This is a genomic window from Mesorhizobium sp. ESP-6-2, from assembly GCF_020164675.1.
Lineage (GTDB): Bacteria > Pseudomonadota > Alphaproteobacteria > Rhizobiales > Rhizobiaceae > Mesorhizobium.
The window spans coordinates 57,672-115,342 of record NZ_JAIUGT010000008.1 but is presented as its reverse complement, the minus strand read 5'-3'; the positions used below and the strand labels follow the sequence as shown (position 1 = coordinate 115,342).

General features: G+C 60.6%; 50 protein-coding genes and 1 pseudogene (2 of these 51 cut by a window edge). 23 read left to right on the top strand and 28 right to left on the bottom strand.

Annotation, left to right across the window (positions count from 1 at the left end):
* A protein-coding gene (locus LB532_RS20985; RefSeq protein ID WP_140642926.1) for a sulfotransferase domain-containing protein crosses the window boundary here: on the bottom strand, window positions 1-336 show its 5' end (the start). Its footprint begins 543 nt before the window's first position; 336 of the gene's 879 nt are visible here — the first part of the coding sequence; it begins with the start codon at window positions 334-336; the stop codon falls past the left edge of the window.
* A gap of 436 nt (window positions 337-772) precedes the next feature.
* On the opposite strand from LB532_RS20985, the gene LB532_RS20980 reads away from it, so the two are divergent.
* Together LB532_RS20980 and LB532_RS30215 are read left to right on the top strand one after the other, a co-directional pair.
* Complete coding sequence (locus LB532_RS20980; RefSeq protein ID WP_140642928.1) at window positions 773-2,929, top strand: nucleoside-diphosphate sugar epimerase/dehydratase; 2,157 nt, start codon at window positions 773-775, stop codon at window positions 2,927-2,929.
* Window positions 2,930-2,949: 20 nt separating this feature from the next.
* A complete protein-coding gene (locus LB532_RS30215) occupies window positions 2,950-4,404 on the top strand; it encodes a pectate lyase (protein WP_140642930.1) in 1,455 nt (484 codons plus the stop codon).
* Window positions 4,405-4,505: 101 nt separating this feature from the next.
* Here the strand turns inward: LB532_RS30215 and LB532_RS20970 are convergent, their stop codons facing one another.
* A complete protein-coding gene (locus LB532_RS20970; protein ID WP_140642932.1) occupies window positions 4,506-5,846 on the bottom strand; it encodes an O-antigen ligase family protein in 1,341 nt (446 codons plus the stop codon).
* Window positions 5,847-6,127: 281 nt separating this feature from the next.
* On the opposite strand from LB532_RS20970, the gene LB532_RS20965 reads away from it, so the two are divergent.
* Window positions 6,128-8,422 (top strand): GumC family protein, encoded by a 2,295-nt coding sequence (locus LB532_RS20965; RefSeq protein ID WP_181169497.1) that lies wholly within the window; start codon window positions 6,128-6,130, stop codon window positions 8,420-8,422.
* A 36-nt stretch (window positions 8,423-8,458) separates the two neighbouring features.
* Here the strand turns inward: LB532_RS20965 and LB532_RS20960 are convergent, their stop codons facing one another.
* Window positions 8,459-9,601: a glycosyltransferase family 4 protein gene (locus tag LB532_RS20960; protein WP_224557131.1), complete on the bottom strand. Its 1,143-nt coding sequence runs from the start codon at window positions 9,599-9,601 to the stop codon at window positions 8,459-8,461.
* A gap of 54 nt (window positions 9,602-9,655) precedes the next feature.
* Entirely contained in the window at window positions 9,656-10,876 is a 1,221-nt protein-coding gene (locus LB532_RS20955) for a glycosyltransferase (protein WP_140642936.1), read from the bottom strand.
* A 143-nt stretch (window positions 10,877-11,019) separates the two neighbouring features.
* On the opposite strand from LB532_RS20955, the gene LB532_RS20950 reads away from it, so the two are divergent.
* The 9 genes from LB532_RS20950 to LB532_RS20910 all read left to right on the top strand — a co-directional run bounded on the left by LB532_RS20950 (window position 11,020) and on the right by LB532_RS20910 (window position 20,428).
* Window positions 11,020-12,381 (top strand): polysaccharide biosynthesis/export family protein, encoded by a 1,362-nt coding sequence (locus tag LB532_RS20950; protein ID WP_140642938.1) that lies wholly within the window; start codon window positions 11,020-11,022, stop codon window positions 12,379-12,381.
* The gene (locus LB532_RS20945; RefSeq protein WP_140642939.1) at window positions 12,378-13,040 is read left to right on the top strand and encodes a sugar transferase; all 663 of its coding nucleotides are present in this window, start codon (window positions 12,378-12,380) and stop codon (window positions 13,038-13,040) included. Before LB532_RS20950 ends, LB532_RS20945 begins: the two co-directional genes overlap by 4 nt.
* Entirely contained in the window at window positions 13,037-13,714 is a 678-nt protein-coding gene (locus tag LB532_RS20940) for a PIG-L deacetylase family protein (protein ID WP_140498445.1), read from the top strand. The genes LB532_RS20945 and LB532_RS20940 overlap by 4 nt, the downstream gene beginning before the upstream one ends.
* 22 nt (window positions 13,715-13,736) lie before the next feature.
* Entirely contained in the window at window positions 13,737-14,912 is a 1,176-nt protein-coding gene (locus tag LB532_RS20935; protein ID WP_140642941.1) for a DegT/DnrJ/EryC1/StrS family aminotransferase, read from the top strand.
* Window positions 14,909-15,919, top strand: coding sequence for a thiamine pyrophosphate-dependent dehydrogenase E1 component subunit alpha (locus tag LB532_RS20930; protein WP_140642942.1), 1,011 nt, complete (start codon window positions 14,909-14,911; stop codon window positions 15,917-15,919). The genes LB532_RS20935 and LB532_RS20930 overlap by 4 nt, the downstream gene beginning before the upstream one ends.
* 3 nt (window positions 15,920-15,922) lie before the next feature.
* The gene (locus LB532_RS20925) at window positions 15,923-16,855 is read left to right on the top strand and encodes an alpha-ketoacid dehydrogenase subunit beta (RefSeq protein ID WP_140642944.1); all 933 of its coding nucleotides are present in this window, start codon (window positions 15,923-15,925) and stop codon (window positions 16,853-16,855) included.
* 6 nt (window positions 16,856-16,861) lie between these two features.
* Window positions 16,862-17,956 (top strand): NeuD/PglB/VioB family sugar acetyltransferase, encoded by a 1,095-nt coding sequence (locus LB532_RS20920; protein ID WP_140642946.1) that lies wholly within the window; start codon window positions 16,862-16,864, stop codon window positions 17,954-17,956.
* Between the two features lie 323 nt (window positions 17,957-18,279).
* Window positions 18,280-19,464, top strand: a complete 1,185-nt coding sequence (locus LB532_RS20915; protein ID WP_181169499.1) for an acyltransferase family protein — start codon at window positions 18,280-18,282, stop codon at window positions 19,462-19,464.
* Between the two features lie 178 nt (window positions 19,465-19,642).
* Window positions 19,643-20,428 (top strand): cysteine hydrolase family protein, encoded by a 786-nt coding sequence (locus tag LB532_RS20910; protein WP_140642950.1) that lies wholly within the window; start codon window positions 19,643-19,645, stop codon window positions 20,426-20,428.
* Between the two features lie 98 nt (window positions 20,429-20,526).
* Here LB532_RS20910 and LB532_RS20905 read toward each other — a convergent pair whose 3' ends face one another.
* The 5 genes from LB532_RS20905 to LB532_RS20885 all read right to left on the bottom strand — a co-directional run bounded on the left by LB532_RS20905 (window position 20,527) and on the right by LB532_RS20885 (window position 25,549).
* The gene (locus LB532_RS20905) at window positions 20,527-21,288 is read right to left on the bottom strand and encodes a Crp/Fnr family transcriptional regulator (protein WP_140642951.1); all 762 of its coding nucleotides are present in this window, start codon (window positions 21,286-21,288) and stop codon (window positions 20,527-20,529) included.
* A gap of 132 nt (window positions 21,289-21,420) precedes the next feature.
* Window positions 21,421-22,200: a response regulator transcription factor gene (locus tag LB532_RS20900; protein WP_140552790.1), complete on the bottom strand. Its 780-nt coding sequence runs from the start codon at window positions 22,198-22,200 to the stop codon at window positions 21,421-21,423.
* A gap of 439 nt (window positions 22,201-22,639) precedes the next feature.
* On the bottom strand, window positions 22,640-24,226 hold the full coding sequence (locus LB532_RS20895) for an FAD-dependent oxidoreductase (RefSeq protein ID WP_140642953.1): 1,587 nt from the start codon (window positions 24,224-24,226) through the stop codon (window positions 22,640-22,642).
* A 210-nt stretch (window positions 24,227-24,436) separates the two neighbouring features.
* Window positions 24,437-24,853: a MucR family transcriptional regulator gene (locus LB532_RS20890; RefSeq protein ID WP_224557173.1), complete on the bottom strand. Its 417-nt coding sequence runs from the start codon at window positions 24,851-24,853 to the stop codon at window positions 24,437-24,439.
* Window positions 24,854-25,354: 501 nt separating this feature from the next.
* A complete protein-coding gene (locus LB532_RS20885; RefSeq protein WP_140552792.1) occupies window positions 25,355-25,549 on the bottom strand; it encodes a hypothetical protein in 195 nt (64 codons plus the stop codon).
* A gap of 466 nt (window positions 25,550-26,015) precedes the next feature.
* Here LB532_RS20885 and LB532_RS20880 point away from each other — a divergent pair, with 466 nt between their 5' ends.
* The 4 genes from LB532_RS20880 (at window position 26,016) to LB532_RS20865 (ending at window position 30,261) form a co-directional block, all read left to right on the top strand.
* Window positions 26,016-28,103, top strand: a complete 2,088-nt coding sequence (locus LB532_RS20880; protein WP_181169501.1) for a DUF4838 domain-containing protein — start codon at window positions 26,016-26,018, stop codon at window positions 28,101-28,103.
* 764 nt (window positions 28,104-28,867) lie between these two features.
* Window positions 28,868-29,197, top strand: coding sequence for a DUF768 domain-containing protein (locus LB532_RS20875; protein ID WP_140642955.1), 330 nt, complete (start codon window positions 28,868-28,870; stop codon window positions 29,195-29,197).
* A gap of 79 nt (window positions 29,198-29,276) precedes the next feature.
* Window positions 29,277-29,777, top strand: coding sequence for a metallophosphoesterase family protein (locus LB532_RS20870; RefSeq protein WP_140642957.1), 501 nt, complete (start codon window positions 29,277-29,279; stop codon window positions 29,775-29,777).
* 178 nt (window positions 29,778-29,955) lie between these two features.
* Window positions 29,956-30,261, top strand: coding sequence for a hypothetical protein (locus LB532_RS20865; RefSeq protein ID WP_140552796.1), 306 nt, complete (start codon window positions 29,956-29,958; stop codon window positions 30,259-30,261).
* A 111-nt stretch (window positions 30,262-30,372) separates the two neighbouring features.
* On the opposite strand, the gene LB532_RS20860 is transcribed toward LB532_RS20865, so the two are convergent.
* The 8 genes from LB532_RS20860 to LB532_RS20825 all read right to left on the bottom strand — a co-directional run bounded on the left by LB532_RS20860 (window position 30,373) and on the right by LB532_RS20825 (window position 38,962).
* Window positions 30,373-31,557, bottom strand: coding sequence for an NAD(P)/FAD-dependent oxidoreductase (locus LB532_RS20860; RefSeq protein ID WP_224557128.1), 1,185 nt, complete (start codon window positions 31,555-31,557; stop codon window positions 30,373-30,375).
* Entirely contained in the window at window positions 31,554-32,276 is a 723-nt protein-coding gene (locus tag LB532_RS20855) for a class I SAM-dependent methyltransferase (RefSeq protein ID WP_140642960.1), read from the bottom strand. Before LB532_RS20855 ends, LB532_RS20860 begins: the two co-directional genes overlap by 4 nt.
* Window positions 32,277-33,362, bottom strand: coding sequence for a type III polyketide synthase (locus LB532_RS20850; RefSeq protein WP_140642962.1), 1,086 nt, complete (start codon window positions 33,360-33,362; stop codon window positions 32,277-32,279).
* A 454-nt stretch (window positions 33,363-33,816) separates the two neighbouring features.
* Window positions 33,817-35,004 carry an extracellular solute-binding protein gene (locus tag LB532_RS20845; protein WP_140642964.1) on the bottom strand — a complete coding sequence of 396 codons (1,188 nt, stop codon included), beginning with the start codon at window positions 35,002-35,004 and terminating at the stop codon, window positions 33,817-33,819.
* A gap of 34 nt (window positions 35,005-35,038) precedes the next feature.
* Window positions 35,039-35,800, bottom strand: coding sequence for a glucosamine-6-phosphate deaminase (locus LB532_RS20840; RefSeq protein ID WP_140642966.1), 762 nt, complete (start codon window positions 35,798-35,800; stop codon window positions 35,039-35,041).
* A 2-nt stretch (window positions 35,801-35,802) separates the two neighbouring features.
* Complete coding sequence (locus LB532_RS20835) at window positions 35,803-36,855, bottom strand: LacI family DNA-binding transcriptional regulator (protein ID WP_140642968.1); 1,053 nt, start codon at window positions 36,853-36,855, stop codon at window positions 35,803-35,805.
* A 212-nt stretch (window positions 36,856-37,067) separates the two neighbouring features.
* Window positions 37,068-38,252 carry a mannonate dehydratase gene (gene uxuA, locus LB532_RS20830; RefSeq protein ID WP_140642969.1) on the bottom strand — a complete coding sequence of 395 codons (1,185 nt, stop codon included), beginning with the start codon at window positions 38,250-38,252 and terminating at the stop codon, window positions 37,068-37,070.
* Window positions 38,253-38,287: 35 nt separating this feature from the next.
* Window positions 38,288-38,962 carry a GntR family transcriptional regulator gene (locus LB532_RS20825; RefSeq protein WP_224557170.1) on the bottom strand — a complete coding sequence of 225 codons (675 nt, stop codon included), beginning with the start codon at window positions 38,960-38,962 and terminating at the stop codon, window positions 38,288-38,290.
* A gap of 227 nt (window positions 38,963-39,189) precedes the next feature.
* Here LB532_RS20825 and uxaC point away from each other — a divergent pair, with 227 nt between their 5' ends.
* The 6 genes from uxaC (at window position 39,190) to LB532_RS20795 (ending at window position 45,001) form a co-directional block, all read left to right on the top strand.
* Entirely contained in the window at window positions 39,190-40,590 is a 1,401-nt protein-coding gene (gene uxaC / locus LB532_RS20820; protein ID WP_140642971.1) for a glucuronate isomerase, read from the top strand.
* A gap of 2 nt (window positions 40,591-40,592) precedes the next feature.
* Window positions 40,593-40,853 carry a hypothetical protein gene (locus LB532_RS20815; protein ID WP_140642972.1) on the top strand — a complete coding sequence of 87 codons (261 nt, stop codon included), beginning with the start codon at window positions 40,593-40,595 and terminating at the stop codon, window positions 40,851-40,853.
* A 75-nt stretch (window positions 40,854-40,928) separates the two neighbouring features.
* The gene (locus LB532_RS20810; RefSeq protein ID WP_224557168.1) at window positions 40,929-42,104 is read left to right on the top strand and encodes an extracellular solute-binding protein; all 1,176 of its coding nucleotides are present in this window, start codon (window positions 40,929-40,931) and stop codon (window positions 42,102-42,104) included.
* 77 nt (window positions 42,105-42,181) lie between these two features.
* Complete coding sequence (locus tag LB532_RS20805) at window positions 42,182-43,249, top strand: ABC transporter ATP-binding protein (protein ID WP_140642974.1); 1,068 nt, start codon at window positions 42,182-42,184, stop codon at window positions 43,247-43,249.
* An 8-nt stretch (window positions 43,250-43,257) separates the two neighbouring features.
* Complete coding sequence (locus tag LB532_RS20800; protein ID WP_140642976.1) at window positions 43,258-44,154, top strand: ABC transporter permease; 897 nt, start codon at window positions 43,258-43,260, stop codon at window positions 44,152-44,154.
* Window position 44,155: 1 nt separating this feature from the next.
* Entirely contained in the window at window positions 44,156-45,001 is an 846-nt protein-coding gene (locus LB532_RS20795; RefSeq protein WP_140513473.1) for an ABC transporter permease, read from the top strand.
* An 85-nt stretch (window positions 45,002-45,086) separates the two neighbouring features.
* Here the strand turns inward: LB532_RS20795 and LB532_RS20790 are convergent, their stop codons facing one another.
* The 5 genes from LB532_RS20790 to LB532_RS20770 form a co-directional block, all read right to left on the bottom strand.
* The gene (locus LB532_RS20790) at window positions 45,087-46,103 is read right to left on the bottom strand and encodes a Gfo/Idh/MocA family protein (RefSeq protein WP_140642977.1); all 1,017 of its coding nucleotides are present in this window, start codon (window positions 46,101-46,103) and stop codon (window positions 45,087-45,089) included.
* On the bottom strand, window positions 46,100-47,122 hold the full coding sequence (locus tag LB532_RS20785; protein ID WP_140642979.1) for a Gfo/Idh/MocA family protein: 1,023 nt from the start codon (window positions 47,120-47,122) through the stop codon (window positions 46,100-46,102). Before LB532_RS20785 ends, LB532_RS20790 begins: the two co-directional genes overlap by 4 nt.
* 7 nt (window positions 47,123-47,129) lie before the next feature.
* Window positions 47,130-48,314, bottom strand: coding sequence for an ABC transporter substrate-binding protein (locus LB532_RS20780; RefSeq protein ID WP_140642980.1), 1,185 nt, complete (start codon window positions 48,312-48,314; stop codon window positions 47,130-47,132).
* A 221-nt stretch (window positions 48,315-48,535) separates the two neighbouring features.
* Entirely contained in the window at window positions 48,536-49,729 is a 1,194-nt protein-coding gene (locus tag LB532_RS20775; RefSeq protein WP_140642982.1) for an ABC transporter substrate-binding protein, read from the bottom strand.
* Window positions 49,726-50,775 carry an N-acetylglucosamine-6-phosphate deacetylase gene (locus LB532_RS20770; RefSeq protein ID WP_140642983.1) on the bottom strand — a complete coding sequence of 350 codons (1,050 nt, stop codon included), beginning with the start codon at window positions 50,773-50,775 and terminating at the stop codon, window positions 49,726-49,728. Before LB532_RS20770 ends, LB532_RS20775 begins: the two co-directional genes overlap by 4 nt.
* A gap of 110 nt (window positions 50,776-50,885) precedes the next feature.
* Here LB532_RS20770 and LB532_RS20765 point away from each other — a divergent pair, with 110 nt between their 5' ends.
* Window positions 50,886-52,127: an ROK family transcriptional regulator gene (locus tag LB532_RS20765; protein ID WP_181169503.1), complete on the top strand. Its 1,242-nt coding sequence runs from the start codon at window positions 50,886-50,888 to the stop codon at window positions 52,125-52,127.
* Between the two features lie 183 nt (window positions 52,128-52,310).
* On the opposite strand, the gene LB532_RS20760 is transcribed toward LB532_RS20765, so the two are convergent.
* The 6 genes and pseudogenes from LB532_RS20760 to LB532_RS20735 all read right to left on the bottom strand — a co-directional run.
* Window positions 52,311-52,763: a VOC family protein gene (locus LB532_RS20760; RefSeq protein WP_140642986.1), complete on the bottom strand. Its 453-nt coding sequence runs from the start codon at window positions 52,761-52,763 to the stop codon at window positions 52,311-52,313.
* Between the two features lie 305 nt (window positions 52,764-53,068).
* Window positions 53,069-53,208: pseudogene (locus LB532_RS20755) on the bottom strand (oxidoreductase); the annotation flags it as partial.
* 1 nt (window position 53,209) lies between these two features.
* Window positions 53,210-53,908, bottom strand: a complete 699-nt coding sequence (locus LB532_RS20750) for an ABC transporter ATP-binding protein (protein WP_140642988.1) — start codon at window positions 53,906-53,908, stop codon at window positions 53,210-53,212.
* Window positions 53,905-55,740, bottom strand: coding sequence for an ABC transporter permease subunit (locus LB532_RS20745; protein ID WP_140642990.1), 1,836 nt, complete (start codon window positions 55,738-55,740; stop codon window positions 53,905-53,907). Before LB532_RS20745 ends, LB532_RS20750 begins: the two co-directional genes overlap by 4 nt.
* Window positions 55,741-55,752: 12 nt before the next feature.
* Window positions 55,753-56,628, bottom strand: a complete 876-nt coding sequence (locus tag LB532_RS20740) for a branched-chain amino acid ABC transporter permease (RefSeq protein ID WP_140498479.1) — start codon at window positions 56,626-56,628, stop codon at window positions 55,753-55,755.
* Window positions 56,629-56,813: 185 nt separating this feature from the next.
* On the bottom strand, window positions 56,814-57,671 hold the 3' portion of the coding sequence (locus LB532_RS20735) for a substrate-binding protein (protein ID WP_140642992.1). 495 nt of this gene lie beyond the right edge of the window; 858 of the gene's 1,353 nt are visible here — the last part of the coding sequence; its start codon lies beyond the right edge, outside the window; its stop codon occupies window positions 56,814-56,816.

The window sequence follows — 57,671 nt, the reverse complement described above, 5'->3', positions numbered from 1 at the left end:
ATCGGACTGGATTTCGCTGGGACGCTTAAGATTTGGGCTGTCGTCGTGAGAAAAGCCAATGCAAGGGATATTCGACGAGATCTTCCAGAAATGCTGGATTTCCATCGGATTCTGCAGGTTAAGGCCGTAGTGTTTGTCGATGACGCGGCCAACCATGGTGCGCAGCCACGTTCGACCGCATTTCGGGTATGAAAGCACAAAGGAGTCCCGCGACCAAAAGATCATCTGGCGGCGCAACGCTCCCAGGGGACCCGAGTAGCGTATTTTCTTTGGAACGACGGCTTCGCCAAGGAAGAAGGTAGCGTCGCGAAGATTGTTCTTCAACTGTCCGAGCATAGAAAGCTTCCTCTGCTAGCGTGAGCTTGGCGCATTAGCGTCGTCGATAATGAAGTGCCCGAAGAACGGACCCCCGGGCCGAAACTCAAGCGACCATTTTAATCTCCGCCATTGTAAGCCATTGCGTCGGTGCAGCGAGACCTAGCTAGCTGGCTGGCCCGGACTGGTGGGAGTACCTCTTTGGATTAACGCGGCAAAGTCCGCTTGCAGTTCCGATAGTCCCCCCATGCACAAAAGCATGTGTTGCTTAGAAAGCGGGGAAAGCGCCCCATAGCAACGATAAGATCGTAGCCTCGAGTCCGAACGATTGCAGGCCAACCTGTTCTTGATTGAGCAAGGGACTGGCAGGCACGGATTTGTGCCTGCGAGTTCAAACAGCCGCGTCTCTTAACGTGCTCTCTTGGAGCGCGGCGGCTAAGCTTTGTCGAGGTCTAGAATGAGCCAGTCAGATCAGCCGTTTGAGGCAATCAGTCCACTGGGAGGCCAATCCCTTTTGCTGGCCACTGCGATCGCTCTCGGCCGTCTCGTCAGCAAACCGCGCACAATTGTTCATGTGCTGTCGTACTTGCGCCGGCGGGTGACCGGGCGCGCCAAGGCCGTTGGCAAGAACCTTCATCTCTACATCATCGATTTGGCCCTGGCGCTGGCGGCACTGTCGTTTGCTTCGTTCATGCGATTGGGCCTTGATGGGGAATTCACCGGTCCGGAGAGCCACGCTTCGTTGCTCTTCGCACTCCCTTGCTTCCTGCTTACATGCGCCGTGGTCTTCCCGGTGACTTGCCTCTACACCCGCAACTGGCGATATGCGTCTGTCGGCGACATGCTCGGTATCGTTCGCGCGGCATTCGTCACATCGCTGGCGTTCGTGTTCCTGATGTTTGTGGCTACACGGCTCGATTCGATCCCGCGCTCGGTGATAGTGATCCAGTTTCTGTTGCTCGTGCCGCTGCTTATTTCGGTTCGCATCCGCTCCAAGCTCGTTGAGCTAAGCCGCTTTGGTCCGACTGCGAACAGAGCGAGAAACGGACGCGACGTGGTCCCTGTGCTGCTGATCGGTGCGGGCGATGCGGCCGATCTTTATATTCGCGCGCTGCAGCGGGATCCGAATGCACGCCATTGGCCGGTCGGCGTGCTCGACAATGGCGCAACGACAGAGGGCTATTTCCTGCGCGGCGTGCCGGTTCTGGGCAGCATCGAAGACTTCGACACGGTCATCGGCGATCTGGAAGGTCGCGGCATCAAGCCCCGCCACGTGATTTTCACCGAGAGGGTGCCTGGCCTCGTCGACCCGACGCTTGAAGCGCTGATCGACCGGGCCGACCGTCTGGGCATCGCTGTCTCTCGCCCCGCCCCGGTCCTGGAACTGCGCAATCCTAAATATCAGAGTCGCTTCGACTTGCGCCCGATCGAACTTACCGACCTGCTGGAGAGGCCGCAGGCGGTTCTTGATAAAGATGCGTTGTCCCGAATGATCGAAAACAGGCGCATCGTCGTCACCGGCGCCGGAGGCTCGATCGGCGGAGAGCTCACGCAGCAGATTGCCGCGCTCGGTCCCACCGAAGTGGTCCTGATCGATAACAGCGAGTACAATTTGTATGCCATCGATCTGGAGTTGGCGGAGAAATTCCCGAATGTGCGCCGGAAGCCATATATCTGCGACGTACGCGACCCTGTTCGCCTGGGCGAGATTTTCCGACGCCATCGCGTCGACCTGGTCTTCCACGCGGCGGCGCTCAAACATGTGCCGATGGTCGAGTTGAATCCCTGTGAGGGCATTCTTACCAACGTCATCGGTACTATGAACGTGGCAGAAGCGACCCGCCTTTGCGGCGCCAAGGCAATGGTCCAGATATCCACCGACAAGGTTGTGAACACGACCAGTGTCATGGGCGCTACCAAGCGCCTAGCGGAACTCTACTGCCAGTCCCTGGACCTCGCCTTTACCGCCGGCGATACCCCCGTCCGCTTCATGACCGTTCGTTTCGGCAATGTTCTGGGTTCAAGCGGGTCGCTGATCCCATTATTCAAGCGCCAACTCGCCCACGGCGGTCCGCTGACCGTGACCGACATGGAGATGAAGCGCTTCTTCATGACAATACGCGAGGCGGTTGAACTGACCTTGCAGGCATCGGCCCATGGTCTGGAGAAAAAACTCGGACAGGGCGAAATCTTCGTTCTCGACATGGGTGCGCCAATCAAGATCATCGACATGGCGCGCCGCATGATCAAGCTCGCGGGATTTCGACCGGATGAGGACATCAAGATCAAGATTGTCGGCTGCCGGCCGGGAGAAAAGCTGTTCGAGGAACTCTTCGACGAAAGCGAAAGACGTGTCGACGTTCCGATTTCCGGAGTCTTGGGCGCCGTGCCCAATGCGATGCCGCTTGACACGCTTCGCAAGGGATTTTCGCAATTGCGTCGCTTGGCGAGGGCCGGCGACACTGAGGGAGTGTTAAACCTTGTTGCGGATATGCTTCCCAGTTACCGCAGAGACGAAGCCAAGCCTGCGGCGGCGGTGACGGCGCCATTCGTGCCTCATGTGATCCTCGGTTCAGCCAAGGCAACCACGCGTCCACACGAGGCGGCCGCTTGAGGCCCAGCGGGAGCGCTGCCGTGCTAACGCATATTGCCTCGGCTCTGTTTGTCGCGCTGTCGTGCGGTACTGCACTGGCCGGGGCGCCTCAACCTCAGCCGACAGTGGCCGAGGCACGGGAGGCGGTCGAGCTTGCGGGGGCCTATTTCCGCGATCATCTCGGTGTAGCGGGAACTTATGTATGGAAATATTCCCTCGACGGCCAAAAGAGGGTGGGCGAAGGCGGTACCGTGCCCGCGAGCGTTGGCTGGGTGCAGCCGCCTGGTACGCCGGCCGTCGGCGCTGCGTTCCTGCGCATCTTCGAGGTTACCGGCGACAAGCAATGGCTTCAGTCTGCCCAGGTCGTGGCAACCGCTCTCGTCAAAACTCAGCTGGAGTCCGGCGGATGGTTTTACAAGATCGAGACCGACCCGCAAAAGGCGGTGACATGGTGCTACCACGCACTGAAGCTGGGCAGGAATACCTGTCGCGATATCAAGGACAATCCGCAACGCAACGAGACTGTCCTCGATGACAACAACACACAGAGCGTGCTGAATTTTCTGATGTGGTTCGACCTGGCGAGTGGCGGTTCGGATCCGGACGTCCGTTCCTGCATCGACAGGGCGCTTCATCGATTGATGCGGGTGCAATACGCAAATGGGGCCTTCCCAGTCTTCTTCAAGGGAGCCGCGCCTGGGGCGGATGTAAAGGCTGCGGCCAAGGCGAGTATTCCGGCCAGTTGGTCTCACGAGTGGCAGAAGCCTGATCATCCGCCCTATTTCATCATCAACGACAATCTTCCCCGCGATATGGGTCGTCTCTTTCTCAACGCCTACCGCACATATCATGATCCCGCATATCTCAAGACGGCGGAGAAGGTCGGTGATTTTCTCCTTGCAGCCCAATTGCCCGCGCCACAACAGGGCTGGGCTCAGGGTTACGATCGTTCCATGCAGCCGGTTTGGGGGCGCAGGTTTGAGCCGCCAGCGGTCGTCTCGCGCGAAACCGCCGGCAATATCGAGTACCTGATCGAGTTGAACGAGCAAAACAGGGATGCGCGGTTGCTGCACGCGGCGACGTCTGCGGCCACCTGGCTAGAGGCAGTGCGCCTGCCCGACGGCAGTTGGGCACGTTTTTACGAACTCAACACCAACCGGCCGCTTTACATCGATGAGGGCGGCCAAGTGACCTTCGACGACATGGACCTCCTGAAACACTACGGCATGAAAACCGGTGCAGAGATCGAGCCGGTGTTCGCTCGGCTCGAGATTGCAAAGCGGGGGCAGAGAGTTTCACGTCAACGACTGTGGATCAGTGCCGCGGATGAGTTGAGCGCTGGCGAACTGAATTCGAAGGTGCGTCAGCTCGTCGACAGTCAGGATACCCAGGGACGCTGGGTTGAGGGCCGGTTTATCGAGGGAGAAGAATTCGTCGAGGGCGTGTTCGCCCTCGCTCGTTTCATCTCCGCGCAAGCATCAGAGCCGGCGAAATAGTTTCTACATATCGCTCGCTCCTGCCATGGGGAGGTTCTGACCAGATCTTCCGGTGCGCCGATTTAGCCTTTGTAGAAGCTGGAAAGCTCGGCTGGTGGGCCTTAGATCGGCCTGCGTAGGAAAGGTCGCGAACGACCGTACTTGGAGCGAGCACCGCGAAGAAAGCGCGCGACCGTTCTTGGAGCTGGGCCGTCGCGCAAAATCGCAACACTGGGCGCCATTCCAAGCAGCAGAGGCACGACAAAAAAACGACCGTAGATATGGGGCAGCGCATTAGCCAGCGCCGCGAAGAGGAGAACGGTCGTCGCCGTGCAAATGGCAGATGCCCTGCCTTCACGATTACGAGCGGCAAGGATGGCGATGGTGATGCCTGCCACGAGCAGGAGCAGAAAACCGACGAATCCGGGCAGCCCTGCCTCGACCCATATGAGGAGATAGGCGTTGTGGACCGGGGCGTGCAATTCGCTGACGTGCCGATACTGGTCGGCACCGATGCCAAGCAGCGAATTATTGTCCGCTTTGCCAATCGCCTCATGGATGAGCCGCATACGGTCCGCAAACGTACCAGCCTCATCGAGATCACCATTCTGCAGCGCATTCAGCACGCGGCGTTGGAAGACCTCGGGCAAGAAGTCGCGGCCCCAGGTAACGGCAATGAAAAATGTGGCGAGCGAGGTCACAGCTAAAGAAATGATACGGCGCCACGAGCCCGTCGCGACCACGAAGATGGTGACCGCAAAGACAAGGCCGATCAGGCCGGTATTGGATCCTGTCAAAATAATGCCATAACCAAAAAGCGGCAGTCCGACCCAAAGCCAGCGAGGCCTCATGCAGCCTGACGCCACCAGCCACAACATTAGCGGGACAGAGAGCGCTATCAGCGTTGCGCATTCATTCTCGCGTTCCACCCAACCCTGGAAACGACCATTGCCGCTGACAAAGACGGTGCCGCGTTGCTTGAGGATGTCGATTATCACTATCCCTTGCAGACACATCACGGCGATCGAGCAAAGAAATGATTTTATCAAGAGAACGATTTCGGCCCAGGGTCTCGACACGATCATGAAGGCCAGGAGAAAGTAAGCGTACAGATATTGCGCCGAGATGATGAAGCCTCGCTGCGGATCTCCGTGGATCAGACTGCTTAGCAGCAGCATCCCGCATAGTAGGGTGATGCCGATGTTCCATAGAAACGTCCCCGCCCCCAAGGGAGAGATCGAAAAGGATTTCCCGAGCATGGCCGCAAATACGGCCGCGAGAGCGAAGCCGTCGCTGATGGTAAAGTAGAATGCATCAAAACGAAGAATATTGAAGGGCGTGAGAAAGACGGACGCCACGGCGAACCAAAGCCCGAGTCTCTCGGCTACCTCTGGCAACGATGTGACGGCCGGTTTGGGGCCGGGCCTTGTCCAATAATGGCGAGGAGCCCTGGCGTAGTTCATCCTCACTCCTGAAATCTGTTTTGAGAGTCCTTTTCGCCAGCTCTCATTGGGCCTGCAGTTCAGCCTATCTGCCAAGATAGGGCCCGGGCCGGTTACGCTATCCTTTTGGATGATGTTGCCTTTGCGGCTAAGCCTCTTGAGCGCGATTGCGGCCGCACAACCATGTTAAAACTGTCGTCGCGGTAAGTCGCGAATTCGATGTTGGGTTGCCTTCAGGTCCGATGTGGCAGGGCCGGATTAGACCAGTCGAGACAGAACAAAAAGGGGCGGGATCTGTGAGCTTGATAGACGACAACAGCGTGTGGAGCCGTCTGGAACCATTCCTTCAAGAGCCGATCGAGCCGTCGAAGGAACGCACTTTCGGCCCGCGCGAGCTCTACACGCTTTTCCGAAGGCGCCTCCCCTTGATCCTTGCGGTCGTGACTACCGGCACCGCTCTCGCGCTCATCACGGCCATGGAACTTCCCAAGACGTATACCGCCCGTTCGATGATCGTTGTCGAATCCGACGATCCCAATCCTCTCGACACCGCACAAGCGCAGCCTAATCAACAGCCTGACAAGTCGCGAATGGACACCGAGGCGGATCTGATCACCTCTCGTGTCTTTGCCAGCCTGGTCGTCGACAGACTGGACCTCATCAAGGACCCGGACTTCAACACCTATCTGAAACCAGCCACGAGCCGAGCCCCTTCGGATTCGGGCTCTGGACTGCTGTCACAGACCGTCGGCTTGATCGTCTCGATACCGCGAGCGCTATGGAGCCTGGTCGCCGGCGCCGACCCGCAGGATACCGCGTCGCTGCCATCGAAGGGGGTTCAGCAAGATCGGGCGATTTCATCGTATCTGTCGAGCGTTTCCGTCGACCGGTCCGGAGAGAGCTCGGCGATGACGATCTCCTTTTTCAATGACGACGCGTCGAGAGCGGCCCTGATAGCCAATGCGACGGCCAAACTGTTCGTGGAATGGTCCCGGGACAACAAGCGGCAGGACATCAAGGACGCCGTTAGCTTTCTGAGGCAGCAATCGACAGAGCTTGCGTCACGGATAGCCGCCATAGAAGGCCAGATCGCCCAGTATGCCCGAGAACACGGCGTATCCAGCGATCCGCGCGACGATCTGCTGCGCGCCTCGATCCAGCAAAGCAACGAGCAGCTCAGTACCGCCAGAGGTGAATACACGCAAGCGCAGGCGCGCCTCGCCCAGGTCAGGCTGGCGGCCAAGACCGGCGACGCGGGTGCCAACGTCGATCCCCTGCTCTCATCGGACTTCCTGACGTCCCTGCGCAACGACGAAGCGACGGCGATGAGGGATCGCGCGCAACTGGCCAGCAATTACGGGCGCAATCATCCCTTGGTCCAGGAGGCGGATGCAAAAGTAGCGGCCGTCCGCACGATGATCTCTCAAGAGATGCTGCGTACGATCGCAATCCTGGAAAATGACGTCCGCGTCAACGAAGGCAGGGTCAACCAACTCGCGAAGACTTTGGAGGAGTCCAACGAGCAACTGCGGCAAAGGAGCCTGGCGGAAGCGAAGCTCCGGGAACTGAACAACCAATTGTCGACCGAGCAGAAGCTCTACGACCTCGTGTCAGGCAGACTTGGCAGCCTCGATCCGTTTTCCGAGGCGGTCGAGCCCGGCGTGCGGACGGTTTCCGCCGCCGAGATTCCGACGAGCCCTTCCTTTCCCAAACTTCGTTTGATGACGGCGGGCGGTTTCGCCGCGTCGCTGATCCTAGCCCTGATCCTTGTGCTGACGCTTGAAAGCATGGATGTGAGAATACGCGAGTCACAACGGGTATCGAAGCTTATCCGTGCGCCACTGCTGGCATCGATTCCGCAACTGCCCAAGAAGTTCCTGCAACGCGCCACGCCCCCTCTTGAAACCTTGTTGTCGCAGCCGCGGTCGGCCTTCTCCGATGCCTTCCGGTCGCTGTACATGGCCTGCACCCGGATGAACGGTGGTCGGAGCAAACAGGTTATCCTGGTCAGCTCAGGACTACCGCAGGAGGGCAAGACAACGACCGCCATGGGCCTCGCCGTGGCAGCTGGAATGGACGGCGCCCTGACAGCGCTGATCGATCTGGATTTGCGAACCCGCAGCATCCATGGCGCCATGGAGTTTGGGCCCGCCGACAAGACACTCAACGACTACCTGCATGGTGGTTGCACCCTGGCGGAGATCGTTCAGACGCTTCCTGAAGTTCCGCGACTGGATGTGCTGGCGCCATCTGCCGACGACCAGACCTTGCCTGAATTCCTCAATTCCAGCCAATTCGCGAAATTGCTGGAGGCGTTCCGGCTGGAATACGACGTGGTGATCATCGACGCGCCGCCTGTGCTCGTCGTGGAAGACGCTATCAGGATTGCCGCCTCGGTGGACACTGTCGTGGTCGTGGCCGCGTGCGACAACACCACGCAAGAGGCTCTCTCCCAGGTTGTCGAGCGCTTGCGGTTCGCTGGCGGCCCATCGATCGGCTGGGTGTTCAACCGCGTTGACCCCTTCCGACAGGCCCGTGGTGCCCTGCGGAAAGCTTATTTGAAACGGCAGCAGATTCGTCGTTATTTTCCCGCTTGACCGCCATCGGCCGCGCGGCCGATCAGGCGCGGCCGACTATATTCCCATCGCCTCGAGCAGGGTTTGGTTCACCTTGTGAACATCGAACCGGTCTTCCGCGAGCTTTCTCGAGCTGGCACCCATTTTTGCGGCGAGTTCCTCATCCTCGAGAAAAGCCCGCTGCGCCGAGGCGAGAGCTTCCACGTCTCGCGGCTCGACCCGGAATCCGTTCTCGCCCTCGATCACCGTTTCTTGACAGCCAGGGGCGTTGGTCGTGATTATCGGCCGGCCCGTCGACAAGGCTTCCAGCGCGCTGCGAGGAATGCCCTCCCTGTAATAGGACGGCAACACGAACACGGTGGACGCGGTCAAATAGGGAGCCACGTCGTGTGTTTCGCCGAGATATTCAACGGCACCTTCCTTGGTCCACTGGTCCATTTCGGCTTTCGAGATGGAGAGGGGACTGGGATCGAAGGGCCCCAGAATCTGAAAGCGTGCAGCGCGGTACTTGGTCTTCAGGATACGCGCGGCGGCAGCAAACTCGGCAATTCCCTTTTCGCGAAGCAAGCGAGCGATCAGAAGGAAGACGGGAGGCCCTGAAGGTGGGCGGCTTGCGGCAAACAGCGTCAGGTCCACTCCTGAACCCGGGATCATGATTACCGGCGTCGTCGCAGAAACCATCCCATGGCGCCGGATGTCGGAAGCATCGGCGTCATTGTAAGCGAAAACTGCTTCGCAGCCGACCAGAGCCGAGCGGTAGAGACCAATACTCAACCGGCGCAAGACAGTTGCGCGCAGTCCCGTCATGCTGCCGCTGAATATGAAGCCGAAGCCTGTAAAGAGCGCAAACCGGCGCGGTACACGGGCAAGGCGGGCAGCCAATCCACCATAGATGATCGGCTTCATCGTATATGCCAGGACGATTTCGGGCGCCAAGCCGCGGATGAGCTTGTAAAGCGCCTTGAGCGTTCGCAAATCGGCCAGCGGACTGGTACCCGTCCTGGCCATCGGAATCTGTCGGAAGGTCACGCCAATTGCCTTGAGCCCGGCGATCGCCCGCTCATCTTCATCGGGGGCGAGCGCGATGACATCATGCCCGGCAGCGACCATGGCCTTCAACAATTCGAGGCGAAAATTGACAAGCGAACGCGTCAGGCTCGCAATGACGACGATGCGCTTGCGGCGCATCGCATCGTCCATAGGGGCGCGAGGAGAATCCCGACCATTCATGTGCACAGCAACCACCAGCCGCTCCTACCGGATATGGCGACGACGCCCTAGAGCTGCTTCGTAGAGTTCCAGGTGCCGGCCGACGTAAAGGGAAAGCGAGAAGTTCTCCATGACGCGACGACGCGCTTGTTGACCCAAGGCACGGCGCTCGGCCGGTTCAAGGCTGACAAGCCTGATCAATCCGGCGGCCAGTGCGTCACTGTCTCCCGGTGGAACGACCACGCCGCTGTCGCCGACCAGCCAGCCGGAGTCGCCGACCGCGGTAACCACCGCCGGCACGCCACTGGCCATCGCCTCGCCTACGGCAAGGGAAAATGCCTCGCCCCAAGCCGAGCAAAGCGCGTAGACATCGAAGCCCGGCATGAGGTCGGCGATGTCAGCGCGGATGCCCGGCGTGGTAATGCGGTCGTCTATGCCGAGCTCACGGGCGGCGCGCCGCACCGGGCCGTCGGCATGTCCCTCCCCTATAAATATGCCCTGAACGTCGTATCCCTGGTCCAGGAGCCGGCTGATGGCGCGGACCAGGCTAACCTGGTCCTTCATGGGATGGAAGCGTGCCACATGGCCGATCATCAGCCGTCCGGGCGGCAAGCCGAACAGGCGGCGCAGTTTCGCACCGGCGTCGGCCGAGGGGGAAAATTGATCGCAATCCGTCCCGTTCGGGATAACCGCCCTCCGGCGCGGATCGAAGCCCAGACGCTCGTGATCATCGGCGGCGACGCGCGAGCAATATGAGATCGCGCTGGTGCGCCTCGACAGGCGGGCCGAGAGCCGTATCAATTGACGCGTCAACGGTTTCTCGTCGGCGAGATCTCGAACCGTGTGATGGATGCTCCAGATGACCGGCGAGAAATTGAGCCCCAGCATCGAGCCGAGCGTTGCCGCGACGTTGCCGTGATACATCCATCCGTGAAGAAGATCGGGCGCCGCCCGTCTTACCGACCGCGTCAGCCGAACGACATCGCGCGGTCGCGGCCGTTCCGTCATGCCGAGCGAAACGAGCCCCGATCTTGTATATTCTACGTTTGCAGCCACCGGACCGGGTGAAAGCAGGGACAGAACTGAAGTCGAGAAGCGATTTTGGTCGACCTGGCCAAGAAAACGGGCAAGCATGACCTGAGCGCCGCCGACGTCGAGACTGGTAATGGTGTGAAGAACACTTGTGTGCACGCAAGCTTCCCAGCTGTCTGCAACGCTCCGCCCTGAGGAAGCATTCCATCGACCGACAGTATCCAGCCGCACCATACGTTGGTTGCAGCCGACATCCAGTTAGCCAAATTAGGGGGGAACCAGACCGAAGGTTGTCACCGCTCCACCAAAGGTATGACTCATTGTCCTCGCGCAGGTGTCGCTAGGGTCTTTGCAGGAAAATTCTATGGTGGGCTTCCATGGCATCTTATTGCAATGCGGCGCGGAGCACGCGATCGACAGGCGCATGGACCAGTACATTCCTTGCGAAAGCACTGGGGTCCGCCAGTATTGCGATCCTTGCGGTTGCAGCGATTCTGGTTTCCCAGCTTGATGCCCGGGCCGCGGCGGACGATGACTACAAGGTTTCGGTCGGCGATGTGGTGTCGTTTGACTTCATCGACGACGCGCTTCCCGCCGAACAACTCACGGTCGCCAGCGATGGCGCGATCAACATTCCGCTGATCGGCAGCTTTGAAGTCGGCGGCCTGACGGTACCCGACGCCTTGAGTCGGATCCGTAAAGCATTCATCGAGCGTGAACTCTTCAATGACCCGCATATAGCTCTTGCGGTGGTGAGCTTTCGCCCGATCTTCGTCCTTGGGGATGTCAAGGCGCCGGGCTCATTTCCGTACCAGCCGGCACTGAATGTGGAGCAGGCGGTGGCGCTTGCGGGCGGCCAGTCGACCGGGGGAGCCACGGCGGAGGATCGCGTCGTAACACGCGCCCGGTTGCGCGGAGCTCTTGATGAAAGCGTGGTGGAGATCGCCAAGGAGGCGGTCGCCGCTGCGCGCATCAAGGCCCAGTTGGCAAACAGCGACAAGATCTCGGAACTGGATCTGCCAGCCAAGATCAAGGGGCTGATGAATGCCAACCTGCTCGCGACGCTGCTTCCTACCGAGCAGCGCATCCTTGAAGCAGATCAACATGCGCTGACCACACGTCGCAAGCAGCTCTCGGCGGGGATCGAAGAAGTGAATGTTGCCCTCGCCAATGTTCAACAGCTTTCGGACATACAAAAGACGGTGATCGCTTCGGCACAGGCGGATCTCGACCGCATCAGGGGCCTCAACAAGAAAGGTCTCGTCACAATCACAGACCTCTCGAACGCAGAGCGCGAAGCGACCACCCAGCAATCCCATCTGCTTGAAATCTACAATCAGGCATCGACGGTGCGCCGCGAATTGAGCCAGTTGCAGCGCGACCTGGATGACGCCACCCAGACCTGGACACATACGGCGCTGACGGATCTCCAGGCTCACAACTCTGAAATCGAACGCCTGATCGCGGTTCGAGAATCGACCGAGGAACAGATCCTGCTGTTGAGCTCGCTGGCCGCGGAGCAGACACGCAGCAACAACTCCATCACGTTCACCTACCAGATCCGCCGCAAGGTAAATGGCCAGACCGCCACAAAGGTGGCGACCCTCGACGATCCGGTTGCGGCCGGAGATACGATCCTGGTGTCAATAAACCGCCTGGACAGCGCCCAGGACACAACAAGCCGTTCAGCCACTACCTTGGCGACGACCTCTTCCGTCCGGGTCGGACCGTCGCAATGATCGGCCTCAGCACCCCGACAGCACGTTCCGGCGGCTGGACTGCGCGCGTTCCGCCTGGCCGGGCCATACCAAGCCGTATCGCCGCGGTGTTCCTTTTGGTGGTCAGCCTGCCGCTATGGCTGGTGGCTGCTGTCCTTGTCTGGGCGAACATTGGCCGTCCGCTGTTTTTCCGCCAGTCTCGCAGCGGGCTGGAAGGTCGTCCGTTCGTGATCTGCAAGTTTCGTACGATGCACGAGGGGCGAGACGGGAACGGCATGCTGCTCCCCGACGCCTTGCGTGAGACGCCGGCCACGCGGCTGATGCGCTCCGTCCGCATCGATGAGCTGCCGCAGCTTCTCTCGATAGCCAGGGGAGACATGGCCTTCATGGGGCCCCGTCCGTTGCTCCCGGCCACCATCGCCGAATTCGGCGAGCTGGGGCGTATTCGCGGCACGGTCCGCCCCGGCCTGTCCGGATGGGCACAGGTGAACGGCAATACCCGCCTCACCAACAGCGAAAAGCTGGCGCTCGACCTCTGGTATGTGCGCAACCGCAGCCTGTGGCTCGATCTGCACATACTGGTTCTGACTGTCCAAGTGGCACTGTTGGGCGAACGCGTCGACCGCCGCCATGTCGACCATGCTTTGAAGGCTATGCTCGCCGGGACGGTCCGGCCATGAACCCAGCACTCGGTCGACTTCTGGTGATCGCACCACATCCTGATGATGAGGTCCTGGGGTGTGGCGGCACGATAGCCCGGATGGCTGCGCAAGGCGCAGAAGTTCATGTCGCAGTGGTTACGCGAGGCAGCCCGCCCGCCTTCACAGAGGAGATGACGGAACGGGTTCGCAGCGAGGCCAAGGCGGCGCATGCCTGTTTGGGCGTGCAACAGACGCATTGGCTTGATCTGCCGGCAGCGCAGATCGCCGAGACGCCGCACGCGACGCTCAACAGGGCGCTGCTGACCCTGTTGCGGGATGTCGTGCCGGATACGCTGCTCATCCCCTTCGTCGGTGATGTGCACATGGACCACCAGCTGATCTTCCTGTCATCGCTGGTAGCGGCTCGCCCGACCCAATCTCAATATCCGCGGACGATCATGGCTTACGAGACCGTCTCCGAAACGAACTGGAATGCGCCCTATGTGACGCCGAGCTTCGTGCCGAACGTCTTCATAGACATCGCATCGACACTGGACCGCAAACTCGAAGCTGCGTCCATGTTCGCCTCACAGATCAGAGATTTCCCGCATGAGCGTTCGATCGAAACCTTGCGGGCGCTTGCGATCGTCAGGGGCACGGCCGCCCATCTGAGGGCGGCCGAGGCCTTTGTCCTTCTGCGAAACGTCATTTGAATCCTAGCTGGAGTATTCTGCGATGAAACGCTGGCCAATCTACGACGAAGAACAAATAACCGATGTGGTAGAGGTTTTGCGATCCGGCCAGGTGAACGCCTGGACCGGCGACCATGTGAAGACCTTCGAACGCGCCTATGCGCGCAGCCTCGGCCGACGTCACGCGGTGGCGCTGGCCAACGGCTCGCTCGCGCTGGATCTTGCGATGAAGATCCTCCACATCGGCGCCGGCGACGAGGTGATCGTCACGCCCCGCAGTTTCGTCGCCTCCGCCGCCTGCGTCATGTTTGCCGGCGCGACGCCTGTTTTCGCGGATGTCGACCCAAGTTCGGGCAACCTTTCCGCCGAGACGATTGCGCCGAAGATAACGGCTCGAACAAAGGCAGTGATCGTCGTGCATATTGCCGGCTGGCCGTGCAATATGGCGCCGATCATGGAACTCGCAGAGCGCAGCGGCATAAAAGTCATCGAAGATTGCGCCCAGGCGCATGGAGCCGAATACAACGGACGACCGATTGGCTCCTTCGGCGACATAGCGGCGTTCTCGTTCTGCCAGGACAAGATCATCACGACGGGCGGCGAAGGTGGGCTTGTCGCAATGGACGACAAGAAATTGTGGCTCGCTGCCTGGAGCCTCAAGGACCACGGCAAGAACTACGATCTGGTCTTTGCCCCCCATAGGGCGACAGGGTTTCGCTGGCTGCATGACAGCATCGGCACCAACTGGCGCATGACATCAATCCAGGCAGTGCTTGGCTTGCGGCAGCTCGAACGCCTGCCCGATTGGACTCGCCAACGCGAGCGAAATGCCAGCATCTGGATGAGGACGCTTGCTGAATTGCCGATGCTGCACGCGCCCCAGCTCGGTTCGGAGCATAAGCATGCCTGGTACCGATGCTATTTCTATATCAAGCCCGAGATGCTGTCCCCCGGATGGTCGCGCGACGAGTTGATTGCCGCTATCAATGCGGCCGGCGTCCCATGCTTCTCGGGAAGCTGCTCCGAGATCTATCTTGAACATGCCTTCGCGGACGCCGGGGTAGCGCCGCCCGAACGTCTGCCGGTCGCACGGCAGCTCGGTGAAACGAGTATGGCTTTTCTGGTCGACCCATCCTGGACGACCGAGGAGACCATGGCTGCCGCGTCGACGGCGCGGTCAATCCTAGTTACGGCTTCGCGCCAGCTCGAGGCAGCATGACAAAGGAACGCGCCATCAGAAAGGATGAAAACGTTCTAGCGTCTTCTCTGGCAGAGCTGCAGATAGTGACGTCGTCAACAGCGCGGAACCTCACCCTTGCCCGTACAGAGCGTGGTTTGCTCGGGTTCGAACTGCCAGCCGCGGTTCGATTTTATCAACAGATGATGCTCATCCGGCTCGTGGAGGAGCGCTTGCTCGATCTTTTTTCCCAAGGTCTCCTGTTCGGCACGACGCACACATCCATTGGACAGGAAGCCAATGCGGTTGGCGTGATAAACGCTCTTGACCGGGACCGCGATATTGTCTGGAGCAACCACCGCTGCCACGGTCATTTCATTGCCTATTCGGGTGAAGTCGAAGGCCTGATAGCGGAGATCATGGGGCGTGTAACCGGAATTTGCGGCGGACGCGGCGGCAGCCAGCACCTGTGCTTCCGCAACTTCCACTCCAATGGCATCCAAGGGGGCATCGCGCCCGTCGCGGTTGGCAGCGCGCTGGCGCGAAAGGACGAGGGCGCCGTTGCGGTGGTGTTCCTCGGCGACGGCACGATGGGCGAGGGAGCCGTATACGAGAGCCTGAACCTTGCGTCTGTTTTCGCCGCACCCGTGGTTTTTGTGATCGAGGACAACGAGATCGCCCAGACGACGCCCAAGCATCTGACCGTCTCCGGTTCGATCGTCGCCAGGGCCGAGCCGTTCGGCGTCCGCACGTTCGCCTATGATGGCAACGATCCGATCGCGATATATGAGCTCGCCCAAGAAGCCATAGGCTATGTACGCGCCAAATCCCGCCCTTGCTGGCTCTACTTGCGAACCGAACGGATCGGCCCGCACAGCAAGGGAGATGATACAAGGCCGGCGGAGCGTCTTGAGCAAGCTCGCGCCAGAGATCCCATACCTCCGATGCGCCGACGCGTTGCGAACGCCGATGAGATCGACGCCTACTGCCTGAATGTGGTGGACCGCGCGGTCGAATCCGCCGCCGCGGCCGCCTTGGCGCGGGGCTGATCCATGCGTGTCGTCGAATCGATCAATCGCGCTCTACACGATCTCATGGGAGCCGATCTCCGTCTGGTGATTTTGGGTGAGGATGTTCTTGACCCCTACGGTGGCGCCTTCAAGGTCACCAAGGGTCTTTCATCAGCCTACAAGGACCGTGTCTGGACCACGCCGATCAGTGAAGGCGGCATTGTTGGCATGGCGGCAGGCATGGCCATCAAAGGCCGGCCCGTGATCGTCGAACTCATGTTCGGAGACTTCATAGCCCTTGCTGCCGACCAGATCATCAACCACGTCGCCAAGTTCCGCTGGATGTACAACGACCAGGTTGAGGTCCCCGTCATCATCCGCGCTCCCATGGGCGGTCGGCGCGGCTATGGGCCGACGCACTCGCAAAGCCTGGAAAAGCATTTTTGCGGCGTGCCCGGGCTGACGGTGCTTGCCACTCACGAGTATGCCGATCCTGGTACGCTTCTGCATCGGGCCTTCGCGTCGCGATCCCCTCATCTGATCATCGAAAACAAGGTGATGTATTCCAGGCCCGTGCTCGGACCCGACGCGCTTCCACATCCGGCGGATGCAGATGTCGTGATCCTGACATATGGGGGTTGCGTCGAGCACGCTGTCGCGGCCGCAAAGAAACTCGCGCAAGAGGAGGAAATCGCGACCACCGTGGTGGCCGTCGAACAGCTGTCGCCCTTCCCTGGCGATGATGTTCGAAGCCAGGTCGGCAACTGCACGCGTGTGGTCGCGGTGGAGGAAGGCTCTCCCGGCTGGGGCTTCGCGTCGGAGTGTGCGCGCGCGCTGATCGGTCGGGTCAAGCACTTCAGCGCATTGACCGGGCCCGATCACCCCATTCCCTCAAGCCGCGACTGGGAGGACGACCTGCTGCCGGGTGTGAACGCCATCCAGGCGGCCTGCATCGACCTGTTCCAGAAAGGCTAAGCGTACATGACCGTGCTTGTCGAAGCCCCGCGGGTTAACGCCAACGAGGACAATCTCCAGCTCATCGAGATTCGGGTCACACAAGGTGAAAGGGTCGAACAAGGCACAATTCTTTTCGTGCTTGAGACCACCAAGGCCGCAGTCGAAGTTGATGCTCCGGAGGCAGGAACTGTCGGCCTGCTGGACATCAAGGTCGGTGACTTCGTTCCTGTCGGCGCAACGCTTTGCAAAATCGTCGACGAAAATTCGAATGCCGTTGTCGGGGAAACCAGCGCGGCCGATGTCGGGGCCAGCGAGGTCGCGATAACGGCTAAAGCCCGCAAGGCCGCATCCGAGCTCGGGGTCGACCTTGCGGACGTCATTCCGTCCAATGGCCGCATTGGCGAAGCCGAGGTGCGCGCTGCTGCCGGTCGCCGATCCGGCGCCAAGAGAGCCGAACCGGGCGAGCCCAGTTCTGTCGCTTTCTCCAGGCGGGCCGTCATCATCGGTGGCGGCGGCCACGCCGCCTGTTTGATCGATGCTCTCGATGGGGCCGGATACGATATCGTGGGCTGCACCGATCAAGCGTTGCCCGCCGGCCACCACGTCTGCGGCGGTATTTCGGTAATCGGCACGGAAGACTGCCTGGAGCGCTTGCTTGCCGAGGGCACGCGCTATGCCTTCATCGGCATTGGAGGCGCCCAGTCAAGCCAGGTGAGGCGGGCAATGTATGAACGCGCCACCGCAATGGGCTTCGTTCTGCCGCCTGTGATCCATCCTTCCGCGATCGTCTCCAAGGCGACCAGGATTGGACATGGCTGCCATATTTTGGCCGGCGCGAGCATCGGTCCGCGCTGTACGATCGGTAACAACGTCATCGTCAATCAAGGGACTATAGTCTGCCACGACAGCCTCGTTCAGGACAATGCGCACCTGACACCAGGCGCCATCCTAGCCGGCGGAGTGGGCATCGGAGCCATGACCGTCGTAGGAATGGGCGCAACGGTGCTCCTGGGCGTCCAGATCGGCGCCGACTGCCTGATCCACAACGGCGCGCATATCAGCGCCAATGTCGCAGACAACACCATCGTCGACGCGCAGGGCCGCCGCCATCTCCGCTAATGCATGTCGCCCAAAGGCGATCTCCGGCTCGGGAAAGCGACATGGCGGGCGGTTCGACGTGGCGGCTCTCGTCCCAGCGGCCGAGGGCTCGCCAATTCCGATCCGTGTCAGTCGAGCCGTACTTCGGTTGCGGTCCAGCGGTCGCCGCAATCAGCATGGGGGCTGGGTTAAATCAGTCCCGCAATGCGGCTGTTAGTCATCCGGTGGAGTTTCTGCGGCAGCCCACTACTTTTGGGCGGGGGTGTCCTTCGAATTCCCGAGCATTGCGAGACCTGGGATGGTGTACGGTGAAATGGTCTGCGGGATCCAACTTGAAGGCTCAGATGACCGTTGAACATCTCCATTCTCAGAACTCATCGGGTCCGCAGCATTTTCCCGTCGAAGCGTCAGCGAAGCGGGCTGGCGACAATTCGTTCAATGTAGCCGCGCATGGGTTGCGCGGCATTGCTTCTCTGATGGTCTTCTTCGCTCACCTCCTGGGCGGCACGGCGGAGCACGTCTACGCCTCCAATTCGGCCTATGTCGACCGCATTACGCCCTTCTGGAATTTCGGCACCTTCGGAGTCTGCCTTTTCTTCGTCATCAGTGGCTTCGTCATCCTGCCTAGTGCGATACGCTATAGTCCCGCTCAGTTTGCTGCCCGACGGTTCCTGCGCCTCTACCCTCTGTTTTTCGCACTCAGCCTGCTTTTCATCGTGCTGAACGCAACTACCAACTTTTATCCCGAAACCAACAATCTCACAGCGGTTCTGGCAGGACTGACATTCCTGAACCTTGCAACCCATACCGAGCAATTGACGCCGAACGCATGGAGCCTGACCTTCGAGGTCTGGTTCTATGTGTTTACCGCAGCATTCGTTTTCCTGACGGTTCGTCGCCCGACCAGGCTCGGCACAATTGCGCTCGGTCTTCTCGCGGCGCTCTTTGTCGCCCGGTATCCGATCGCATTGTACTTTCTTGCCGGCGGGCTGATTCGCCTTGCCTATGACCGATATGAATGGGTAAGCCTGGGCCGCCATCGGCTTGCCGAGAGTGGGGCGTTGGCAGCCTGCGTCTTTCTCGCCAGCCGCGGCCATTACGACTATCACTGGTCCGATTTCCAAAGTGCCGAGCTTCCCTTGCTTATGGTCGCGACGGGGCTTTATTTCTTCCTTGCAGTGTCGCGGAACAGCTTAACGGCCCTACTCCTTGGCAATCGGCTGCTTCGATACTTCGGAACGGTGAGCTACAGTCTGTATTTGGTACATCCCTACACGTATTTTCTGACGCGCTCGCTGTTTTCCCGCGCCCATCTCTTTTCGGACAATGTTGCCGTATCAATGGGTGCCTTCATTTTGGTGGCGGCGGCGATCACCTGGGTGCTCACGCATTTCGCGAACAGAACGCTCGAGCTGTGGCCTTACGAATTTGTCTATCATCAGAAGATCTATCGCTCGAACTCGCAGCCAAGCGCAATGAGGCTTTGGCTGGCGTCAAATGCCAAACGTGCGGCATGGCTGCGGGGGTAGGACCGCCGTTGCGCGGCGACCTGCGGTTTTTTGAGGTGGATAGATAGCGGACTGGTCGTAACACTGTTCTAAGGCTGCAAGCAGGGATGTAGCTCGCATTTGTGTGACGCGATGTAGGCGCGGGATCGTGATGACCAAGGGCGCAAACAGCGACACCTCATGCTAGTGGGAGGACGAAATGGATCCACTTGTCATCGACGCCAAGCCTCAACCTATTTCAATCGATCCCGCTGACGCTGCCGTGCTCGTCGTGGACATGCAGAATGACTTCGGCTCCAACGGTGGAATGTTCGACAGAGCCGGAATCGATATCTCCGGGATTCAACGGGCTGTCGGCCCTACTGCCAGCGTAATAGCTGCCGCTCGCGAATTGAGCATGCCCATCGTCTACCTGAAGATGGGATATCATCGCGACCTCTCGGACCTTGGAACATCGGACGCCCCCAACCGTATTCGACATCTCCAGATCTTCGGGGTCGGCGCGAACATGGCAGCCCCGGATGGCAGCGAGAGCCGGATTCTGATCCGCGACACCTGGGGAACAGATGTCGTCAACGACCTCAAGCCACAGGCAGGGGATATCGTCCTCTATAAAACGCGATTCAGCGGTTTCTACGAAACCGAACTCGATTCGGTTCTGAAAACCGCAGGCGTCAAACACCTCATCGTGACAGGATGCACGACCAGCGTGTGTGTGGAATCGACAATTCGGGATGCCTTCTTCAGGGACTATCGCTGCATACTGCTGACGGATTGCACCAGCGAGCCCATCGCTTGGGACGCCCCAAGGAGCAATCATGATGCCTCGATCACGCTCGTTCAGATACTCTTTGGATGGACATCGACGTCCGACCAATTCCTGAAGGCGGTCGCGGAGCGAGTTCACGGGCGTAGCCGAATGAGCAGGCGAAGCTGCCTATCAGTCACCTCGAAGCACCGCGGCTGCCGCTCAGGGCCAGCATAGATCAAGCCCAAACACAACCGATGTCCGGTCCCAATGCAAACCGGCAATCTCAGAGATCGCGACCACTCTCGAAAGGTGCCCCGACGCATCACCTACGATTAGTCGTCCGACTTTGCCACAAGATCGGCGATGCGGGACACGTCCGGCACGTAAAGCTCTTTCGCATGGCGTAGCACCAATCCGATGTTTTGCAGGTAGCTCAGTTCGCGTGCCACCGCCTCGCGGTGGGTGCCAATGCGGTGGGCCAGATCCGTGTGGGTCGGGATAGGAGAAATCCTCGCTGAACCGTCGGCTCCTATGTCTTCGGCGCATAAGCGCAGCAGTTCCTTATGCACCCGGGACCGAACGTTGAGCGTCGAAAGCTCAACGATGTGCTCGACAAGCACCTGCTGACGTTCCACCAACAATTGTACAACGGCATGCAGGGCTTCAGGATCCTGCTTGACTATCTCCAGAAAGGCACGACTGCCGATCGAAGCGACAGTACATGGTCCCGCCGCTTCGACCGAATATGGCATCTGGATGTCGCCGCTCAAGGCAATTCCGTTAACAAGAGAGCCACGATGTGCGGGGGGGAGCGAAACGATCTTGCCGTTCCGGGTATAAACAAGCGCCCGAAGCTCACCCTCGAGCAGAAAAAAAAGCCGGTCGACACTTTCGCCGGCCGGGACCAGTACATCCCCCTCATTGAGATGCAACCAACGACAGCGGCGGTCTATCTCTATCAGCGTGGACGACTTAACATTGCTGAAATGCTCGATATTTTTCAAATCCGGCCCGTGCATATGGTTGGCATCAGCTACGGAGGTGATCTCCCCGTCAGTCTGCGGGCCTGGATATCGAACGGGCGGTTGTTTCATCCTGGATCGCGCCCCCCTTGCAAAGGTTCGCAGCCGCTTCCGTTGCGGCTGCTTCCCAAGCTCAAGCAAATCACATCTACTAAAACGGTCCGTCAAGAACCATTATTCGTTGAGTGAGGCGGCACCCATATTTCAATTCCGTATGGCAATCCCTTCATACGGCGTTGTGTTGAGTATGTAGGCAACTTCCGTACGGTTTCTCGCACGAAGTTTTTTCATCACATTCCGGATGTGTACCTTGACCGTGCTTTCACACATGTTGAGCTCGTACGCGATGACCTTGTTCGCCTTTCCTCGACGCAATGCCTCGATGACAGACATCTGACGCGAAGTAAAAGTGTTGTCTCCGTGCGGCTGCTGCTTGGTCGCGGGCTGGCCGTCGGTGACGGCGCGCCCTGAATGAAAGAGAACACTGGGCGGGACGAAGGTTCCGCCCGCCGCGACAAGCTGGATCGCCTTGGCGGCCACCTGCAACCTGACGCTGGTAGGAATATAGCCACGCGCGCCGTTTTCGACCACTTTGAGAATGTCCTCAAAGTTCTCGATATCCGATAGGATGACCACCCCTACCTCGGGCCTGGTCGCCTTCAGATGGCCTATCTGGGAAAGATGGTAGTCCGCCTGGGAGTTCGACCACATCACACACATCAGGACCGTCGAAACTCTCTGCGTTTCTTCGGGATCCGCCATGTCGAACGCTTCGACCGACGCGTAATGCTGGATATGAAATGATGGCTCGATGATTTCGAGGCTTCTGCTGAAGCAGTCACACATCAAAGGCCGGCCATCGATGATTGCAATCTCGATTCCCTCTCCCGAGGACGGTGAGAGACGATTGACGTCGAGAATAGATGGATATTGATCAAGATCAGTTTTGTCCGTCCGATCATTCGCAGGCAAAAAACTTGTCATGACTCACCCCCGCGCAAATCTCGCCCCAACGGAGATTTCGCTTTTAAACCCATACCTTAACACTTTAGTAATAGCTTGTGGACCGGAGGTGGTGGTGTGACAAAACGCACAGCGCGGCCAAAATTTCGGTTTCCCCAAGCAATCAAAGTGAAAAAGTCCTGGTTGCAGTATTATAGTTGGCTTCGAAGTCCATGCGCTTACCAATAGGGGGTAGCTACGGAAGTAGCGGTCACCCAGAATCCTTACGACAAAGAGCTGAACAGGGTGGTTATGTGAGCCGTTGGTCAGACCTTCGCTCAAAACGCGCATACTTTCTCGGCAAAACGTAAAATTGCATTCAGGAGCCGGCACATTCCATATGGCGGACCTGCGGCATGAGACGTCGCAGCCAGCGCCCTTTCCCGTCGATTGGCCGCCTTAGCGAAGATGGAGGCGAGCCTTATTCGAGGCTTTGCCGCAAGTGCTGGCCCAGCCTGATAGCGAGCGCGACGATGGTGAGCGTGGGCATGTCGTTGCCTCCAGTCGGGAAGACCGAGCTGCCGGCGACGAACAGATTTGCGAGGCCGTGCACCTGGCACGAACTATCGACCACGCCGGTTCGCGGGTCATCGCTCATCCTCGTCGTGCCCATGTGGTGTCGAACCCAGTGATAAGGGATGTCTCGCTCCCCCGCCGGGTTTTCGTCCTGGCCTGCATGAATGGCGCTTCTATGCCCCAGCCGCTTCATCTCTTCAGTGATGATTGCCTGGACACGCTCAAGCGTCCGTCGGACGAGAGGCCCCACATTCCATTGCAGCTTCACACGGGGCAGACTGAACTCGTCGAGCCTTGTATCGAGCGTGACGCGGCTTGCCGGATCCGGTTCTTGTTCGAGTATCGTGTCAAAATGAAAATGCCTTGCACGCCGACGTGAGTGCCATATCCGTTCGAAACCTGCCGACATTGCTCCCGCAGGATGCATCAGGACAGTTCGGCCGCATTTGATAAGATCGCGATGCAGGCGGCCTCTCCGCAGCCAGAAGGCAAGATACTGCAAGGCTTCGGAACCATCCATGTGATTGACGCAAGGTCCAGGCTTGATCCATGTGCGGGAATCGAGGAGGCGCTCGCTTGCACGTATCTCGGGCCGCAGCGCCAGTCCGAACGCATCATTGGTGCCGCGGTTTTCAGGCGACAATCCGGTCCTGCGGGTCCAGGGCACGTGGAGGTCTATCATGTTGTCGGGTTGGCTGACTTGCAGGCTTCCCCATTTTACCCGGGGATGCTCCATGAAATAGCGGCCAACCAGGTCATACTGGTTCCCTATGCCATTCGGCGCCTGTCGGTTTGAAACAAGGAGCAGGCGCGCGTTTTCGATACCGCCACAGGCCAGCACGAAAAATCGCGCGTCAATCTGGAATCGTTTGTTCGGCGTGCTCGCTACCTCGATGGAGCGAACCCGCCTTCCGCAGTCATCGGTGTCGAGCCGCAGCGCCGTGGCATGCAGCACGACCTGCACGTTTTTTGCGTCCTGAAGCTTCTTGCGAAGCGTTGCTCCGATATCCGGAGTGGGACTGAGAAAGCAGCGTTCCGAAAAGAGCGGCCCGTTTTCAGGCATGACCGCGGAAGTCGGCCAATCGGTCAGGAGGTCGTCGATTCCGAGCAGCCGGGCTGCGGTCTCATAATGGGGTAGTAACGAGTTATGGGCGACGGGCCACCCACTCAGGGGTATCCAGGGGCGATGCTCGAAATCGCCATGATCCAACATCTTGCACCATCCGCCCCAACCAGCCTTGCCTGTGCTCCCGCCGAACTGACGAAGGCGGCAAAGGTCAAGAGCTTCGTAGGGTTGACCCACGGACAGCCCGCGCGACAGCCGTTGGCGCCAGTGCTCGTACGTCATGCCGCCGCTTTCGATGACGCATATGCGATGCCGCATGCCTTCGAGTTGTGATGCTATCGCCAGACCGGCGGCACCGGCTCCCACAATGCACACGTCCGCCTCCAGGCGCATCCCCTGCGGAAAGGCGTTGCAATCTTCAATCATGGCGTCGATCGGGCATGGCGTCGATCGGGACCAGAAATTGCACGCTTGTGAGAATAGCGTGTCCGTTTGCGCCCTGCCCCCAGCCCTATCTGGCTGCTGGTCCCGCTGGCATCGGGCAGGCACGTTAAATTTGTCATTCGAAGAAAACAAATGCGACGATACGAGCAACGGCGCGAGGACTGCCGGAGCCCCGCCCTGTGCTCCATTCGGTTAGCCTCTGGAAGTTCGGCCACTGGCATTCCGTTGTCCAAGCCTGATCCTCTTGGCTGCCTCCGAACGCAACGCAGTTAAATTCGGCGCCACAATCGGATAATCCGGCGGCAAACCCCATTTCTGCCGATATTGCGCTGGCGTCATGCCGATGGACGTAAGATACCGCTTCAACGATTTCATCCGGCGTCCGTCCTCCAGATTGATGATGAAGTCAGGGGTCACCGACTTGCGGATCGGCACGGCTGGAACAGGTTTTGGTTCGGGCTGGTCATCGCCCACGGCAAGCTTTTGCAAAGCACGGCCGACATTCTGGATCAGGTCAATCAGGTCGGAAGGCGACGTCCGGTTCTTCCTGACATAGGCCGAAACAATATCAGCGGTTAGCTCAATGTGGTCGGCGGGGTCAGAGTCCATGAGTCCGCTCATTGCCTGAAGAAGATTACCTTCCGTGGCCGAGGCGCGGAGCACGTTCTGCATCGCTCATTGAAGGACTGCCCACCGTCACAGGAGAATGCTCCTGATGCCCCGCTCCTTGCATAGCCCAATGCCATCCCGAGGTGCCGTTTGTGTCAATTGTCCCTTGGCGGCAGCCGATCCATCCAAAAGTGGTACCGCTGGCAGTGCCTATCCCGTGACGGCAGCGGCGAAATGGCAACAACGGCGGCACAGCTAAGCCGGCAGGACCTCAGTGATCCGATGCCGGTGCGCACATATCGCGTACCGGCACCGACTGTTAAATCGATATCCAGCGCCGCCTCTCTGCGGCGGCTCGACTTGTTAAGGCTGTCGTGTCAGGAGCTTCATGGCGAGCGCGAAGTCACGATTGTCCACGCGCCGCGCCTTGAATGATGTTTGCGCCTTGCGCTGCGCGAGCGCGCTCGGACCTGAGCGGCGCGGCTTGAGGAGCAACTCTTTCTACCACTCCGAGCCGGTATAACCCGCAGCTTCCTTCCACAATGCGAGTGCGATGCTTGGCGAGCGGCCTTTCACTTCAATGTCTTTGCCGCGGTACTTTCCAGCCGCAATCCACACTGTCTTCGAACGCTGATAGATGTTGACGTCGAGGGCGCTGGCTAGAGCCTCCCAGTCCGTACGTTTTGAAAAATCCATCCGACCCCCGTCTCTCCATAATGTGGAGCAGTAACGAACATGGCGGATGAGAGTTCCGGATCGTGGGGACTTCATCAGTGGTTTGCGCAAACCGGTCGCACAGCGCCGGACCGACCGGCATCGGCCGATCCGACCTTTGTCCCGGAATCGGCAAAACGATCAGATGAAAGAAGCACTGAAGCGGTCAGTGAGCCTGTCAAAAGAATGTGTTTGATCGTGATAAGCCTCCAAAAGAGGGCATTGCTTATCCCGCGGATATGAATAGTTTTTTTCGAGGAAAATCTCGTATATATCGATTAATTCTTTGCATCCGTTAAATCAGATGGGAACTCTGCATGTATGTACATATTGTACAAAGGGAACTCTTACACGCTGATCTTCGTCTTGGCCCCGAACTGCAGAATGGCGATCCATAGACGGCATGCGGGTAAGGGGAAACGTAACGGCTGAAGCATGCAAAGCTTACTTGATACAAATTGTTGTGAACCCCCTTCTTCTCAAAAAGCGTCTACATTCTTGGATGGGCGCTCTAAGTGAGGTCTTTGGCATGGGGCCGTTATCGCGAAGGACGTTTGCACAGGGAACAGTTCTGGGCCTGTTACACTGGCTTGGCCTTACCAACCCTGGCAAAGCGGCCACTCAATCTTCAGCTGGCGTAACGCTTATCGCCGGCGGCAGACCTGCGGTAACGCTCGTTACTTCGGACCAACCGAGTGGCTCTGTTCACTACGCCGCCACGGAACTCGGCTGGCACATAGAAAAAGCGACCGGCATCCAACCTGCCATCACAACTGAAAGTCATGTCTCGCCGGCTGGCCTGCGGAACGCCGCCCATATCTTTCTGGGCGACACCCGGTTCGCCCGGGCGGCCGGAATCACCCTCGGTGCATTGCCGCGTGAAACCTGTATCATCCGAACCGTCGGCAACCATCTGTGCATCGCCGGCCTCGATCATCCCGGCAGTGCACTCGACCAAAACACGTCCGCGGGCACCCTCTTCGGCGTGTACGAGCTCCTTGACCGCTATTTCGGTGTCCGATGGCTATGGCCAGGTGAGCTGGGAACGTTTGTCCCAAAGGCACAGTCCTTGGTGATCCCTCCGCTTGATTACGTCGTTACGCCTCGGTTCATGCAGCGTCGCGTGCGCCCTGGGGCTGGCTTCACGAGCGAAGAACATCCCGAAATGGGGTTCACCGCAGCAGCGGCGAAAGAATACATGAAGGCACAGGCCACGTTCCTGCGTCGCCACCGAATGGGCCGCAGAGTACCCACGAACTACGGTCACGCTTTCGTCGACTGGTGGCAGCGGTATGGCACCGAGCATCCCGAATGGTTTCAATTGGTCAGAGGCAAACGGGGCCCGGTGAGGCTGGGCGCTCGCTTCTCGATGTGCATTTCCAATCCGGGCTTGCGAGAAGAGATCGTTTCGCAATGGCGTGAGCATCGGAGCGCCTCTGCGGGACAACCAGCTTTCGTCAATGCGGTCGAGAACGACATCCCGGGGCAATGCGAGTGCGAAGTATGCAAGGCGCTGGATGGCCCAGAGCCGCCTGACTATCGAAAGTTCATTCCGTCGAAGTCGAAGATCGCCAGCAAGCCTTTCGTATCGGACCGCTATGCGCGTTCATGGCAAGCCATTCAGCGGATAGCCGCCAAAGACGACCCTAACGCGGTCGTGGTTGGATACGCCTATATGAACTACTTCGCGGCACCGACATCGGGAATCAAGTTGAACCCGAATATCCTGATCGGGTTTTGCCCATCGGCCTGGTACTATCCACGCAACGGCGAAGAGCAGGACTGGATAAAAGACCAGTGGCGCGGATGGGCGGCAACGACTGCCCAGGTGTTCATGCGCACCAACTATTTCCTGGATGGCTACTGCATGCCGCATATATTCGCCGGCCAGTTCGCCGACGAGTTTCAGAACGCGGCGCGAAACGGGATGGTCGGAACCGATTTTGACTCGCTGACAGGCCATTGGGCGACGCAAGGTCCAAATCTCTATTTGTTGATGCGCCTGCAGACACATCCTGAGATTGCCGTGGAGTCATTGTTGTCGGAATATTATTCAGCCTTCGGACCTGCGGCCGACGACGTCAAAAGCTATTTTAATTATTGGCAGGCGTATACTTCGAACGCTCGCGCCCAGCTGCGGGACGGGTTCGAGGCTCTTGGAGCATCTCGTTGGCGAAGCTGGGCAAAGGCGGCGCACGCTGTCTATCCAGAGGAGAGTTTCGCGCCGGCGGAAGCCTTGCTGGACCGGGCGACCGCCTTCGCAATCCAAGATCCGGAAGCCTCCATGCGGGTGAAGTTCCTTGAGCTGGGATTGCAGCATGCGAAGCTGTGCTCGCGAGCGGCCAGCAAGCTCACGCTCGGCGATCCGCAATCCACCTATGAGCGCGGGAAGCCGGAAATGGAAGCGTTGCTGCAATTTCGGCGATCATATGAGCATATGTGGATATCCAACATGAACCACTGCGCGTGGGTGGAGAGCCAGAGTTGGATCCTGCCGGGCTTTGCGATTCAATCTCCGGACCTTGATCCGGAATGATCCATCTATTTTGAAGGACGTTGCGGGAAGCTAGCTGGCCAAGCCGCGCGATATCGCGCCCTGGCCAGCTAGGAGAGGTGGTCGGCGTGTGCCAGGCACTGCCGACTGTGCGCGGTGCAGTTGCGGGAGCGCTTCTGTCCATGAACGGGGGGACTGCGTCAAGACAGGCGACAGACGCGACAATCACCTCGCAATTTTTCCTCAATCGCCGGAGAGGACACGTCGTGCTGCGCGGAAGTCGGTGCCTGGCTCTGGTTTCCCGATGTGAGGCCGAGACTTGCCGGACTGCATTTTTCCTGTGCGGCTTTGAGCTGTGTTAACGTTGCCCTTGAAGCGGTGAATCGGACCGAGGGGACTAGGGTCCGAAACCCGATTTTCATCCTGTTTGGCTGACACCTCCCGTTGTTTTGGGAGTTGTGAACCACCTGGGCATTTCGCGATTCGAAGGCGAACCGTCAACCACGCATTAGAGTATTGTTAGGCCCAGGTACTTCCCACCTCCCTTTATAGAACACGGGAAGTCTGTAACCTATGACTGCAAATTGTAAGCTGGCAGTTTGGGGCTACTCCGTTCGGATACCGTGTGCTGCCGACGGCAAGGGCCGCGGCACCGATGGCAGGGGCCGTGGCGGCAACGGCCATGCTCAACCAGCGTTTTCATCAGATCCCTGTCACCCAAGGTCAGCGTCACAAGAGTCCGCAAAGTGTGGCCAGGAACATGGAACAACCGCTCTCAGCAGCAGTTGTCCGCTTCAGGAGGCAATATGAGCGCGACGATCGAGTTCTTTCGAACCTGGCTGCAGGAGAATGTCGGAAACCTGGCCACCGACACGCAAGTCAGCGTCGCCGTGTTGGCCCAGCAATTCGAGCAGGATGCGGACGCCGCAGGATATGGGCGCGAGGTTCGCGAAGAAGATATCGGCAACATAGAGGACGCCATCCAGCAGGCCCTCGACAAGACGAGCGCAACCAACGGCCGGCAGCCAGTGCCGGAAGAAGATGGCTCGCTCACGCCAATCATCGAAGGTCTTGAGGCTGCGGAGCCTGAACACTCAGCGTCTGCCGCTGGTGACGGCCGTAAGGAAGAGAGCTGACGAGCGCCTACAGCCGAATACCGGATCGTTAGTCTGGCGTATCGGGCTGGGTCGATCAGCGAGGGAAGCCCCGCACAGGATGATCTTCTTCACGAGCGACACTCATTTCAACGATCCACGCATCCTGCGAATCGACCGGCGGCCGTTCAGCTCGCTGGCAACGCATGACGCGGCGCTGATGAGCCTCTGGAACGAGACCGTCGGCTCGGACGACGAGATCTGGCATCTGGGTGATTTTGCCCGCCCGAGGGCCGGCATCGAAAACATCCTGTCGCAACTCAACGGGCGCAAGCACCTGATCATCGGCAATAATGACGCAAGCGATGCAACGCTCGCATCTGGCTGGGCCAGCATCCAGCACTATGCGGAACTGGTGGTGGACGGCACCCTCCTCATCCTGTGCCATTATCCGTTTCGGACCTGGAATCAGATGGGCAAGCAATCGGTGAATTTGCACGGGCATTCGCATGGCAAGCTGAAGCCGCTTACTCGCCAGCGTGATGTCGGCGTTGACGTGTGGAATTTCCGGCCGGTTTCCCTGCCGATCCTGCTCAGCAAGCATAACCGTCGATCAGGCTGAGTGTGGCCCGGCGCCACGGACCGGCAGTCGTCATTTATACAGTTCTTGATGTGCTTCGCTCAGCATCAAAGTCGGACAAGAATGAAGATCGATCACGATTTTTCGTTACAGGAACAACAAGGAGGGCGCACCGTTGGGAAAGTGATCGCAACAAGCGATTTAACCAATGGAGACACTTATGATGAAAACGATCTTCGTCGCATCCGCGCTGTCCTTAGCGCTCGCCACATCCGCCCTGGCCCAAACGAGCGGCTCGGGCAATGCCGGCGGTACCGCAGGTGGCGGCATGAACAACAGCGGCACGAGCGTCAATGGCTCCGGCAACACCACGGGTACCGTCACAACTGATCCGAATGCGACGAACTCGACCACGACAACGCCCAACGGCATGAATGACCGTTGCAAGGACACTGCGGGCAATGACGTCGACACCAATACCGCCAGCGGCACTGCCACCTCGCCGTCCCAGAATTGCAACAAATAGTTCCGCCAGCAGAATTCAGCTCAGGCCCGGCGATGACCGGGCCTGAGAATCGTAAGGCTGGGCCTATCGAAAGACTCAGTGCGTGACCGCTACTACCAAGCCTTGAGCCTCTCAGTCGCACGCGATCGGCAGCAGTTTCGTTTTGCCGGTCAATCTGGCCCCCAGCGTCAGGCTGTTCGGGAACCCGCTCACGAACGTGTTCACCGCGGCAGCGGACATGGGATGGGAGGCAAGGCGTGCCAACAAGGCAGCCACGCGAATGCGGGTTGCAAATTGTCGGTTCCAGGCCTTCGAATAGCGGCGTCCAACAGCAATCCTCGCCGCCCGGTCCCAACGGTCGAACCTGGCCAGTTCATTGGCCAACAACCAGCCTGACTGCAACGCCATCGAGATGCCTTCAGCGATGATGGGATGGGACTCACCGGCGAGGTTGCCCACCCGAAATATGTCGTCGGCAAAACGTGGGCGTATGCCAGGCCGCATGGGACCTGCGGCGAGCCATTCGCCATGGAGCGTGGCATTCACGATCATGGAGGCGACACGGGGACACGAAGCAAGGATATGCGCATGAACAGCTTGGGCTGCCGACGAGGCGTTGCCTTTTTCGCGCAGCCTGATCAAGACGTCGCGGCGTATGCAGCACGACAGCGACATCCTGTTCCGGTCGGCCCAGACCATGCCGCCATAGCCGCCTGGAAATGCCAGCAGGGGCATGAGGTCGCGGTCGAGCTCAGCGCCGGTGAAATGAGCCTTGAATCCGAAAAGATCGTGCGGCGCGTTGGTTTTCGGCAGATTCGTCGGAAGCCTTCCTTGCTCCCACGAGCCATGCGCGGCGATCACGACCGGCGCAACGAGAACTCCCTGAACGTGCTTGCTTTCGATCCGAACCATGGCGTTGTCACCATCGGTGGTGATCTCCGCCGCCCGCCAAGGCTGAAACACGTCGGCTCCGGCATCGCGAGCCGCATCCAAAAGTATGCCATCCAGAACGTCGCGCCCGAGCGCGCGTCCAAATGCATCTCCCGCGGCCCGCGGCATGCCCGCATCCGTGCTGGGACCCGATGCAAAAAGTGCAACTCGCTTGACCTCAGGACCAGCTTTGGCGCGAACCACGGCGCCCCCACCCAATTTGTCCAACAGATCCAGATTGACCGCAGACATGAATTCCCCGCAAACTTTGCGGCGCGGGAATTCACTTCGTTCGACGATGGCAACGGCGCGCCCCTGGCCGCTCAAAGCCAAGGCCACCGAAGAACCACTTGGCCCGGCGCCTATGACGATGGCGTCGTACATCATGGCAAACCTTCCGAAGCGCGGTCGACGGCAAGGAAGGCGTGCGTAAACGGTCCAATTCTGCGTTCTGCACACTGGCGCCTGAAATCCGGAGACCATAGGCTGGAAAGCTCATGCCCCGCAAAACCGGCGCGGACGCTTGCCGGCGCATCGTGCAAAGTCACCTCGTTCGCGCCGATGACATGCAGAAGCGAACAGGCTCTTAAGGCAATGGCGTTTCGGCTCGGCTCGGTGGCGAGAAACACTGGCGCCAGAGGGCGAAGCGCCAAAAAAAGGCGTTTCAGGGCTGCGTCCGAAAAATGGTGCAGAAACAAGTTGGCCGATACCACATCGAAGGTCCCGGCGCGGGGTCTTTCGATCCATTCGAAGACATCATCGGTGACGGTTTCGATACGCCAACCAAGTGCGGAGAAATCAGCGAACCGCTTGTCCGAAATGAGGTTGAACTGGTCAAGCATGACAAGGTCGACATCTGTCCAGCGCCGGGCGAGGCGCTTTGCGACGGAGAGCATGAATGCTCCATCGCCGGAACCAATTTCCAAAAATCTGGTCGGGCTTTTGCGCACGTTCGCCTTCAACAGGCTGGCCATGATCGCGCTCTGAAACATTAGTGCGTTTATCCAAGCAAGATCACGCCGCGAACCGACTGCTCTGGGATCGTCGGGGGGCAAATTGTCGAGCAGTTCCCGCTCGATCCGACGATGGTCGAGATCATTGGCCATTTAGGTATCGCCGGCTGTGTGGAACATCATCGTCTCGGTCGTCAGGCCGGGTCCGAATGCCATGGCACAACCCACACGGTCTTCCTTTGTGGCCTCGCGCAGCATTCGCTCGAGCACGAACATGACGGTAGCAGAGGACATGTTTCCGTTTTCGCGAAGGACCTCCCGGGAGGCCGACAACGCATCGGAATGGAGATTTAGCGCGCGCTCCACAGCGTCGAGAACGGAGCGCCCGCCCGGGTGGACGGCCCAAAGGTCGACGTCTGCGACGCTCCTGTTTCCCAGAATGCTGCCGATGTCTGTGCCGAGTGCATGGTGGATTGCGGCGGGAACCTCTCCCGACAACACCATGTCGAAACCATCGTCATGTATGTTCCAGGTCATGAGGTCGCGGCTGCCGGCATCGACGAGCGCGTGAAAACTATCCAATCCGATGCCAAAAGGGCTGGCGCTTACCGACGCAGCCGAGCAGCCATCGCCCCACAGGCAGAACGAGAGCAGCTTTTCGAGGTCGGAGGTCTCCTTGAGGTGGAGCGTACAGAGTTCGATGCTGACCACCAGAACCCGGGCCTCGGGTTCCGACCGGATGATGTGTCGTGCCTGCTTGAGTGCGTTAATCGCTGCATAGCAACCCATGAAGCCTATGATTGTGCGCTCGATGGTGGTCGGCAGGTTGCACCGGGCAATTATTTCCAGATCCAGGCCGGGGGCGGAAAACCCCGTGCAGGTGGTAACGATCAAATGCGTGATACGGCTCCTGTCCTGACCATGAAGGAGCTTCTCCACGGCCTGTTCAGCCAGAGCGGGCGCTGTGGCCGCGAACATTTCCATGCGCTTTGCCGTGCCTGGAAACGCGCCGCGTTTGAAAACACCCTCCAGATCGACACTTGGACCTTCAGGATCATCGGCGGGCGCAAAGCACGAATAACGATGCTCTATTCCGCATCGGTCCGCCATGCGATCAAAGATCGCCCGGCGACGGGGATCTGCCGTCAGCTGGGAACCGGCAAATTGAAGAAAGAAGCGGTGAACGCCATTCTGCGGAACGGCTGCCGCAATCCGATTGATGAAGGCTTGAGCGGGCATTTTTCTTCGGCCTACATCTTTAGGCTGGTGTACCGCGGGCGTGACTAGGAACCCGACCGGGTCGGGACCAGCTCCTGAGAGATGGTAAACACTGTCATAAACGTCCGGGACAGATGAAAGCTTCCCTCGTCCTCGACGATTTCCAAGGAGCCGGCCCATGGCGGCACCAAGCGCAGTTGGAGGCATCCCCGCTGTCGGCAGCGCAGGCGGGCGAGCGTCGAACTTGGGCACCGTACCGCAACGGTTGCCGCATTCGCGTCAGGATGGATGGCATCGCAGCCGCCATGTAGCGAGACGAGTCATCCATCCCTCGACCGGCCAAGGCCTTGGCCAGTCGACCGCGATCTCGGTCGGACCGGCGGCTTCCCCGGACCACCAGGGGTATTGTCAAGGCGGCCTAGCTATCATGCCAGCGGGGACAAACCGCTGTCGAATGGCCGTGCGCGGAGATGCCCTATTTGGCGTTTTTGGCCCCGCCGATCTCCTTGTCCCACTTCTCGAACATGGCAACCAGCGGTTTGGCGTCGAGCGGCGGTTCGATCGGGTTGTCGGCGATCATCGCGGCATATTCGGGCCGGCCGAAGCGCTTGATCGTGTCCTGGCTGTCCTGCGGCGCCATCTCTATCGGCACGTCCCTGATCGACGGGCCGGGGTACATGTAGCCGTGATCGTACATGAATGCCTGCTGCTCGGGCTCAAGAATGAAGGCGATCAGTTGCAGGAGAACGCCGAGCTTTTCGTCGGAAACGCCCTTTGGGATAGCCACATAGTTGGCGTCGCTGACCCAGTGGAAGCCCTTCAGGGTCGCAATCTTGTAGTCTTCGGGAACGATGCCGAGATAGCGCGGATTGATGTCCCATCCGGTGGTCGTGGCGATGATGTCGCGCGTGCCGTCACCCAGTTCCTTCATGGTGACGGTCGTGCCGGAGGGATAATAGTCGATGCAGTCGTTCAGTTCCTTGAGATAGGCCCAGGTCTTCTCCCAGCCGTCGATAGGATCCAGCGGATCCTTATCGCCGAGCAGGTAGGGAAGGCCCATGACGAAGGTTCGGCCGGGGCCGGAATTCGCCGGTCGCGCATACATGAACTTTCCCGGATGCGCCTTGCACCAGGCAAGCAACTCTTCAGCGGTCCCAGGAAGGTCCTTGACCCGATCCGGCGCATATTCCAGGAGCGGGCCTGACGGATACCAGCTATCGACGAAGGCCTGGCCCTTCGCCATCTGCTGCATGGCATAGGCGCCCGGCAGGTAGCGCTCGTCGAGCTTGGGAAACATATCGGCGTAGTCGGGCAGGATCTGGGTCCACAATCCCTGGTCGATGCCCGCTGCAAGGGCGTCGTTACCGGTGAGCACGAAATCGATGTCCAACCGGCCTGCCGCCTGCTGGGCCTTGAGCTTGGCGGCAAGTTCGGGCGCGGGGGCCTGCGTATAAACGAACTTCGAAATCAGTTCCGGATGGGTCTCGGCGAACTTTTCAAGCGCTCGCTGGCTGAGCTGCAGGTCGCCGGCAACGTCGACCACATTGATGACCAGCGGTTCCTTCGGCTTCGGGAACTCCTTGGCAAGCGCGAAAACCGGCCTTGCCGTCGCGGCAACGCCAGCACCCAGGATCGTTAGAAGGGCATTGCGTCGGGTTGTCATTGGTGTCTCCTCCCTTTCTAGGTTGCGTGGACGATTATTCGCCCACGGTGTCCGGCACTTCGCGAAGCAAAGCAGTCGATTGCGGATCGAGAAACAGGTGGCAGTCGGCATGCCTGCGCAAGATACCGGCCGGCACCATCGGCGAGATCGGCGCTTCGACCGTATCGCGCACCGCCTCGGCCTTGCGGCGGTCCGGCACCGCCAGCACGATCAGACCGCTTTTCATGATTTGGTTGACGGTCATGGAGATCGCCCTGTGCGGAACGTCTTCCAGCGTCGGAAACCAGCCTTCGCCGAACTGCTGGCGGCGGCAGCGGTCATCCAGCGTTACCAGGTGGAAAGGCGCGGTCGTCTCGAAGTCCGCGGGCGGATCGTTGAAGGCGAGGTGGCCGTTTTCGCCGATGCCCGCGAAGGTCACATCGATGGGGTGGCGGGCAATCAACGCATTGATGCGCGCCACCTCGGCACCTGGATCCGGCACGTCCCCGTCGATGAAATGAAAGGCCCCGAGCGACGGCAGCAGTGCGGTGAAGCGCTCCTTGAGATAGCGCCGAAAACTGGCCGGATGCGTATCCGGCATGGCGACATATTCATCGAGGTGAAAGCCGGTGACGCGCGACCAGTCGATGTCATCCCGCTTCACCAGCGCGGCAAGTACCTCGAACTGGCTGGCGCCGGTGGCGACGACGATATTGGCCGCGCCGCGCGCCTCGATCGCGGCGCGGATCGACTGCGCCCCCAGTTCAGCGGCAGCGGCGCCCAGCAGCTTTTTGTCCGGTTTCACGTAAATTCGCATGATCACTCCGTGGTTGTAAGTCGATCGAGCCCCGCCGTGGCTCGCTGCGAGCACGGGGCCTGGGTTGTCGCCCTGATGACGAATTCGGTGACGAGATTGATGCGCTTGTGAGCGAGCGGCTTGCCTTGCAGCATAGCGACGAGAAGCTCGACCGCCTGCCTGCCGGCCTCCGCGCAATGGGTTGCGATGGACGTCAGGGGCGGGAAAAGGGTTGGCGCCAGTATGCCGTCGCAGCCGATCACGCTGTAGTCGCCCGGCACCGACAGGCCGCGCGCGGCAAGCCCGGCCATGATGCCTTGCGCCATGACATCGTCGAACGCGAGTACGGCGGTCGCGCCCGTCAGGACGAGTTCATCGACGCAGGCCTGGCCGGCCTCGAAGCTTGGCCGCGAGGTCGGAACTCGTACGATCTCGACCCCAAGCTCGGCGGCCCTCCTGGTCACGGTGCCGTAGCGCTGGCTGTTCGACCAGGAGAATGCCGGCCCGGCAACATAGGCGATCGATCTATGGCCCAGCGAAACCAGATGCTCCAGCGCTTGCCCATAGCTTGGCCCGCTGTCGACCAGAAGCCGTACCATGCCGGGAATGTCGCGGTTGACGAGGACGCAAGGCCGCTTCCGCGCATGTTCAAGGATCTGTTTCGTGTGCAGGCGCGAAGAGGCGATGATGAAACCTTCTACCTGCGCCGACAGCTTGGTCAGGAGAATGTCTTCCACTTCCGGCGTCTCGTCAGAATCGCCGATAAACGTCGCATAGCCACAGTCGCGGGCCGTCGCCTGCCCCCCACGCATCATCGCCGCGAAGAACGGGTTGGTGATGTCGGGCACGATCAGCGCGATATTGCCCATCCGGCCGGTGCTTAGTGCGCGCGCGGCATGGTTGGGAACGTAGCCGAGCCGCGCGGCGACCGAGTGAACCCGCGCGACCGTCTCGCGACTGAGAAGTTCCGGCCGGCTGAAAGCACGCGAAACGGTAGCCGAAGAGACGTTGGCGGCGTCCGCCACCTCGCTCAGCGTCGGTGTTGAAGATGAATTGTTCCGCCTTCGGTCAGGCATGCGCGCCCCTATGCAAGCGCTTGCATGAAAGCGCTTGCACGAAGTCGTGTCAAGGATTGATTGACCTAGAACAGGTCGGATAGTCGGGGTGTCCCCCGAGGCAGTCCTCCACAGGCGGAAACCGACCTAATGCCGATCGACGTCAGGGATAGGACAGGATCGGCGCAGGCGGACCGAAGGCCGCGCCGATCACGGTGGGCATTGCCGCGCCGTCAACCCTTGGACTGGAGCGCGTGGATCACGCCGCGCAGTTCCGCCAAACCGCGCAGGCGGCCTATCGCCGGATAGCCCGGATTCACCTTCTTTGTGAGATCGTCCAGCATGCGGTGGCCGTGGTCGGAGCGGAAGACGATGGTGTCGTGCGGTTCCCGTTTGCCGTCTTCGGCCAACAATTCGCGCAGTACCGCAACCATGTCCACGTCGCCGTCCAGATGCGCCGCTTCATGGAAGGTGCGGCCATCGCCTTCGCGCTTGGTCGCCCGCAAATGCGCGAAGGGGATACGCGGCGCGAAGTGCTTCGCCATCGCCGGAAGATTGTTGTCGGCGCGCACGCCAAGGCTTCCGGTGCAAAAGCACATGCCGACGGCCGGCGACGGAACTGCCTCGAAGAGCGCGTTGTAGTCGGCGGCGGTCGAGGCCACCCGCGGCAGACCGAAGAGCGAGCGGGGCGGATCGTCCGGATGCAGCGCAAGCCGGACGCCGCTGCTCTCTGCAGCGGGCGCGATCGCCGCCAGGAATTCGGTGAGATGGTGGCGCAGCCGGGCGGCATCGATGCCCGCATAACGCTCCAGCCGGTCGCGAAATTGCGGGACCGTCAATGGCTCCGTGGTTGAACCCGGCAGCGCGCTGGCGATGTTGGCGACGAGGGTCGCGGCCTCCTCTTCGCTCATCGCCTCGAAGACAGCTTTCGCCCGCTCCCGGTCCTCGTTCGAATAATCGGCCTCGGCTCCCCTGCGCTGCAGGATGTGCAGGTCGAAAGCTGCAAACCGGTCCTGATCGAAACGCATCGCGGTCGCGCCGCTTGGCAGTTCGTAGTCGAGATCCGTGCGGGTCCAGTCCACCAGCGGCATGAAATTGAAACAGATGATATGGATGCCGTTGGCCGCAACCGCTTCCATGCTGGCGATCCAGGCCTCGATCTCGGCTTTCGCCTCGCCGCCGTGACGCTTGACAGCGTCGGGGACCGGTATGCTTTCAACAACCGACCAGACAAGCGGAGATCGGTCGGACGGCGTATCCTCGATCATCGCCTTGCGCGTCGCCACCTCCGCCTTCGTCCAGGCACGCCCGATCGGGACTTCGTGCAACGCCGATACGATATCGGTGGCGCCGGCCTGACGCACCGCATCGAGCGGAACCCCGGCATCCGGCCCAAACCATCTCCATGCCTCGCGCATTCGTCATTTCTCCAACTATTTCAGGGCTGGTCGGCTCAAATAAACCAGTCGGGGTAGGCGTCGCGCAGTTGCTCGACATCGGGAATGACAGCGCCCAGATGGATACGCATGGCCTTGCAGGCAGCCTCCACGTCATGCGCCGCTATGGCGTTGCGGATAACCGTATGCTCGCCGATCACATGGTCCATGCGGCCGAGCGCCGGCAGCGTCATGCGTCGCGCCCGGTCGATCTGCACCTTGACCGGCTTCAGATAGTTCCAGATGCCGGAATAGTTGGCTATTCGGGCAATCGCCTCGTGAAAGGCCTCATCGGCCTCGTGAAAGCCGTTCATGTCCTGTCGTTCGGCAAGGAACCGCTGCCGCGCCAATATATCGTCGAGCTTTCCCACATCGTCGCCGTTTGCGCATTGCGCGGCCTTTTCGACCGTGGCGCCTTCCAGCGCCTTACGGATGACGACGGCTTCGGGAATGAGCGAGATCGGTATCGGCGCGACGAAGGTTCCCGACTGGGGATAGATATTGACCAGCCCGTCTTCGACCAGGCGAATCAACGCCTCGCGAACCGGCGTGCGGCTGACACCGAAACGCTCGGTCAGGACCTTTTCATTCAAGGCGTTGCCGGGCTTAAGCTGCATGGATACGATCGCCTCGTGCAGTTCGCGGTATACTGCGGACGCAGCGGTCGTACGCACGATGCCCGGCCGACGCATCTTCGTTCGAACGGGGACGGCGTCGCGGTCGGAGCCCGCAATGCCCGCATGCGCCTTTGCTGATGTCATTCTCAATCCCCGATCTTCAATCAGTTGACATATTAATATATTATTCCTTACTGTTCGCCAATATCGGAACGCCGCTTCATCCCAAATTATGATTGCGCGCATTCAATCGCCCCTCCCTTCCGAACGCCGCTTCGCGGCTCGACCGCAAGGATTTTGCAATGCCGCTCCATCCCGACAGGCTTTTTTCGCCTGACCCTACCGTCCGTTCCATCGCCAGGCGCCTCTATGAAGGCGTGCGTGCCTTGCCGATCATCTCCCCGCACGGCCATACCGAGCCGGATTGGTATGCGTATGACCTGCCGTTCCCGGATCCGGCCACGCTGTTCGTCAAGCCCGACCACTACATTTTGCGCATGTTCTATTCCCAGGGAATGCGCATGGAAGATTTCGGCGTCCCACGGCTGGATGGGGGCCCGATCGAAACCGATCCCCGCAAGATCTGGCGCCGCTTCGCCGAGAACTACGCCCTTTTCCGCGGCACGCCGACGCGGCTTTGGTTCGAGCATTCGCTGGCAACGGTCTTCGGAATCGAAGAGCGGCTCGGCGCGAAGAATGCCGACCTTCTTTATGATCGAATCGCCGAACAGCTCGAACGGCCGGAGATGCGCCCGCGCGCGCTCTACAAGCGTTTCAACATCGAAGCCATCTCAACGACGGACGCCGCCACCGATGCGCTTGCCGCGCATGATGCGATCAAGGCTTCCGGCTGGAACGGCCAGATTGTGCCGGCCTACCGGCCAGACGCCGTCGTCGACCCTTCGCGCAAGGGTTTCCATGCCGAGGTGGAGCGGTTTCTGGCGTTGGCCGGAACGCCGGCCAGCTATCCCGGCTATCTTGAGGCGCACCGCATCCGCCGTGCCTATTTCAAGCAGCGTGGCGCGACATCCACCGACCACGGCCATCCGAATGCCCGCACCGCCGACCTGTCGAAGGCGGAAGCAACGGCTCTGTTCGACCGAGTGCTGAAGGCCGATGTCTCGCCCGAGGATGCCGACCTGTTCCGCGCGCAAATGCTGACCGAAATGGCGCGCATGAGCGTCGAGGACGGCCTGGTCATGCAAATCCATCCCGGCTCTTTCCGCAACCACAACCCGCAGATTTTCACCGAGTTCGGCTTCGACAAGGGCGCAGACATTCCCACCAGCACCGATTATGTCCACGACCTCAAGCCGCTCCTCGACGCGTTCGGCAACGACACGCGCCTGACATTGATCCTGTTCACACTGGACGAGACGGCCTATGGGCGCGAGCTTGCGCCGCTTGCCGGACATTATCCGGCGTTGCGCCTCGGCCCGCCCTGGTGGTTTTTCGACAGCCCCGAAGGCATGTACCGGTTTCGCAAGCTTACCACGGAGACAGCCGGCTTCTATAACACGGTGGGCTTCAACGACGACACCCGTGCCTTCTGTTCGATCCCCGCGCGGCACGACATGGCGCGCCGCGTCGACTGCAATTTTCTCGCGGAATTGGTGGCTGACCACCGGCTCGACGAGGACGAGGCGCAGGAAGTGGCGCACGATCTCGCCTACCGCCTCGCCAAGAAAGCCTATAGGTTCTGACCATGGCGCAGCGGCTTTCCAATCGGACCCTGGTGACCTGCCGGCCGGGATCGGGCGCACGGACCGCAGAGCTCGGCTCGGCTGCCGAACTGGCCCCCGTCTTCCTGTGGCTGAAGCAGGTCTTCGGCACCGATCTCCCGGCCGAGCTCCATTTCGCAAGGCCGGGAACCGTATTGATCGATCGTTTGAACGACGGCACCGCGGCCACCGTGCCACGATGGGTGCAGCGGTTCATGCACGGAGCAGAAAGCGGTTGTTTTTGAGGACTGGTAGATTAATATATCAAAATTGAGATCCTGCCCGGACAAGACAGGATCCCAGCGGAGGAGATGAAGATGATCAAGATCACTCGGCGACAGGCGGTCGGCGGACTAGCCGGCATGGCGGCGCTTCCGGTTGCGCGCGCGCTTGCCCAGACCGCCAAGCTGCCGACCGCGCCCGTCACCATCAATATCGTCGATGTCGCCGGCAATCTGGCGCTAACCCAGAAGGCGATCGAGAATTACAAGACGGCCAAGCCGGAACTGATCTCGAACATCGTCTTCACCAAGGCGCCCGCCCCGGAGCTTCCGGGCAAGATCAAGGCGCAGCAGGCGGCGAACCGTGTCGATATCGATCTCGTGCTTACCGGAACGGATGCGCTGTCGGCAGGCCTGGAGATGGACCTGTGGGTCAAGCTGCTTCCTGATGATTCGGGCGCCTTGCCGAAGCTGGCCGATATCTATCAGGAGCCGGCAGCGCGCATGCAGACGCTGGCCAAGGACCACGGCGTCGTCGTCACCTACTACCCGTCCGGGCCGCTGCTCGAATACATGCCGGACAAGGTCAAGACAGTGCCGACCACGGCGGAGGAGCTTCTGGCCTGGGCCAAGGAGAACCCGAACCGGTTCCTCTATGCGCGCCCGGCCAATTCCGGCCCCGGCCGTACCTTCCTGATGGGCCTCCCCTATCTGCTCGGCGACAGCGATCCGAAGGATCCGGTCAAGGGCTGGGACAAGACCTGGGCCTATCTCAAGGAACTGCACAAATACATCGAATATTATCCGACCGGCACCGGGGCGCTGATGAAGGAACTCGGCGAAGGCACGCGCGACATGACGGTGTCGACGACGGGCTGGGACATAAACCCGCGCGTTCTCGGCGTCGTGCCGAAGGAAGCCAGGGTTGGGGCGCTGAAAGGCTTCCATTGGGTCGCCGACGCCCATTACATGTGCGTGCCGAAAGGGGTCAGCGACGAAAAACTGGCCGTGCTCAAGGACATGATGGCATTCCTGCTGGCGCCTAAGCAGCAGGCCTATACCTATGACGAGGGCTATTTCTATCCGGGCCCGGCGGTCAAGGATGTCACCCTCGACATGGCGCCGCAGGAAAGCCAGAATGCGATCGCCGAATTCGGCCGCACCGAATATGCCGACCTGATCGCCAACAACCCGATCGAACTGCCGCTGGAGCCCGCTTCGATGGTAACGGCATTCCGAATCTGGGACGAACAGGTCGCCGCCGCCGCGAAATGACAAACCTTTGAGTTTCAGCGCATAATATGAACCGGGCATGCCGCCCGGTTCGCCTACAACAATAGGGCTACGAACGGATGCTGCTCGCCTCGTCGAAATTCGACGAACTCCGCCTCGATCATATGAGTCGAAAATTCGGCAGTATGAGCGCGCTGAGTGACGTTTCGCTGACCGTGCGCAAGGGGGAATTCATCGCCCTGCTGGGACCTTCGGGCTGCGGCAAGTCGACCGCACTGAACTGCATCGCCGGACTGCTTTCCACCACGGGCGGCAGCATCTATCTCGACGACAAGCGCATCGACCAGCTTAAGCCGGAAGACCGCGGCTTCGGCATGGTCTTCCAGAACTATGCGCTGTTCCCGCATATGACCGTCAAAGCCAATATCGGCTTCGGCCTGAAAATGCGCGGCACGCCCAAGGCCGAGATCACGCAGCGCGTCGACGAGGCGCTGGGGCTGGTGCGGCTGGAAACGCAGGGCCACAAGCTGCCGGGTCAACTGTCAGGCGGCCAGCAGCAGCGGGTGGCCATCGCCCGCGCCATCGTCATCGAGCCGCCGCTGGTGCTGATGGACGAGCCGCTCTCCAACCTCGACGCAAAATTGCGCATCGAGATGCGTGCGGAAATCCGGCGCATCCACAACCAGCTCGGGGCCACCACCCTTTATGTGACCCATGACCAGGACGAGGCCTTGTCGCTGGCCGACCGCATAGTCGTGCTGCGCGATGGCCGAATCCGGCAGGTCGGCGCTCCGCGGGACCTCTATGAGAGCCCTGACCATCTGGACGTCGCCGAATTCATGGGCTACCGCAACCGGCTAACCGGCAAGGTCACGCGGCGCGACGGTGACATTGCCACGGTCGAAGTCGGCGGCGTCAGCCTTTCGGGCAGGCTGCGCGACGATCTCGCGGCTGGCGCGCAAGCCGTGATCGCCGCCAGACCGGACGATGTCACCGTGAGCGACAAGGGCATCGGGACGCTCGATGCGAAGGTCGAAACCATCGAGTATCGCGGCCGGGAATTCGTCGGCACGGCACGCACCGAGGGCGGCCTCGAGCTGATCTTCCATGCCAGCCAGGCCGCGTCGGTCGGGAACACGGTTTCGCTCTCGATCGATTCTGCCCACGCCCTGATCTACGCGGCCTGAGGACGGCGATGTCGACGCTCGATCATACGCCCTCTCCTTCCCTGCGCCAGCGGCTGGCCTTGCACGGGATGGACGGCGTCACCCTTCTGGTGCTTCCGGCCGCCTTGTTTACGCTGGCGATCTTCGTCTATCCCTTTGTCTACGGCCTGCTCCTGTCCTTCCAGCCGAAGGAAGGGGGGCTCCTCGCCAACTACCAGCGTTTCTTTTCCGACCCGTTCCTATACAACACCATTGCCACAACGCTGTGGCTGGCCGTGCCGGTCACCGTTATCAGCCTGGCGCTGGCGCTGCCCATCGCCTTTCGCGTTCGCCTGATGACGCACCAGCGTATGCTGACCACCATCCTCGTGCTGCCGGTAACGCTCGGCACGGTGCTGGTGGCGGAAGGCCTGCTCAACTATCTGGGACCGCAGGGCTGGTTCAGCCGCACGCTGATGTTGTTCGGCGTCATCAGCAGTCCCGTGAAACTCACCAACAATTACTGGGGTGTTTTCGCGTCGCTGATCATCACCGGTTTCCCGTTCACGTTCCTTTTGACGCTCTCCTATGTGACAGGCATCGATCCGGCACTGGAACAGGCAGCGGCGACCCACGGCGCGCGCTCCTGGCAGCGGTTCCGCTATGTGTTCCTGCCGCTGCTGATCCCCGGCCTGGCCATCGCCTTCCTGCTTTCGTTCGTACAGGCCTTCGCCGTCTTTCCGTCGGCGGTTCTGCTCGGTGCGCCGGCCGGGCCGACCCGCGTCATCTCGATTGCAGCCTACCAGGCCGCCTTCGAGCAATATGACTACTCGATGGCCTCGGCAATCGCGATGATCATGGCCGGTGTGCAGTTGGTCATCGTCGTCGCCATCCTGATGCTGCGCAACCTGTTCTATCGCGGCAGCACCGCAGGCGGAAAGGGCTGACATGATCCGCGACACAACCATCGCCGCCAAGCTCTGGATCACCGCCATCTGGGTGGTGGTGGGTTTCTTCGTACTCAACCTCGCGGCGATGATTGCCACGGTCATCCTGTCGTCCTTCGGCACGCGCTGGCTGGGCACATGGATTCCTGCCGGCTTTACCACCCGCTGGTATTTCGCCGCCTGGGCGGAATTCCAGCTCCACGATATCCTAATCGTAACCTTCCAGATCGCCTTTACCGTGGTCGCGCTTTCAGGCCTGCTCGGCGTGACGGCAGCCTATGCGCTGGCGCGCCGCGATTTTCCCGGCAAGAAGCTGATCATGCTTCTGTTCCTGCTGCCGCTTCTGGTCCCGCCGATCACCTTCGGCATTCCGCTAGCTACCGTGCTCTACCAATCGGGGGTCGGTGGCACCTTCTGGGGCGTGGTGCTGGCCAATCTCGTGCCGACGGTTCCTTTCGTCATTCTGGTGATGATCCCCTTCATCGAGCAGATCGATCCCAAGATCGAGGCAGCCGCGCGTGTTTTCGGCGCCAACACGTTCCAGCTCTTTCTCCATGTTCTGCTGCCGATGCTGATGCCGGGCATCTTGGCGGCGCTGCTGCTGGTGCTGGTGCGGACCATCGGCATGTTCGAACTGACCTTCCTGACGGCCGGGCCGACCAGCCAGACGCTCGTCGTGGCGCTGTACTATTCGGTTTTCGCCTCGGGCGTTCGCGCGGTGCAGTCGATCGATGCGATGGCGGTGGTGTATATGATAACGACGCTGGTCTGGCTGCTGATCGCACTGCGCTTCGTCAATCCGACGCAGATTGTCGCGCGGGCAAAGCAGCAGCCCGCCTCCGCCTGAAACAGGCTTTCTTTCCGCCGCATGATGGCGGCGGAAAGCCACTCTCCAGGAATCCTGGAGCGTTCGAGGTTCGAAGGAAGCGCTCTTATACCGGTTGGTTGCTGGCCGGATCCGCACGGATGAGGGCTGCGATCAGGCGCTGTGTCTGGAGCGCCTCCTCACCCGTCACGACCGGATCGCGGTCTTGCGAAATCGCATCGGCGAAATCGTCAATCAGCGCACGATGCGCGTCATGGGGGAAGTCCATGATGGCTGCGCCGCTGCCTGTCTTCCCCTCCGCCTCGACGCGCTCTTCGCGCCCGTCGAGCCAGTCGACGCTCAGCGCTCCGCCGGTCAGCGCGGCCGTGCCGAGCGAGCCGACAAGCTCCATGGTTTCAGGCGAGCCCGGATAGGCCGCCGTCGTGGCGAGCAGCGAGGCCGGTGAGCCGTTGCCGAGCCGCATCAGGGCGGTGACATAGTCCTCAGCCTCCATCCGGTGCAGGCCGGTCGTCCGCACCTGCGAAGCCACCACCTCGACCTCTCCCAGGAGAGAGCGGAAAAGGTCGATGGCGTGGATGGCCTGCGACAACAGCACCCCGCCCCCGTCCCGCGCGAAGCTGCCGCGGCCGCCGGTGTCGTAGTAGGCCTGCGGCCGCCACCACGGAACCCGAAGGCTGGCCGCCTCGACGGTGCCGATGGCGCCGGCAGCCAGCACTTGGCGCAGCCGCAGACTGGCCGGCCGGAAACGGTGCTGCAGGACGACGCCGAGGTGCAGGCCCGCCCCGCGGGCCAGCGTGACCAGCTTCTCGGCGCGCGCCAGTGTCGTTTCGAGTGGCTTTTCGACCAGCACGTGCTTGCCGGCGGCAAGGGCCAGTTCGGCCACCGCCAGATGTGCGTTGGCCGGCGTCAGCACCAGCACCGCCTGAACCTCGGGATCGGCAATCGCGGCCGCGATATCGGTCGTCACGGGAAAGGAAAACTGGTCGGCAAAGGCCTCTGCCGTCGCCTGGCTGCGGCTGGCCGCCCATTTCACCTCGATCCTGCCGGCAAGATCGACGAGGCTCTTCGCATGCGGCAACGCCGCCGGACCCAAGCCGATCATGGCGACACGTAGCCTGCTCATCGCGCGTTCCTTTCCTGCCCCGTCACGACGACCGCCGCCGCTTGCGCCTCAAGCGCCAGCCGGCAGACCGTGAAGACATGCTCCTGCGTCATCGCCGTTTCGGTACGCTCGCGCACATCGGCAAGCAGGCGCTCGAAATAGGATATCTTTTCGCCCGACGCATCGAAATGGCGCGTGCCCTGGCCATCGACGAGAAATACGTGGTCCGTGCCAGGTTTGCCGGCTATGTCGACATATTTCCTAAGCTCGATCGTGCCCTTGGTGCCGAGCAGGATGAGCCGTCCATCCCCCCAGGTCGGCAGCCCATCGGCGGTGAACCAGTCGACGCGGATATAGCCGCTCGCTTTGTCTCCCCGCAGGAGGATGTCGCCGAAATCCTGGAATGCCGGAATATCAGGAGCGCCAAAATGGCCGACCGCACTTGAAACGACATTCGCGTCGGCGCAGCCAGTATAGAACAGGAACTGATCAATTTGGTGCGAGGCGATATCGACCAGGATGCCGCCGTAATTCACGGGATCGAAAAACCACGCCGGGCGTAGCGCACGGTTGAGCCGGTGCGGCCCCAGGCCCGTCACATGGATGACTTCGCCGATGGCGCCGCCCATCGCCAGTTGCGTCGCCAGCGTCGAGGCTCGGGTCAGGAGGCGCTCCGAAAAGCAGATCGAAAAGATGCGTCCCGTCTCACGCACGGCCTGCCGCACGGCGGCAAGCTGCCCGAACGTGGTCAGGCCGGGCTTGTCCGCAAGCACGTCCTTGCCATGCCGCATGGCCTCGACGGCAATGGCGGCCCGCTCGAAGGGGACAGCCGCGGTAACGACGAGGTCGATGGCGCGATCCTCGATCAGGCGCCGTCGTTCGACCGGCGCGATCCGTGGAAAACGATCGGCGATGCCGGCGGCAACCTTGGGATCGGTCGTCGCGGGATCATAGCCGGCGCACTCGGCGCCGGCATCCAGAAGTCCACCGATCAGGTCATAGACGTGACGATGATCGATGCCGATCACGGCAAATCGCATTGGTCGGCTACTTCATCTTGTTGGCACCGACCTCGCGGTCCCATTTCTCGAAGGCGGCGACCAGTGCTTCCGGCTTTAACGGGGCTTCGACCGGGAACTTCCTGATCAGCTCTTCATATTGTGGGCGGCCGAACTCGGCAACGGCGTCCTGGCTTTCCTGCGGCGCGGCGCTGAGCGGTACGCCCTTGACCGCCGGACCGGGATAGAAATATCCCTTGTCGTAGGTATAGGCCTGCTGCGCGGGTTCGAGCATGAAGGCCATGAGCTTGACCAGAACCGCGACCTTTTCCTCGGCGACGCCCTTGGGAATACACATGAACTGCGTATCGGGCACCCAATGCGTGCCTTCCAGCGCAAACGTCTCGATCTCCTTCGGCACGATGCCCAACACGCGCGGGTTGATGTCCCAGCCGAAGGTGGAAACGATCATGTCGCGGGTGCCCTCGGCCAGTTCCTTCATCGTCACGGTGGTGCCGGAGGGATAGTAATCGATGCCTTCATCCAGTGCCTTCAGATAGGCCCAGGTCTTCTCCCAGCCATTGATGGGATCGGAAGGGTTCTTGTCGCCGAGGATGTAGGGCATGGCCATAAGGAAGGTCCAGCCCGGTCCCGAATTGACCGGCCGCGCATAGCAGAATTTGCCGGGATTGGCCTTCACCCACGCCAGCAGTTCGTCGGTGTTCCTGGGGATGGTCTTGACCCTGTCCGGCGCATATTCGAAGAGTGGGCCCGACGGCGAATAGACGACGGCGACGCCTTCGTTCTGGCCGAAGTTCTTCTGCATCATCAAGGCGCTGTCGAGATAGACGTCCTCAGCCTTGGGCAGCGCAGTGGGGTATTTCGTCCACACGTCGATCCACAGGCCCTGGGTGATGCCGTCCGACATGGCACCCGGACCCGTCAGCACCAGGTCGATGTCGACCCGGTTGGCCGCCTGCTGCGCGGCGAGCTTGGCCGGCAGTTCGGGGGACGGCGCGCGCGAGAACGTGATCTTGGAGACGAGCCCCGGATTTTCCTTGCCGAATTTCTCGATTGCCGCCTGGGTAAGCTGCAGATTGCCCGCGACATCAATGATGTTGAGCGCCACCGGCGAAGTGGGCAGGGCAAGCTCGTCGGCGAATGACCTGCCAAAGGGCAGCGTTGCAAACCCGGCCAATCCGGCAAGCGCCTGGCGGCGTGAAATCGTGAACATCGTCGTCCTCCTCATTTATCCCTTTGAAAGAACGGGATCTCCGCGCTTTCATCCCGGTTCTCCCAGACGAATGATATATTAGTCTATTAGTATCGAATGCAACACAAATGACGCCCCGCTGCGCTGAGGTCCCGTCGCGGACAGGCCGCGTCAGGCCGGTGCCTGGCATGCTGTACTATCCTAGCGCCAATCCCTCGACGCGGCCGGCCTTTGGCGAAGCATCAGGATTTCTTTGCGCCGACCAATTCGTCCCACTTTCGGAAGGCGGCGATCATCTTTTCCGGCGGCAGCGGCAGCTCGACCGGGTTATCGGCGATGAGGCTGGCATACTCGTCCCTGCCGAAACGTTTGACGATGTCCTGGCTGTGCTGCGGCGCCATGGAGACAGGCACGTTCTTCACCGCCGGGCCGGGGTAGAGATAACCCTCATCGTAGGAATAGGCCTGCGCTTCGGGAGTAAGCAAAAATGCCATCAGATCGAGCACCACGGCGAGCTTGTCGTCGGAAATGCCTTTCGGAACGCACATGAAAAATGCGTCCGAAACCCAATGGAAGCCCTTGAGCGTGCCGATCCTTGCCGATTCCGGCACGATGCCGAGGGCGCGCGGATTGATATCCCATCCCGTGGTCGAAATGATGATGTCGCGGCTGCCTTCCCCGAATTCCTTCATGGTAACGCCGGTGCCCGTGGGATAATAGTCGATATACTGGCCGATCTCTGCCAGATACGCCCAGGTCTTCTCCCAGCCGTCGACGGGATCCTGCGGATCCTTGTCGCCGAGCAGGTAGGGGAGACCCATCATGAATGTACGGCCAGGGCCGGAATTGGTGGGCCGCGCATACATGAAGCGGCCCGGATTGGCCTTGGCCCAGGCTAGCAGCGCCTCTACCGAGCCGGGAACCTCCTTCACCCGCTCAGGCGCGTATTCGATCAGCGGGCCGGAAGGATAGTAGTTGACGACAACGCCATATCCTGCGCCCTGCTTCTTGTGCAGGGCCAGTGCGGCGGGTTCGTAATTGTCCTCGATCTTAGGGAACTTGTCGTTGAAATCAGGCAGAATCTTGATCCATGTGCCGTTGGCTAGGCCTGCCGCCAGACCGTCGGACCCCGTCAGCACCATGTCGATATCGACGCGGTTGGCTTCCTGCTGCGCGCGCAGCTTTCCGGCCAGCTCGGTCACCGGCGCCTTGGTGAAGACGATCCGTTCGGTGCGCTCGGGATATTTCTTGGCGTAGTTTTCGAAGGCCGGTTGCGAAAGCGCCAGCGCGCCGCCCACGTCCATCACCGAGATGACGACCGGCGATGCCGGCAATTTGGGTGATTGCGCCCAGGCCCGCGTCGTGCCGGCGAGGAATGTACCGCCAATGCCGCCAAGGATGGTGCGGCGATTCACCTTGAGTTCACGAGCAGTCATGGCTGTCTTCCTTCCCATTTTGTCGTTTGCCGGTATCCGCGTTCTTCTTCTCCGACGCGCGCACGGCTGATGGTCATGTCGGGCGCCCACTCGATCTCGCTGGCGGGCACGCGAAGGCCATGCGCGTCCAGCACCGGCTGCAGCAGCGCCATCACATTTGCCGAAGCCATATCGACAGCCTGTGCGAAACCGGCGATGCCCCAGCGCACCAGGTTGCGCACGGCGTCGTCCAGTCGCAGCGCCGACCCGGCGAGCCCGATGCCGCCAGGAACGCGGACCGAGCCATCGGCGCGGCTCTCGATCCCCATTCCGGCAAATTCGTAAGACCCGTGCGGCGCACCGGCAGCCGAAACGGCATCGGTAACCAGGATCGACCGGTCCAGCCCTTTTGCCCGGACCAGCGATTTCAACGCGCCTGGCGGAACGTGAATCCCGTCGGCGATGAAGGTCGCGGCGAGACGGTCTTCGGCCAGTTGGGCAAACAGGGTATTGTCCAATTTCGGCAAGCTTTGCGGCAGCCCGTTGCCGAGATGGGTGGAAAGGACAGCGCCAGCCGCCGCGGCCTGCGCCACGAGCTCAAAACCGCAAGCCGAGTGGCCAATCGAAACAAGGATGTTGTGCCGGTTCATGGCCCGTATGAAAGCAATGCCACCTTCCACTTCGGGTGCCAGCGTCGTCAGAAGGATCGGGCGCTTGAGCAGCGATTGCAGGCGCTCAATGAGAGCAGGATCCGCGGCGGTCATCGCCGAGGCGGGATGGCATCCGGAATAACCCGGGGCGGGATTGAGGAACGGACCTTCCAGATGATAGCCGGGGCACATGAGGGGACCGAGGCGGCTTTCGGAAACAGCCTTGTCGAGAGCGCTGAACCGCGCCGACAATTCGTCCGGCCTTGCCGTGATGATCGTCGGCAGGCACGCCGTCACGCCGCACGCCAGAAGGGCCTCCAGCGCTTCGTCGAGTTCCGCCGCCGTCAGGGTCCCCGAGTTGAAATCGACGCCGGCAAAGCCATTGACCTGCATGTCGACCAGACCGGGAGTAATCATGATGCGGCCGATCGCCAAGGTTCCTTACGGGGAGAGTACACGGCCCGATACCGCTTGCAAGCCATTTTTGAATAATGTTATCCAAAAATGCGAAAGGAAAGAATCCGGGCATGTTGACGCTCCACACCGCGGATTTCGAGGACGCCCGCCAACGCGACTGCGCACGCATCATCGCCAGCCTGCACCAAGGCGGCGGCAAATCCCGCGCCACACTTGCCGCCGAGTTGGACATGACCTCGATGGCGACCTCGCGCGCCATCGCCGACCTCGTCGGCATGGGCATCATCGAGCAAAGCGTCGGCCAAGTGAGCGGCCGTGGCCGCCCACCAGCGCAAATCGTTTTGAACCCCGGTTGCGCGGGCGCGACCGTCCTTCTTGTTTCCAGCCAGGAACTGGTTGGCGTCCTTGTCGATTTCCGCGGAAGTGTCCTCGCCCGGCAAACCGCCCATGTTCCGTCCGACGCCGATTCGGCCCGCATGACCGCCACGATGTGCGACCTTGTCGCCGGTCTGCTCGGCAACTGTCCGTCTGGCATGCGTCATGTCGGAACGTCCGTTGCCGTTTCCGGCATTGTGGACGTGAAGACCCGGACGTGGATATTGACCTCGCGATGGCCGAACGTTCGCGATTTCGACGTCGGCAAGGCGCTCGACGGCATCACGCCGCGCGTGTTCCTGTTTCGCCAACTGGATGTCGAATTGAGCGCCCGATACGCCGTGCCGGGCATGGAAAGGCTGGAAGGCGCCTTCATTCTTCATTGGGGTTGGGGCATCGGCCTGGCCTATCGCGGCAGCGACGATGCGCCGATGCGCCAGAGCGGCCCCTTCGGCGAAATCGGCCATTGGCGTTTCAACGTGCTCAAGGATCGCCCCTGCGGATGCGGCAACCGGGGCTGTCTCGAAACAGCAGCTTCGCTGTCAGCCCTGTTGCCGGCCATACGGGAGATATATCCGTGGGCTTCGGGGGAGGAGGAACTCCTCTCCAGCCAAATCGAGACGATGGAGCTGACGGATATTCCCGAAATTCGGGTCGCCGTCGATCTTGTGGCGCGTGCGCTAGGTAATGCCTGCAGGCTGCTTTTCCCAGAGAAGGTGTTCATCACCGGCCCGTTTACCTGCAATGCCGGACTCTACGAACTTTTACGCTCCCGCTTCGAAGCGGAAGGACTGGTCGGCACCTTGCGCCTGCCGACCCTGATCTCCGATCGCTCCAGCCTCGACTACGTCGTCAAGGGCGCCTCGCAACCGCTTCATGAAATCGCCGTTCGCGTGCTGCTCGGCACACCGCAGGGGAAACCGAATGGCGCAGGGCGGAGCCGGCGGAATGGAAAGCGGCAAAGGCCGACGCCCTGACGCCAGGCATCTGAATGATTCACGCGGCGGGTTCAGAGATCCGGGAGCAATCTCGATGACCCACATTTCTCGGGTCCTGTGGAGAATACTGCGACGCCGCTCGGGCGAAGCTCGGCTACCTCGCTCATTACGAGCCGCACAGCGAACAAGCCGCATTTGGCCATGTCGCCGGCGTCTCCTTCTTTAGGCCAGGAGCGCATTCCCGCGTCGTTCCATCTCTGCCGGATCGAGGTCCTCCTTCCACGACAGGAGCACCCAGACGTGGCCGAAGGGATCGCGCACGGAGGCGGAACTGGCGCCATAGAACATATCCGTGGGTGGCTGAATCTCTTCCGCGCCAGCCTTGACCGCGCGTCGCAGCAGGGTCGCATTATCATCAGTGAAGATGTGAAGGCCTGCTGTGCAGCGACCAAGTGTCCGCGGCTCGCCGTAAAGTCTCTCGTCCGGATCCCCGATCATGATCACGGCTCCGCAGATCAAAATCTCGGCGTGCATGATTTTGCCGTCTGGGTGGGCAATTCGGAACAGTTCCATCGCTCCGAATGCCCTCTCGTAGAACGCGATCCCATCCGACGCCCCGTCGACATAGATGTGAGGGACAATCGCGTTTCGATATCTCTCCGGTCGTTCAGTCATCTCGATCTCCTCGCGCCAATATCAGAGCGCTCGCTTGCGGTGCACAAGCCGGCAAAGCGCTCTTTACAAGACCCGGCGGAAGGTCCGCCTCAGTTCGGCCACCGCACCGCCGGAGACCATCAACCGTGCGTCGACACGATCCGTTCCGGGTTCCACGCGATCATCTGCTCGATTGCCGCCGAAGCCGGCGCCGGCTCGACTTGAAATTCCTCGAAAATCGAACGGTGCCTCTCTTTTCCAACACAGCAGGTCGGCAATAATCCAGGCCGACTCCAACCTGGAGACTGCCCTGATATTTCCGGCGATCAGCGACTGGCGCGCCAGAAGGCGATACGGCCCTGCAGGCGATAGCCCCGGATAATCGCCGGCATGAACCACGGATTGCCGCGATAGAGCGGGATGGCCGAAGGCGTCGAAAGTCGAACGCCGTCCGCGACTGCTCGCCTCTAGACGCCGAGGTGATGCTGCAGCAGCCCCGGCTGTGTCTTGAGCTCGGCGGCCGGGCCCTCATGGGCGATATGGCCGTTGTTGATGATATAAACGCGGCTCGCGAGTGCCAGCGTCGCGGCGATGTTCTGTTCCACCAGCACGATTGTCTGACCCGCCTCGGCCAGTTCGCGGCAGGCGCGCACCAGATCGTGCACAATGACTGGAGCAAGTCCTTCGAAGGGTTCATCAAGCAGAAGGATCTTCGGGTTGCGCACCAATGCACGGGCTATGGCCAACATCTGCTGTTCGCCACCCGAGAGATCCGTACCACGGCTGGTGCGCCGTTCCTTCAGCCGTGGGAACATCGTGTAGATGCGTTCCAGCGGCCAGCGGTCGACGGCGGTCAACCCGGCCAGAATGATGTTTTCCTCGACGCTCAGGCTGCCGAAGATGCGCCGATTCTCGTGCACGAGCTGCATGCCTTCCCGAGCGATGCTGTGCGCCTTCCTGCCCACCAGCTCAACCCCGTCGAGCTCAACCGAGCCGGCACGGGGCATCACCACGCCCATCAGGCTCTTCAGCGTCGTCGACTTGCCCGCGCCGTTGCGCCCGAGCAGCGCCACGACCTCGTTTTTCTCGACCCTCAATGCAACGTCGAACAGAATGTGACTGTCGCCATAATAGCTGTTCAACGCTCTGACTTCGAGCAGGCTCATGCCACCTCTCCATGTACCCCGCCGAGGTAGGCTTCCTGCACCTTTGCGTTGGTCTTGATCGCACCGGGCATGCCTTCGACCAGCACCCTGCCCTCCTGCAGGACGGTCACTTTGTCGACCAGCTCGAAGAGCGAATCCATGTCGTGGTCGATGATGATCATCGTGCGTCCACGCGCGATTGACTTGAGCAGCGCCACGGTCTCAACGCGCTCGCGCGGGCTCATGCCGGCAAGCGGTTCGTCAAGCAGGAGCAGGCTCGGCGACGTCGCCAGCGCAAGACCGATTTCCAGCCGCCGCTTCTCACCATAAGCCAGTTCCGAGACAGGCCGATCGAGCCGCGCCGTAAGGTTCACCAGCGCCGCCGTTCGCTCGACCTGCTCATTGAGACCGGGAACGCTGTGGATACTCTTGAACAGGTCAAGCCGGAACTTTCCACGCGCCTCGCCCAGCGCGGCAATCATCAGGTTCCGCCGCACCGTCAGGCGGTCGAACAGTTGGTTGATCTGGTAGCTCTTGGTGAGCCCGAGCTGGCACACCTCGGACACACCCATGCCCGTAATGTCGCGGCCGGCCAGTATGATGCGGCCGGAGGTCGGCGCGATCTCGCAGGTGAGCATCTTGAAGAACGTGGTCTTGCCCGCGCCGTTGGGACCGATGATGCCCCGTATCTCCCCGTGACCGACGCTGAAGTCGATGTCGCTGTTGGCCGTGATACCGCCATAGCGCTTGGTTAAGCCCTGCACCTGCAGGATCGGTCCGGATGCCGGCGCAGTGCCACGCCGGCGCGCCGCCAGCGGCTCGACGACGGTCACGACGGGCGGCGCACTCTCAACCGCGGTATTGGCCGGTTCGATGCGCTTGCGGCCGCGGGTCAACCCATAGAGATCGACGATCGCACCGACGATGCCGCGCCGCAGGAAGCAGACCAGCAGCACGAAAACGACACCGAGCACCAACTTCCATGTGGCGCCGAGATGCAATGTGTTCTGGAAAAAGTCGCTCAGATAGAGCCACACCGTCGCGCCCACCAGCGGCCCGAACAGTGTGCCGGCACCACCGATCGCCGTCTGCATCACGACCTGGCCGGACGTGTCGAACATGAAAGCGTCCGGCGGCATGAAGCCCTGCATGACGCCCAACAAGCCGCCGGCAAAGCCGGCATAGATCGCCGCAACCACGAAGGCCGTGAGCTTGTAGCCGTGTACGTCGTGGCCGAGCGCCGCGGCGCGGAGCGGATTGTCGCGGATCGCCGAAAGGATCGCGCCAACGGGCGAGCGTACGATGCGAAGTGCGACGACAATACCGACGAAATACCAGAACGCCAGGAAGGTATACATCGTCCAGTCGGTATTGAATTCGAGCGCCGTGAAGCCGAGGTTGACAACCGGGGTTGGCACGCCGGGCAAGCCGTTCTCGCCGCCCGTGAATGCCGAGAGCGGATTGAACTCGACAAAGAAGAAGACTTCGGCGATCGCCACCGTGATCATGGCGAAATAGATGCCGGTGCGTCGCAGGGCGATCAATCCGATCACATAGCCGACGACACCCGACACGACGGCACCCATGACAATGGCAGCCATGACATAGGAGAAACCGGTTTCAGTCAGGAGATAGGCGGCGAACATCCCGCCGGTACCGTAGAAGGCCGACTGGCCGAAGGACAGCAATCCAGTATAGCCGAACAGGATGTCGAAGCCGATCCCGAACAGCCCCCAAATGAGAATGCGATTGATCGTGCTGGGCGAGAAGCCGAGATGGGGCAGCACGAAGGGCGCCAGGACGAGCGCCAGCGCTGTCAGAAGCTCGACAAGGAAGGGATGTTTGATGTTCATGGCCGCCCGCGTCTACTCGCGCCCTGCCGTGCCGAGCAGCCCGTGCGGGCGAAGCACCAGCACCAGCGTCATCGCCACAAACAGCATGACATAGGAATAACCGGGATTGAACATCGAGGTGATGCTGATGATTTCGCCGGCGATGAGCCCGCCGAGGATGGCGCCCGGAAAGGAACCGACGCCGCCAATCACCACGACCACGAAGGTCTGGACCAGTATGGCTTCCCCGACATCGGGCGCGATCGACACCACGGGTGCGTTGACAATGCCGGCAAAGCCGGCCGCCATGGCTCCGATGCCGAAGACGAGCATGAAGATCTTGTAGACGTCGATTCCAAGCGAATCGACCATTACCGAATCCTCGATGCCTGCTCGCACGATCATCCCGATGCGGGTGCGATAGAGCACGACATAGAGCATCAGCAGCGCCAGGGCGACGATGCCGAGCAGCGCCAATCGGTAGGTGGGATAGACCATGAAGCCCAGATGGGTGATGCCGACCAGCGAGGCGGGCGGCGGCACCGTGCGCGAGAGGCTGCCGAAGAAAAAACGGACCGTCTCGACGAAAACGATGCCAAGCCCGAACGTGACGAGGAGCTGATCCTCGAGCGGCCGCGTGTAGAAATGGCGAATGATCAGCCGCTCGATCAACACCCCGACGATCATCACGAACAGCGATCCGGCCGCCACCGCGGCGAGGAATGAACCTGTATAGGTGTAGGCGAGCCAGCCGGCATAGCCTCCGAGCATGAACATCGCGCCATGAGCAAGGTTCAGGACGCCGAGCGTGCCGTAGATGATGGTCAGCCCGGAGGAGATCAGCGCCAGAAGCGCGCCGAGCACGAGCCCATTGAAGCACTGCGAAATGAAATTTGCCCAGTTGATCACTCTGCGCCCACCTTAATCATGGAAAATATGCCCTGGCCTCGCGCCAGCAAGGGTTTGGCAGACAAGTCGCGAACAACCGACATCACACCGACCGCCGGGAGACAAACCGTCTGCGTTCAGCCAGAGCCAGTCCCGGTGCGAGCGCCTTCTCCACCCGAGTCGGGCGGAGAAGGCGCTGTCGGGTATCAGGTGTAGCTGCCCAGGTTGCAGCCGAACTCGTCGGGCTTCTGCATCAGCGGCGCGCCATCGACCACCTCGACCACGTTCCAGTAGTCGTCGTCGCTCTTCATGTCCTTGGGGTCCTTACCCTGGACGAGTACGACCGGTCGCACGCACTGATGGTCTTCCGGCCGATAGTGAACGTCGCCGACGAGTGAAGGGATGGTCTCACCCTTCTCGTATTGCTTGATGACGTCCGGCGGATAGAAGCTACCGGCCTGCGACACCATGCGCGCCCAATGAGCGAAGCTGACATAGGCGTTTTCGGCGCCCCATTCCGGCCGATAGCCGAACTTTTGCTGGAACGCGTCCACGAACTGCTTGGCGAGCGGATACTTGTCTTGCAGGGTCCACCAGAAATCGGTAGCGGCAAAAACCCCGGCTGTCAGTTCGGGGCCTACTTCCTTGGCAAGGAAGGGGATCTGGTAGGGGATGACCATCTTCATGCTCGGAGTCAGGCCGAACTGCTTGGCCTGCTGCATCGACAGCACCGCGTCGCGGCCCCAGTTGACGTTGACAATGAATTCGGCGCCCGAATTGGCGATGTTGGTCAGATACTGGCTGAAATCCTGGGTGCCCAACGGCGAGACCTGGTCCGTCACCATCTCCCATCCGCCCTGAGAGGTCAGGTAGTCGTTCACAGACTTGGTGACGGTGTGGCCGTAAGTGTAGTCCGGCGTCATGAATGCGGCCTTCTTTCCCTTGCCGTAGGTCTTCACAAGGATCGGGCCAATCGCGTTGGCTGCGGTCTGGCCGTAGAAGTTCTGGCGGAAGCCGTAGCGGACGCAGTCCTTGCCGGTTGTGTCGTTTGAGCCGGAGATCCC

Excerpts from the sequence above, each read along its gene's own strand:
- LB532_RS20785 (WP_140642979.1), bottom strand. The coding sequence starts at position 47,122 with ATGCGATTTGCCGTGATCGGCATCGATCATCGTCACGTCTATGACCTG.
- LB532_RS20930 (WP_140642942.1), top strand. The coding sequence starts at position 14,909 with ATGACAAAGGAACGCGCCATCAGAAAGGATGAAAACGTTCTAGCGTCT.
- LB532_RS20860 (WP_224557128.1), bottom strand. The coding sequence starts at position 31,557 with ATGATGTACGACGCCATCGTCATAGGCGCCGGGCCAAGTGGTTCTTCG.
- LB532_RS20850 (WP_140642962.1), bottom strand. The coding sequence starts at position 33,362 with ATGCCCGCTCAAGCCTTCATCAATCGGATTGCGGCAGCCGTTCCGCAG.
- LB532_RS20845 (WP_140642964.1), bottom strand. The coding sequence starts at position 35,004 with ATGACAACCCGACGCAATGCCCTTCTAACGATCCTGGGTGCTGGCGTT.
- LB532_RS20780 (WP_140642980.1), bottom strand. The coding sequence starts at position 48,314 with ATGTTCACGATTTCACGCCGCCAGGCGCTTGCCGGATTGGCCGGGTTT.
- LB532_RS20895 (WP_140642953.1), bottom strand. The coding sequence starts at position 24,226 with ATGATTGAAGATTGCAACGCCTTTCCGCAGGGGATGCGCCTGGAGGCG.
- LB532_RS20865 (WP_140552796.1), top strand. The coding sequence starts at position 29,956 with ATGATGAAAACGATCTTCGTCGCATCCGCGCTGTCCTTAGCGCTCGCC.
- LB532_RS20950 (WP_140642938.1), top strand. The coding sequence starts at position 11,020 with ATGGCATCTTATTGCAATGCGGCGCGGAGCACGCGATCGACAGGCGCA.
- LB532_RS20765 (WP_181169503.1), top strand. The coding sequence starts at position 50,886 with ATGTTGACGCTCCACACCGCGGATTTCGAGGACGCCCGCCAACGCGAC.
- LB532_RS20885 (WP_140552792.1), bottom strand. The coding sequence starts at position 25,549 with ATGGATTTTTCAAAACGTACGGACTGGGAGGCTCTAGCCAGCGCCCTC.
- LB532_RS20905 (WP_140642951.1), bottom strand. The coding sequence starts at position 21,288 with ATGAAACAACCGCCCGTTCGATATCCAGGCCCGCAGACTGACGGGGAG.
- LB532_RS20890 (WP_224557173.1), bottom strand. The coding sequence starts at position 24,853 with ATGGACTCTGACCCCGCCGACCACATTGAGCTAACCGCTGATATTGTT.
- LB532_RS20770 (WP_140642983.1), bottom strand. The coding sequence starts at position 50,775 with ATGATTACTCCCGGTCTGGTCGACATGCAGGTCAATGGCTTTGCCGGC.
- LB532_RS20805 (WP_140642974.1), top strand. The coding sequence starts at position 42,182 with ATGCTGCTCGCCTCGTCGAAATTCGACGAACTCCGCCTCGATCATATG.
- uxaC (WP_140642971.1), top strand. The coding sequence starts at position 39,190 with ATGCCGCTCCATCCCGACAGGCTTTTTTCGCCTGACCCTACCGTCCGT.
- LB532_RS20935 (WP_140642941.1), top strand. The coding sequence starts at position 13,737 with ATGAAACGCTGGCCAATCTACGACGAAGAACAAATAACCGATGTGGTA.
- LB532_RS20825 (WP_224557170.1), bottom strand. The coding sequence starts at position 38,962 with ATGCGTCGGCCGGGCATCGTGCGTACGACCGCTGCGTCCGCAGTATAC.
- LB532_RS20815 (WP_140642972.1), top strand. The coding sequence starts at position 40,593 with ATGGCGCAGCGGCTTTCCAATCGGACCCTGGTGACCTGCCGGCCGGGA.
- LB532_RS20900 (WP_140552790.1), bottom strand. The coding sequence starts at position 22,200 with ATGACAAGTTTTTTGCCTGCGAATGATCGGACGGACAAAACTGATCTT.
- LB532_RS20835 (WP_140642968.1), bottom strand. The coding sequence starts at position 36,855 with ATGCCTGACCGAAGGCGGAACAATTCATCTTCAACACCGACGCTGAGC.
- LB532_RS20795 (WP_140513473.1), top strand. The coding sequence starts at position 44,156 with ATGATCCGCGACACAACCATCGCCGCCAAGCTCTGGATCACCGCCATC.
- LB532_RS20955 (WP_140642936.1), bottom strand. The coding sequence starts at position 10,876 with ATGGTGCGGCTGGATACTGTCGGTCGATGGAATGCTTCCTCAGGGCGG.
- LB532_RS20760 (WP_140642986.1), bottom strand. The coding sequence starts at position 52,763 with ATGACTGAACGACCGGAGAGATATCGAAACGCGATTGTCCCTCACATC.
- LB532_RS20800 (WP_140642976.1), top strand. The coding sequence starts at position 43,258 with ATGTCGACGCTCGATCATACGCCCTCTCCTTCCCTGCGCCAGCGGCTG.
- LB532_RS20920 (WP_140642946.1), top strand. The coding sequence starts at position 16,862 with ATGACCGTGCTTGTCGAAGCCCCGCGGGTTAACGCCAACGAGGACAAT.
- LB532_RS20875 (WP_140642955.1), top strand. The coding sequence starts at position 28,868 with ATGAGCGCGACGATCGAGTTCTTTCGAACCTGGCTGCAGGAGAATGTC.
- LB532_RS20840 (WP_140642966.1), bottom strand. The coding sequence starts at position 35,800 with ATGCGAATTTACGTGAAACCGGACAAAAAGCTGCTGGGCGCCGCTGCC.
- LB532_RS20945 (WP_140642939.1), top strand. The coding sequence starts at position 12,378 with ATGATCGGCCTCAGCACCCCGACAGCACGTTCCGGCGGCTGGACTGCG.
- LB532_RS20910 (WP_140642950.1), top strand. The coding sequence starts at position 19,643 with ATGGATCCACTTGTCATCGACGCCAAGCCTCAACCTATTTCAATCGAT.
- LB532_RS20970 (WP_140642932.1), bottom strand. The coding sequence starts at position 5,846 with ATGAACTACGCCAGGGCTCCTCGCCATTATTGGACAAGGCCCGGCCCC.
- LB532_RS20915 (WP_181169499.1), top strand. The coding sequence starts at position 18,280 with ATGACCGTTGAACATCTCCATTCTCAGAACTCATCGGGTCCGCAGCAT.
- LB532_RS20940 (WP_140498445.1), top strand. The coding sequence starts at position 13,037 with ATGAACCCAGCACTCGGTCGACTTCTGGTGATCGCACCACATCCTGAT.
- LB532_RS20790 (WP_140642977.1), bottom strand. The coding sequence starts at position 46,103 with ATGAGCAGGCTACGTGTCGCCATGATCGGCTTGGGTCCGGCGGCGTTG.
- uxuA (WP_140642969.1), bottom strand. The coding sequence starts at position 38,252 with ATGCGCGAGGCATGGAGATGGTTTGGGCCGGATGCCGGGGTTCCGCTC.
- LB532_RS20870 (WP_140642957.1), top strand. The coding sequence starts at position 29,277 with ATGATCTTCTTCACGAGCGACACTCATTTCAACGATCCACGCATCCTG.
- LB532_RS20750 (WP_140642988.1), bottom strand. The coding sequence starts at position 53,908 with ATGAGCCTGCTCGAAGTCAGAGCGTTGAACAGCTATTATGGCGACAGT.
- LB532_RS20855 (WP_140642960.1), bottom strand. The coding sequence starts at position 32,276 with ATGGCCAATGATCTCGACCATCGTCGGATCGAGCGGGAACTGCTCGAC.
- LB532_RS20745 (WP_140642990.1), bottom strand. The coding sequence starts at position 55,740 with ATGAACATCAAACATCCCTTCCTTGTCGAGCTTCTGACAGCGCTGGCG.
- LB532_RS20980 (WP_140642928.1), top strand. The coding sequence starts at position 773 with ATGAGCCAGTCAGATCAGCCGTTTGAGGCAATCAGTCCACTGGGAGGC.
- LB532_RS20775 (WP_140642982.1), bottom strand. The coding sequence starts at position 49,729 with ATGACTGCTCGTGAACTCAAGGTGAATCGCCGCACCATCCTTGGCGGC.
- LB532_RS20925 (WP_140642944.1), top strand. The coding sequence starts at position 15,923 with ATGCGTGTCGTCGAATCGATCAATCGCGCTCTACACGATCTCATGGGA.
- LB532_RS20960 (WP_224557131.1), bottom strand. The coding sequence starts at position 9,601 with ATGGACGATGCGATGCGCCGCAAGCGCATCGTCGTCATTGCGAGCCTG.